This window comes from Frankia sp. QA3 (genome assembly GCF_000262465.1).
GTDB lineage: Bacteria > Actinomycetota > Actinomycetes > Frankiales > Frankiaceae > Frankia.
Genome location: NZ_CM001489.1, coordinates 1,559,234 through 1,615,974, shown reverse-complemented (window position 1 = coordinate 1,615,974; position 56,741 = coordinate 1,559,234). Strand labels below are relative to the sequence as shown.

Sequence of the window (56,741 nt, the reverse complement as noted above, 5' to 3'; positions counted from 1 at the left end):
CGGCGCCCGCATCGGCGCGCTCGCGGAGGCGTTCCGCGCGGCGGGCCTGCCGGTGGTGCACTCCATCATCGAGCACCGACCCGACCTGGTCGGCCTGCGCGCGAACTCGGCGCTGTCCGCGATGGCCCGCAAGCGCCGGACGATGATCGTCGGCAGCGTGGACGTCGAGGTGCCCGAGCCGGTGACCCCCCGCGAGGGCGACCTGGTCAGCAGCCGCGCGACCGGCCTCACCGCGTTCTACGGCACCGACCTCGACGCGATGCTGCGGCTGACCGACACACGTGTCCTGGTCGTCACCGGCGTGTCGACGAACGTCGCCATCCCGGGCCTCGCGCTGGAGGCGGTCAACCGCGGCTACCACGTGGTGCTGCCGGAGGACGCCACCGCGGGAGCCTCCGCCGAGACCCACCGGTTCATGCTCGACAACTTCCTGTCCATGGTCACGAGGATCACGACCGTCGACGAGGTCGTGGCCGAGCTGAAGGCGGGCGCCGGCTCCTGGGACTCCAGCCCCTGAGCGCCCTGAGCCCCTGAGCGCCCCTGAGCGCCTCAGCACTCCCCACCATCCAGTCCAGCCCCGAGCTCGCCCACTCCCGAGGAACACTCATGCCGCTCAAGGACCTCACGACCGTCCTCTACGAGGTCGACGACCACGTCGCCACCGTGACCCTCAACCGCCCCGACAAGCTCAACTCCTTCAACGAGACGATGACGCTCGAGATGGAGGCGGTCTGGCACGAGATCCGCGACGACGACGACGTGCGCGCCGTCGTCCTGCGCGCCGCCGGCGAGCGCGCCTTCTGCACCGGGCTGGACGTGCAGGAGGGCCCCTGGTGGAACGACCAGAGCATCTGGAACCAGGAGGACCCCGGCGTCCGCCTCGGCCCCCGCAAGCAGCTCGTCTGGAAGCCGGTGATCACCGCGGTGCACGGCCTCGCCGCCGGCGGTGCCATGTACTTCCTGAACGAGTCGGACATCATCATCTGCTCCGAGGACGCCACCTTCTTCGACCCGCACGCCAACGGCGGCCTCGTCTCCGCGCTGGAGCCGATCGGGATGCTGGCCCGCAACATCCCGCTCGGCGACGTGCTGCGCTGGGCGCTGCTCGGCAACGACGAGCGGATCACCGCCGACACGGCCCTGCGGCTGGGTATCGTCACCGAGGTGGTGCCCCGTGAGCAGCTCTGGCCGCGGGCCGCGGAGCTCGCCGCCGAGATCGCCGCGCGCCGTCCGGAGGCCATCCAGGGCACCATCCGCGCCATCTGGGAGTCCCTGGACATGACCCCGTCGCTGGCGCAGCGGGCCGGACTGTCGTACACCCAGCGCGGCAACCGCGGCGGCAGCCCCGTCCCGCCCAACGTGAAGCGCAAGCCCCGCTTCCGCTGACCCGGCCCCAAACCAGCCGGCCCCAGCCGGCCCCGCCCCCCAGCCAACCCCGACCCCCAGCCAACCCAGCCCCCCAGCCAACGAGGACGACGAACGCATGCGTATCCACATGGAGCAGCCGGAGTGCTCCGGCCACGGCCAGTGCTACCTGGCGAACTCGGAGCTGTTCCCGCTCGACGACGATGGCTTCACCGCGCTCAGCGGCGACGTCACCGTGCCCGCGGGCGCCGAGGACGACGCCCGCCGCGGCGTCGCCGCCTGCCCCCAGCAGGCCATCTCCGTACTGGCCGACTGAGTAGCGGGAAGCTCGGCAGCACGACAACGCGGCAGCACGACAACGCGGCAGCACGACAACGCGGCAGCACGACAACAGCAGGAAGTAGCGACCCGGACAGGACACCGACGACGGGCAGGACGGCGACTACGGGCAGGTTGGCGAGGCAGCCGCCACGGCACCACGATGGCGATCCGCTCCGGGCGAGAACGAGGAGACGGTAATGATCAGGGAATCGGCCGATGTGGCGATCGTCGGCGCGGGACCGTGCGGGGTGACGCTGGCCAACCTGCTGGGCACCTACGGGGTGAGCACCGTCGTGCTCGACCGGGAGTCCGGGGTGATCGACTATCCGCGGGCCGTCGCCGTGGACGACGAGTCGTTAAGGACGTTCCAGGCCGTCGGCCTGGTACACGAGGTGCTCGCCGACGTCATCCAGAACGCGCCGATCCGCTACCACAACTCGCAGGGCAAGGTCCTCGCGCACGTGGGGCCGAGCGGGCAGCCGTTCGGCTGGCCGCGGCGCAACCTGTTCTTCCAGCCGCTGATGGAGGCGACGCTGCGCCGCGGGCTCGACCGCTTCGCGGGCGTGCGGCTGTTCGCCGACACGGAGGTGACCGCGCTGGAGCGCACCGCCGACGGCGTGGTGCTGACCGGCACGCGCGACGGCGAGGACGTCACGGTCACCGCCCGCTACGTCGTCGGCGCCGACGGCGGGCGCAGTTTCGTGCGCCGCAGCGTCGGCGTCGAGCTCGTGGGCGAGACGAACCCGTCGAAGTGGCTGGTGGTCGACGTCGCCGACGACCAGCTCGACGCGCCCTACTCGGCGGTGCACTGCGACCCGGTCCGCCCGTCGATGACGATCCCGCTGCCCTACGGGCACCGCCGCTTCGAGTTCAAGCTGCTGCCCGACGAGACCGACGAGCGGATGGTCACCGACGAGGTCGTGACGGGCCTGCTCGCGCGGCACTACCGGGACACGCCGATGCCTCGGATCTCCCGGCGGCGGATCTACTGGCACCACTCCCGCATCGCCACCACCTTCCGGGTCGGCCCGGTGTTCCTCGCCGGCGACGCCGCCCACCTGCAGCCGCCGTTCTTCGGCCAGGGGATGAACTCCGGGATCCGGGACGCGACGAACCTCGGCTGGAAGCTCGCCGCGGTGCTTGCGGGCCGCGCCGACGAACGCCTCCTCGACAGCTACGACGCCGAGCGGCGCGCCCACGCCGAGACCATGGTCTCCTTCGCCACCCGGGTCGGCGCGATGTACGAGCCGCGCAACCGGTTCACCGAACGGGTGCGCGACGCGTTCTTCGTCGGCGTCCAGCGCATCCCCGGCGCCCGGGACTACATCCTGCAGATGAAGTACAAGCCGCTGCCCCGCTACACCGAGGGCGCGGTCCTGGCCCCGGCCGCCCCGGACAAGAGTTCGCCGGTGGGCCGGATGTTCGGCCAGCCGTCGGTGGAGACCTCCGACCGGCTGCGGATGAAGCTCGACGACGTCATCGGGCCGTCCTTCGCCGTCCTCGGCATCGGGCGCGACCCCGCGGCCGCGCTGTCCGCCGAGGGTCTGGCGTTCTGGCGGGCGCTGGGCGCGCTGACCATCCGGGTGGATCCGGCCCGCACCGCCCGCCGCGGAGCACCCGCGGAGGACAGCGCCGCCGCCGCAACCGGCGCGCCCGGCGTGACCACCGCCGCGGGCGACGCCGCGCCCGCCGTGGCGGGCGTGGCGGGCGGGATCGGCGCGGGTGCCTCGGATGACCGGGCGCCGGGCGCGCCCACGGACCCGCGGACCGGGTCGCTGCTGGTGCGCGACATCGACGGGGCGTTCCGGGACCTGCGCCTGGGCCGCCCCGCCGACGAGATCATCATCCTGCGTCCGGACCGGTACGTGCTGGCGGTGTGCCCGGCCGCGGAGCTGGAGGCCACGACGCGGCGGCTGCGCACCCTGCTGGGAGTGCCGCCCGCCGCCGCCCTCGGCGACAGCACGGGCCCGGTCGCTCCGCCCACGGCCAGCCCGCGTTTCTGAGTCTGCTGCCACCGGCCGCGGTCGCCTGCGCAAGGGGCGGCCGCGGCCAATCCTTTGGCAGATCTCCTCGACATCCTCGGTGTCGACCCAACCCGACCACCATGGTCGGCAACCGGGCCGGTCAACCTAGCGGAGTCCCAGGTGCGGAAGCCCGTCCTCCGCGTTGGAGGAGGGCGTGAAGGGAGCCGTCGAGGCTGAGGCGACCGCCGTCGGGGGCGTGGATGGCGGTGGGGTCGACGTGGCGGGTGGCGCGGCCGAGGCTGATGTCGTCGTCGTGCACGGCGGAGCCCGTCACAGCCGAGGGGGCACAGCATGCCGTCGTCGAACCGCCACGACACGCCCACGACACCCGCCGCCCCGCCCGCCGCACCTTCTGATCACCCCGGGCCTGCCGGGAGGAACGCACCAGCCGTTCCAGCTGCCCCGCCGTGCAGAACCGGGCATGCGACAACCACACCTGCTCGGTCTGGGCCTCCGCCACCCGGGTCACCGCCCGCACCTTCGCAAGGGAACGCGGGAACTACCATCATCATGATCACCGGGCCAGGGGTGTCGTCGATCAACGGACCCGGGCATCGTCCCACCCACCACCGACAGAAATTGCCCAAGATCCACCAGGGTGGACCGGGCCGGACCGACTCACCTGCACCCCGGGGCCCGGAACCTCGACGGAAGACCGCAACCGACAGACACGCCGACAAGCGATCATGATGTTCCGCGGAACCCGAACCGGCCCACGATGACCTACCGGCACGCCGCCCCGGGCCGGGCCTCGACGGCCCTGAGCCCGAGCCGACCCGACACCAACAGGACCGCCATGATCAGAAATCGGGCCGGCCAACACCTCGAAACCTCATGCGCGAAGGAAGAGACTAAGCGGTGGCGGTGACGGACTCCCGTAGCTGCTTCTTCAGCGCCTTACCCATCGCGTTGCGGGGGATGGCGTCGAGGATCTCCAGCCGTTCGGGCGTCTTGTAGACGGCCAGGCCCTTCTCGCGGCAGAACGCCGCCAGGTCGGGCAGGGTGAGCGCGCCCGCGCCCTCGGCCGGCACCACGAACGCGGCGCACCGCTCGCCGGTGCGCGGGTCGGGCAGCCCCACGACGGCCACCTCGGCGACGCCGGGATGGGTCAGCAGGACGTTCTCCACCTCCAGCGCGGAGATGTTCTCGGCGTTGCGCACGATGACGTCCTTGAGCCGCCCGGTGATGTACAGCCAGCCCTCGGGGTCGTGGATGCCCAGGTCACCGGTGTGGAAGTAGCCGTCGGGGGTGAAGGCCTCGGCGTCGAGGGAGGCGTCGACGTAGCCGGTGAACAGTTGCGGGCCGGCGATGCACAGCTCGCCCTCCTGGCCCCGGGGAACCTCCGCGCCGTCGGTGTCGCGGACGCTGATGCGCACGCCGGGGCCCGGGCGGCCAGCGGCGGTGCGCAGCCGCTCGGGCGGATCGCCCGGGGACGGGTAGCCGGCCATCGGGAACTCCGTCAGGCCCCAGCCGTTCATCAGGCCGTCGCCGCCCAGCTCCGCGATGGCGCGGTCGTGCATCCCGGGCTCGCTCGGCGCCCCGCCGGCCATGAAGAACCGCAGCCGGGGGAACAACCGCTCGCGGCCGTGGGCGGCTTGAGCGTTGAGGTAGGCGTGGAAGTGCGGCGCGGCGCTGCCGAGCATCGTCGACCCGTGCCGCGCCAGCGCCAGCGGGGCCGTGCGGGGGTCGAAGATGTCGACGAGCACGACCTTGCAGGCCGACCGTAAGCCCAGCGACAGCACGCTCGACCCGCCGATGTGGGCGATCGGGAAGGCGATCGAGGCGACGTCGGTCTCGTCGAACCCGAGCTGGGACACCATCGAGTTCGACCCGGCGATGACGGAGGCGTCGGTGTGGCGCGCCCCCTTGGGGAAGCCGGTGGTGCCGGAGGAGTAGAACACCCAGCGCACGTCGGCGTCGGCGTCGCCGGTGGGCTGGGGCGGCGGCGGGGGTAGGGACGAGGGGTCCCCGAGCGGCAGCGGGAAGTCCGCGAACCAGTCCGTGTCCACCGGCGGGCCGGTGAGCCGCGCCGTCGCCGGGTCCGGCGGCAGGTAGGGATCGCAGACCATCGTGCGAAGGCCGCGGCGGGCCGCGATCGTGTCGGCCATCGGCCGGTAGTCGTAGCCGCGGAACACCGCCGGGACGATCAGCAGGGTCGTGCCGAGCTGCTCGACGATGAAGTCGACCTCGGCCTCGCGCAGCAGGGGGATGATCGGGTTCTGCACCGCCCCCAGGCGGCTGAGCGCGCTCATCAGCACCGCGCTCTCGATGGTGGTCGGCAGCTGCCAGCTCACCTGGGTGCCGGCGCGGACCCCCGTGGCGTGCAGACCCGCGGCCACCCGCAGGGCCAGCTCCCGGAACTCGCCGAAGCTGATCCGGCGCTCATGGTTGTCCACCAGCATCGGCAGGTCCGGCGTCGCCGCGGCTCGCCATTCCACCAGCTCCCACCACTGCCGCAGCGACGCGTCAGCAGAGCTCATCGACCTGGCCTCCCACCCGTGCGGACCCCTCGCGGCCGCCCGCGAGACGCCGCACCACCGCAGCATCTGACATTGTGTCTACAGCAATCGGAAAGATCAGGGAAGGTTCGGGGCCGCCGCGGACCCGGCCCACGCCCCCGCGCCCGCCGGGCCTGTGGGCGCCGCCTCCACCCCCACACCAGGAGTCACTCTCGGTGATCGCCATATGGCGACAGCCGGGGGCACGAGGGGCGTAAACGGGCATCTCGCCCAACCCCTGGCCGATTGCTGTTCGGCGGCGACGATTCGCTTCCGTTCTTCTCCCGAACCCAGCGGACGCCGGGCCGCGCCGAGCCGCAGCGCCCGGCCGGGGAAACGGCTCACGGCGCCCGCCACGGCGATTAGCCCGCCGCGAAAAGCAAAGCGCCCCCGCCAGAAGAGAAGCATTATACGCACACATTCCCGATCCAGGGTCACCTTCCGACGTTGTCGGGGCCGCCAGGGCAGGCTCGTCGCGCGGCCGGGCGAGGCGCGGCGCCCTGACGTCCGCCCGGCGCTCGATCTGGCTGGTGACGGTACCTATCTCCCCGGTCAGGGCGCCCGAACGTCCCGCCGGCCGCCGCCGGACGCGTCCCCGACAGGCCGCCACCTACCCGACGGCGGCGCACTCCGCATCCCCTCCTCCATGTGACATTGACGTCAGAACGGGTAAGCGGGAAGATGCGGCTCCCGTGGGCGAGTCGGCGGGGATTCATGGCCCGTCCGCGAACTGGCGACCGCCATCGCGCCCGCATTGACAAATCATCATGGCGATCGACCGGTCGCACTCCGACTACGCGTCGGCTCCGCCGGTCGAGCACACCTGACAAGGGGATACACCGATGACACCGAGGCGACGACGGACGCTGTCCGGCTGTATCGCAGCACTCGCCGCTTTATTACTCACCGTGTCGGCCTGCGGGGGCAGCAGCGATGACGGGGCCACGGCCGACGCCTCGTCGGCCGCCGCCACGCCGCCCGCCACCGGAACACCGTTGAAGATCGGCAACGTCGGCCTGTACAGCGGCGCCTTCGGCCCCCAGAACCAGCGCGGGCTCGACGCCCTGCTCGCCTGGTCGAAGTGGGTCAACGCGCACGGCGGCATCGCCGGCCACCCGGTCGAGGTGATCAGCCGGGACGACCAGGGCGACCCGACGAAGTCGATCGCCGCCGTCCGCCAGCTCGTCGAGCAGGACAAGGTCCTCGCCCTCGTCGGCAACTTCGCCGGCGCCACCGACGGCTCCTGGCGCAGCTACGTCGAGCAGCGCAACATCCCCGTCATCGGCGGGATCACCACGACGGCCCAGTACGGCAAGTCGCCGATGTTCTTCGCCGCGACGTCGAACTCGCTGGGCTACCTCACCGGCGAGGTGTACGGCGTGAAGCTCGCCGGCGCGCCGAAGTTCGGCACGATCGTCTGCGCCGAGCAGGCCGCCTGCGCCGAGGCCAACGGCCTGATCTCCGGCATCGCCGGCCGCCTCGGGATCGCCTCGGCGGGCGTGCAGACCGCCTCGGCCTCGGCGCCGAACTTCACCTCGCAGTGCCTGTCGCTGCGCAGCGCGGGCGTGAAGGCCGTCATCACGAACGTGCCCGCCCAGGTCACCGAGCGGCTCATCAAGGACTGCTCGACGCAGCGCTTCCAGCCCACCTACGTCTTCTCCGGCGGCGTGTTCCAGCAGAACCTCATCCAGCCGGCCAGCGAGGGCGCGTGGCTGACCTCCGGGGCCCCGCTGTGGTTCGGCGACAAGCCGTACCTGACCGACTTCAAGGCCGCGCTGAAGCAGTACACCAAGAACGACCCGGACGGCTTCGCCAGCCGTGGGTGGCAGGCGGGGCTGTTCTTCGCCGCCGCGGCGAAGAACGTCTCGGCGACGCCCACCAGCGCCGAGATCCTCGACGGGCTGTACGCGCTCAGCGGCCAGTCCCTCGGCGAGTGGTCGCCCCCGCTGACCTTCACGAAGGGCAAGCCGAACGAGGTCGGCGCCTGCAACTGGTACGCCAAGGTCGTCGACGGGAAGCTGACGACCCCCAAGGGGGACAAGCCCGTCTGCGTCGAGAACTGATCGTGGCGGCAATCCGCCGCTGACCGGTCCGGTCCCGCCGCGTGGCGGGACCGGAGCCGGCACCGGGCCAGGATCAGACGGTCACCGGATCAGACGGTCACCGCGCGGTTGAGCGCGGTGTCGACGAGCGCGTCGATCGTGGTCAGCTTCACCCGTGGGCGGCCCGACGGCTGCCCCGACGCCCGCTCCGCCGCGTCGATGAGCTGCCAGCCGGCCTCCGTCACGAGGTCGGGCTGGCGCTCGCGCAGCCAGGACTCGTCCTCGCCCACCGGGTCGACGCCGCCGGCCCGCGGGTGGCGCGCCAGCCGGCCCTCGGCGACGTCCGCCAGCAGGGTGGTGACCGTCTCCACGGCGCACTTGCGGTTCGTCCCGATGATCCCGGTCGGGCCGCGCTTGATCCAGCCGGCGACGTACTCGCGCTGCCCGCCGGCGACGCGCCCGGCCTCGTTGGGGATGACCCCGCGGCGCTCGTCGAACGGCAGGCCCACCAGCGGCACGCCCTTGTAGCCCACCGCCCGCACCACCAGGTCCGCCACCACCACCTCGCGCTCGCCGGTGTCGACGGCGCTGACCCAGCCGTCAGCGCCGACCTCCAGCCGGTTGCGGGCGAACACCACCTCGGCCACCTTGCCCTCCCCGCGGATCTCGACCGGGGAGCGCAGGAACCGCAGCGCCATCCGCCGCGTCCCCGCCGCGGCCGGCTGCGAGGGCTGGGTCGCGGCGTAGTCGCGCAGGACCGCCAGGTTGCGCCGGATCAGCCTGGACAGCTTCTCCTCACCGGGCTGCTCGGCGAGCTCCGCGGGGTCGACGTCCACCGCCGACCCGGTGAACTCCGGCAGCTCGCGCAGCTCGGCGGTGGTGAACGCCGCCTGCGCCGGCCCGCGGCGGCCCACCACCACGACCTGCTCGATCGCGCTGGCGCGCAGGGCGTCGAGGGCGTGGTCGGCGATGTCGGTCGCGGCCAGCCGCTCGACCGGGGAGCACAGGATGCGCGCCACGTCGAGCGCGACGTTGCCCGCCCCGATCACCACCGCGTGGCGCCCGGACAGGTCGGGCGCCCGGTCGGCGAAGTCGGGATGGCCGTTGTACCAGCCCACCACGTCCACGGCGGACACGCTGCCCGGCAGGTCCTCGCCGGGGATGCCCAGGCGCCGCTCGCCCTGCGCGCCCACCGTGTACACCACCGCGTCGTAGCGCTCGACCAGCTCCTCGCGGGAGACGTGCCGGCCCACCTCGACGTTGCCGAAGAAGCGGAAGCGCTCGTCGGCCGCGGTCGCCGCGTATACCGACGACACCGCCTTGATCTTCGGATGGTCCGGCGCCACCCCGGCCCGCACCAGGCCCCACGGCGTGGCCAGCCGCTCGTAGAGATCCACCCGGACCGGCACGCCGGTCTGCTCCAGCAGCGCGCCCGCGGTGTAGAAGCCCGCCGGACCGGAACCGATCACGGCGACGGTCAGCGGTGCATCGGTCGACGGGGTGGCATCGGTCGACGGGGTGGCATCGACCGAGGGGGTGGCATCGGTCGAGGGGGTGTTCACGGCATCATCGGCCATACGGCGGCTCCTTCTGACGAACGGTTACCCGGCCAGACCCCTACCGGGCGACCGAACGGACACGCCCTCTACCGGCCGACGCGTGCCACCGGACGGGATCACAGGCACGATCCTCCGATGACACCGGCCGGCGGGTCGACCGATTGGCGCGACCCGCCGGGTGTCGGCGCGTCGAGGTCACGCCCCCGGCCCGCGGCGACCGGCGGGCGCCAGCGGCGAGTCCGCGGCGAAGCCCTCGACCGTCACGCGGCGGCGGGCGAACCGCCACGTGCCGTCGACCTCGACGACCTCGTCGCGGTAGGTGCCCCAGTGGTCCGCCCCGCGGACGCCGACGAACTGGAAGCAGGCGTAGGTGGCGGCGCCGCCGTCCGGGCGGGGGTCGACGTAGACCGAGCTGAGGTGGTGGCGGCCCGGGAGGATGTCGACCGAGCGGAAGCTCTCCCCCGCGCTGCGGAAGTAGGCTTCGATCGCGTCCCGGCCGACGTTGGTGTCGTCGTCGATCCGGAACACCGCGTCGGGCAGGAAGAGCTCCACCAGCGGGTCGATCCGGCCGGAGTCGGCGAAGTACGTGTAGGACGCCAGCAGGTGGGCGGCGCCGACGCGGGTCCGCAGCTCAGCGTTGTCCATGGGATCTCCGATCGGGACGGGCGGGAACAAGGGACACGGGTCAGGCGCGAGACCCGGCGGCGGTGGGACCCGCCGCCCCGCTGCCTAAGACGACGTCGTGGCTCTGCACCATGGCGGGCCTGCGGGGAACCTCGATGCCGCGCGGTAATTGGCGTGAACAGCACGTCAGATTGCCCCTAGCCTGCCACGGCCGGCGGGCACCTGCCCAGGTTTGCTCCCCGCATGGCCGACCCGGCCACGCATGTTGACGTGAATGTCAGATTCGGGCTAGCGTTCGGTCCTGATCAGGCGGGCGCGGCCCGGCCGGGCACCGGGCCGAAGCCCGCGGATGCCCCTGCCGGTTCTGTGGCGGCCCCTGCGCGCGTCGCGCCGCCCGCCCCGCGGCCCCGACGGTGCTGGAGGACTGTGGTGCATGGCGAACGGCGCACGGGCGGGGACGGGACGAGCGGGTCCCCCGCCGGTGACTCCCCCACCGGCGTGGTCGAGGACCTCGACGTCCTGATCGTCGGCGCGGGCTTCGCCGGCATGTACGCGGTGCACCGCCTGCGCGGGCAGGGGCTGCGGGTGCGGGCCTACGACGGCGCCGACGACGTCGGCGGCACGTGGTACTGGAACCGCTACCCGGGGGCCCGCTGCGACATCGAGAGCCTGGAGTACTCCTACTCCTTCTCCGAGGAGCTCCAGCAGGACTGGGAGTGGAGCCGGCGCTTCCCCGAGCAGCCGGAGATGCTCGCCTACGCCCGCCACGTGGCCGACCGGTTCGACCTGCGGCGCGACATCGTGTTCGCCACCCGGATCACGTCGGTGACGTTCGACGACGGTGACGGGCGCTGGCTGGTCACCACCGACCGCGGGCACCGGGTGCGCGCCCGGTTCTGCGTGATGGCGACCGGCTGCCTGTCCGTGCCGAACGTCCCCGACATCCCCGGCCGCGACCGCTTCGCCGGACGCAGCCTGCACACCGCGACCTGGCCGCAGGATGAGGTCGACCTGGCCGGGCAGCGGGTCGGCGTCATCGGCACCGGCGCCTCGGGCATCCAGTGCATCCCGCTCATCGCCCGGGTCGCGGGCCACCTGACGGTGTTCCAGCGCAGCGCGAACTTCAGCGTCCAGGGCCTGAACGTACCGCTGGACCCGGAGCTGGCCCGGGAGCGCAAGGCGCACTACCCCGAGTACCGCGAGCGGGCTCGGCGCTCGTTCGGCGGGATGCTGCTGCGCCAGAACCGCCGCCCGGCCCTCGCCGCCTCGGTGCAGGAGCGCGAGCGGGAGTTCTCCTCGCGCTGGGGGCTGGGCGGCTTCGAGTACATGGCCGCCTTCGACGACCTCATCTTCGACCCGGCGGCGAACGACCTCGCCGCCGACTACGTCCGCGACAAGATCCGCCAGATCGTCCACGACCCCGAGGTCGCCGCGGCGCTGACGCCGACGGACCACCCGATCGGCACGAAGCGGATCTGCGTCGACACCGACTACTACGAGACGTTCAACCGCGACAACGTCACCCTCGTCGACGTCCGCCGCGACCCGATCACCGAGATCACCGAGACCGGGGTGCGGGCCGGCGGGCGGGTGCACGAGTTGGACACCCTCGTCTACGCGACCGGCTTCCACGCGATGACCGGGGCGCTGCTGGCGATGGACATCCGCGGCCGCGGCGGGCGACGGCTCGCCGACCACTGGGCGCACGGGCCGCGCACCTACCTGGGGCTGGGGATCTCCGGATTCCCCAACCTGTTCGTCGTGGCCGGCCCCGGGAGCCCCTCGGTGATCTCGAACGCGTTCGTCTCCCTGGAGCAGCACGTCGACTGGATCGGCGACTGCCTGGCCTACCTCGACGCCCACGGCCTGGCCACGATCGAGGCGGACCCCGCCGCCGAGGACGACTGGGTGGCCCACGTCAACGCCACCGCCGCGCGCACGCTCTACCCGCAGGCGGACTCCTGGTACCTCGGAGCGAACATCCCGGGCCGGCCGCGGGTGTTCATGCCGTACGTCGGCGGGGTCGGCCGCTACCACAAGCGCTGCGCCGCCGTCGCCGCGGACGGCTACACCGGGTTCACCCTGAGCGCCCTTGCCTGAGCCGATGCCGGCGGATTACCCCCACCGGGACCGTCTCGGGTCACAGGATCGAGTGCTCCACCAGCAGCGCGAACCCCGGCAGCGACTCCATCACCCGTGCGGCCGTGAGCAGCTCGGCGGCAATGCCCTCGATCCGCTCATCGGACATGCGCGACGCCGGGCCCTGCACGCTGATCGCGGCCCGCACCACGCCGCCGCGGTCACGCAGCGGCGCACCCAGTGCTCGTTCGCCCAGCTGCTGCTCCTCATCCGCGATGGAGTAGCCGCGACTCCGGGTCACTTCAAGATCGTTCCTCAGCGCCCGGGACGAGACCAGCGTCCTCGGCGTCAGAGCGGCGAGCCTGCCCGGCGCCCACGGCTGTTCCCGCGCCGGGACCTCGCCATGGGCGAGGAGCACCTTGCCCAGCGCCGAGGCGTGCAGTGGCAGGCGGGCGCCGACGGGGTGGAAGACGGCGAGCGACGCCTGCGACCGCACGGAGAGCGCGACGAGCACAGCGCCGTCGCGCTGGACGCCCGCGATGACCGACTCGCCGGTCCGCCGCGCCAGGTCGATCAGCACCTGCTGGGCCTCCTCCTCACCGAAGCGCAGGTAGGTCTGGCGGCCCAGCCGCATCAGCATCGGGCCCACCGAGTAACGCTCGGTGTCCGGATCCTGGCGGAGCATGTCGCCGCTGCACAAAGCCTGGAGCAGCCGGCGAGCGGTGCTGACGCTGAGCCCGGTCCGGCGGGCCAGATCCGACAGGGCGTAGGCCTCCCGGCCGTTCCCCTCCGAGAAACAGGCGAGAAGAGCGATGGCCCGTTGGACGGACCGCACCGGAGAACTCCCTGAACGGGTGTCGTCGGAACGGGTGTCGTCGGAACGGGTATCGTCGCTTTCTGTCATCTCGGCCATCCTACCCAGCGGCGAAGGCCCGGTCAGACCGGTGTCCGACCCCAGGCCGCCTGCCGGGCGCGCAGTGCGGTCGCCACGACCGCGGCCGGGACCTCGAGACCCAGCAGGTTCGCGGCATTCCTCCAGGTGACCTGTTCGATTTCGTCGTCCGGCAGCGGCCTCAACTCGTCCGCAAGCATGTTCTGGGTATTCGGCCAGCTGCTGTCCGCGTGCGGATAGTCGACCTCGCACAGAATGTTCTCGATCCCAATTCGATGCCGGGTCGCAAACGCGGTGACGTCGTCCAGGAAACAGAACCAGAAATTACGCTGGACGACCTCCGCGGGCGTCAGTCCGCTGGCCGACCACAGGTCCACGATCTCGGCATGCCGGTCCACATGATCGAGACGGTCGAGGAGGCCGGCGACCCAGCTTATGCCCCCCTCCGACAAGATGATCTTCAGTCCGGGGAAACGCACGGGTACCCGGGAGTACAACCAGTCGACGGCCGGGACGACCGCCGAGAACCCGGTGAGCACGACAGCCGTGTGGATATGCGCGTCCGGGGCCGCCCGAAGCGTCGAGTCGGCCGAGCCGAAGTGAAGACACACGGCGGTGTCGGTGTCCTGGCAGGCCGCGAAGAACGGATCCCAGTACCCGGTGTGCAGACTCGGTAGTCCCAGCTCGTGCGGAATGTCGGGGAAGGAGACCGCCCGAAAGCCACGGGCCGCGTTCCGGCGAATCTCGTCCGCCGCGACCTCCGGGTCGCGCAACCACGGGATCTGGAGCGGGACGAGCCGCTCGGGATCGGTCGCCACCCATTCTTCGAGATGCCAGTCGTTGTAGGCGCGAAACGATGCGAACGCCAACGCCGGGTCCCTCGGCCCCAGGGTGAGTCGACGTCCGGCGAAACCACTGATCAGAGAGGGGAAGCACATCGAGGCCCAGACCCCGTCGAGGTCCATCTCGGCGAGCCGGGCGACCGGGTCCCACGCGCCGCGCCGCATCTCGTCGAAACGCGCCGGCTCGTGCAGGTACTCGTTACGGGGACGGCCGACGACCGCGTTGAGCCCGACATTCGGATAGAGCTGACCGTCGAACAGCCATTGTTGCGAGCCGTTCTCCACCTCGACGATGCGTGGGGCCGCCTCGCGCAGGTTCGCCGGCACGCGGTCCTGGAAGACGTTGGGCGGCTCGACCAGGTGGTCGTCGACCGACACGACGGTGAATCGCCGTTCGACCGGCTCAGGGTCCGGTAGAAAGGTGACCGGATGGCGGGCCGCGAGCTGCGCGGGCAGGGCTTCGGTGTCCGTCATGGAGACCTCCGGTTCGGACTCGGGCACGGTGCTCGAGACGTGGGATTCGAGAGGTGGGAGCCGGATGAACGGTCAGCCTGATCCGCCGGGGACGTCGGCCGGCTGGGCCGGCGCCGGCGCGTCGTCCTCGACGCCCAGGCGAGCCAGCAGGGCCGATCGCAGCGCCATGAACGCGGGGTCCGAGCGGCGGCGGGGCGCCGGCAACTCGATGACGACCTCCTGCGCGAACGAGCCGTCGGTGAGGACCAGCACCCGGTCGGCCAGCAGGATGGCCTCGTCCACATCATGGGTGACGAGGACCACGGCCGGGGAATGTCGCTGCCACAGGTCCCGCAGCAACACGTGCATGCGGATCCGGGTCAGCGCGTCCAGCGCCCCGAACGGCTCGTCGAGCAGCAGAAGCTGAGGCGCTCGCATCATGGCCCGCGCCAGCGCGACGCGCTGCGCCTCACCCCCCGACAGCGTGCGCGGCCACGCCCCGGCGTGGGCCTGCAGCCCCACCTCGGCCAACGCCTGCTGGGCGGCCTGCCGAGCGCCCGCGCCCCGCTGCCCGACCTTCACGTTGTCGATCACTCGACGCCAGGGGATCAGCCGAGGTTCCTGGAAGACCACCGAACGCCGTTGGGGCACCAGCAGGGATCCTTCGACACCGCCGTCGAGGCCGGCCAGCGCCCGCAGGAATGTGCTCTTGCCCGAACCGCTGCGGCCGACGAGGGCCACGAACTCCCCGGCCCGCAGGTCGAAGTCGAGGTCACGCAGGACCGAACGGCCGTCGAAGGAGCGTCGCACGCCACGGGCGACGACGACGGATCCCTGCTGTTCGGACACCGGTCCGTGCTGTTCGGACACCGGTCCCTGCTGTTCGGACACCGGCCCCTGCGGTCGGGACACCGACCCGAGGTGCCCGGACGCCGGTTCGGTCGCGGTCAGACCTGTATCCCGCGCCGCCATGCCAGCAGCCTCCTTTCGAGGAGTCGGACAATTCCGTCGGAGGCCAGCCCGAGAATCCCGTAGACAACGATGACAGCCATCGTCTCGCCGGGCTTGTAGGTCGTGAAGCTGCGATTCAGCAGCGCCCCGAGGCCATCATTGGTGTTGATCTGCTCGGCGAACACGAGAACCAGCCAGCTCACGGCCAGGGAGTAGCGCAGGCCGACGAGAAAGCCGGGAAGGGCGCCGGGAAGAACGATCTCGCGCAGGAACCGCGCTCGGCCGCCACCGAAGACCCGCCACATCTCGACGAGGCCGTGGTCGACTCCCCGGATCCCGGCGTGGGTGTTGAGGTAGATCGGGAAGAACGTGGCGATCGCGACGATCACCCGTTTGGGTTCCTCGCCGACGCCGAGCCAGATGATGAGCAGTGGGGTGAGCGCGATGACGGGGACCGCCCGCAGCACCTGGATCGCCGAGTCCACGACATGGTCGCCGATCCGGGTGAGACCAGACAGCACGGCGGCGATCACCGCCAGCACGGTCCCGACGGCAAGTCCCCACAGTACCCGGATCAACGACGCCCAGATCCCGGCCCCGAGATCGCCTCTTTCGATCATCTCCCAGCCGGTCCGAGTGACCTCGACCGGCCCGGGGACGAGGTCGGCGTCCACCCAGCCGAGCCACTCGGCCACCTGCCAGCCCAGCAGGATGACCAGCGGCCCCGCCAGGCGCAGCAGGACGCGGGGAACCGCCGGCCCGCGGCGACGTTGCGGGCGCGAACCCGGACCGACCTCGACGAGGTCGGTCCGGGCCACGCTGTCGGACAGCACTGTCACGATCGGGGCACCGCGGCCACGAACGCGTTGAAGCGGCTGTCGAAGGCCGGCGTCAGATCGGCCTTCGCGGGAGTGTCACGCAGACCGAGGTAGAAGTCTGCGTACTCCTGCTCCTTCTTGATCAGTTCGGGGGTGAACACGACCGCGTGCTGGGTGCCCGTGACGCCGTCCAGGAATTCGCCGTCCGCCTTGGTGGTGCGCTGCCCCTTGACGTAGTAGGTCTCGACGTAGGCGTCACGGTGGGCGTTGCGCCACTCCCATCCCCGCGCCAACCGGACGACGAGGTCGGCGATCGCGGCGGACTTCGCCGGGTCGGCGAGGGCCGGCTTGCTGGCGACCACGTAGTTCTGGTCGGTACCCAGGCCCTTGCCGTCCCGTAGCACGACCGCGTTCGGGTTCGCCGCCCGGTAGGCGGTGAACAACTGCGCGGGCAGGATCGTCGCGTCCACCTGGCCGCTGGAGACGGCGGGGATGTACTGCGTCGGCGGCAGGTTCACCAGCTCGACGTCGTCCAGGGTGAGGCCGACCTCCTTGAGCGCCTTCCCGAGGTGGGCCTCCAGGACGTTGGCCCTGGTAACGGCGACCTTCCTGCCCTTGAGGCCGCGCAGGTCCTTGATCCCGGACCTGGGGCTGGCGACGATCCAGACGGCCGCGGCCTGCGCGTCCCACCCGCTGACCACGGTGGAGCCGGCAGCCGGCACGGTGGCGAGCTGGTCGGCGATCGGAGCGGCGCTGCCGAAGGTCACATCGAGGGCGCCGGCCTGGATGAGCTGCAACGCCTGGGCGTTGCCGCCCGCGTTGAGCGACCACTCGATCTTGTAGGGCAGATCCTTGTCGAGACCCGCCCCCGCCAGCAGGATCTGCCACATCTTCGAGCCGATGTCCTCGACCTTCAAGGTCGTTCCAGCCGGAATCGGCGGCAGCGCCGAGCCGTCCGACGACGTGCTGGCGGCGGCGCTCGCCGTGCCCCCCGACGGGTTCGAGTCACTACTGCCACCCCCGCAGGCCGCGACGGTGAGCGCGAGGGCGGCGACGAGCGCGGCCACGATTGTCGGACGACGTCTACGTTTCACGATCGGATTTCCTCTGTGTCATCGACTGGAGATGTCATCGGCCGCGAGTGCGGCGCGTCATGCACGCGCACCGGGCCGGACGCGACAGGGACGGAGCACCTGTAACAGCGGGTGCTCCATGGGCTCGCCCCACCACTGAGGTCGCGCCATCGGCGGGCCGAGCCCGCGAGCACCTCGACCATCGTCGGGGCCCGCCGGGACGGTCAACGACAGAGCAGCATTGCGGGCACTCCACGGATCGTGATCGAATCACCTAAAATATACGTTTTTGCAGGCCGGAGCCTAAGTCGACCATATCGACTTGTCAAGTGCACTTTGCCACTATACGGTTCCGTCTGCTGCATAGTGGCAGATATCAAGATCCAGACATCCGTCCCATCAGGGCCGATCCGCGACCATAGCAGGACGCAGTGTGGCTGAAAGGTTACGTACATGGACGTCGGATTGCTTACTTTGGGTGAGCTCAATCCCGACCCAACCACGGGTGTACCGATCTCGGAACAGCAACGAATCCACGAGATCCTTCGGTCCGCGAGCCTGGCCGACGAGGTCGGGTTCGCGGCGTTCGCCACGGGAGAGCACCACTCGCCGAGCTACCTCGGGACCACGCCGACCGTGCTGCTGAGCGCCGTCGCCGCCCGCACCGAACGGATCCGCCTTCGCTCGGGCCTGACGCTGCTGCCCAGCCGCGACCCGGTCCTGCTCGCGGAGGACTTCGCGACGCTCGACCACATCTCGAACGGCCGCGCCGACATCGTCGTCGGCAAGGGGATCTACCCGGAGCCGCTGGAGATTTTTGGCCCGGACAAGGACCTCGTCGACGAGGTCTACTACGAGAAGATCGACCTTCTGCTCCGGTTGCTACGCGAAACCGATGTCACGTGGAGCGGCGACCATCGCGGCCCGCTCGTCGGCGTCACGACCAGACCGCGTCCCCTCCAGGACCCCTTCCCCGTGTGGCTCGGGGTGTCCGGCAGCGAGCGGTCCCTCGTGTTCGCCGGCGAACGCGGGCTGTCGGTCATGTTCGGTGGGCTCTTCCAAACGCCGTCGCACTACGCCGGCCTGCTGGAGGTCTACCGCCGGGCGGCGGCCGACGCCGGCCAGGACCTCTCCCGGGCGCTGGTCGCGACCACCAGCCACGCGCATGTCGCCCGCCGGTCCCAGGACGCGAAGCGCCGTTGGCGGCCCTACCACAGCAACTACTTCCAGTCGAACCGCGGTCGTTCGTCGCGGGAAGTCAACCTGCCGCCGTGGGAGGAGCTCACCGGGCCGACCGGGCTCGCACTGTGTGGCAGCCCGGCCGAGATCGTCGATCGCCTCAGCGAGATGCGGGAGACCCTCGGTCACGATCTGCATTTTCTCCAGCTCGATCTCGGTGGTCTGCCCTGGCCGCTGCTCGCCGAGTCGATCGAGCTGATCGGCAGCGAGGTTATTCCCGCGCTGGCCTCCCGCTGACGTCGGTCACCTCCGTCATCCAGTCAGCTCCGTCATCCCAGTCAGCTCTGTCATTCCAGTCAGCTCTGTCATCCCAGAAACCCCCTGCCCGCACAGTACGGAGCCGTACAGCATGCGCATCGACATCTGGACCGACATCGTCTGCCCCTGGTGCTACATCGGGAAGGCCCGGGTCGAGCAGGCCCTCGCCGGGTGGAAGCACCGCGACGAGGTCGAGGTGGTGTACCGCTCACGGGAGCTGAAGCCGGACAGCCCCAAGGGCGAGAGGGGCCGGGTCCTGGCGACGATCGCGGAGCACTTCGGCGGCTCTCTCGACGACGCGCGCGCCGTCGAGGACCGTGTCGCCGCCGCCGCGCACGCACAGGGGCTGGCCTTCGTCCGCGACCGGCGGCACGGCAACACCCTCGACGCCCACCGCCTGGTGCACCTCGCCCGGGAGCGCGGCCGGCAGCTCCCTGTGCTCACGGCGCTCTACCACGCTCACTTCGCCGAGGACCGACCGATCTTCGAACCGGTGACACTGGTCGCCGTGGCGGTCGAGGCCGGCCTGGCCGCGCCGGAGGCACGCCGGGTTCTCGACGGCGACGACTACCTCCTTGCCGTTCGCGCCGACGAGCACGAGGCGACGCAACGCGGGGTGACCAGCGTCCCGTTCGTCCTCGTCGACGGTCGGCACTCCCTCGCCGGTTCGCAGCCGGCGGAGGCCTACGCCGCCCTGTTCGACCGGGCCTGGCACGAGCGGTAACCCGAACCCGCGCAGGAACCCGCGATCGTCGCAGACGAGGACGGCGCAGCCGGCGGCGCCCGCGATCGAGGTGAGCAACGGCAAGCGTCACGGGGGCGACGGCGCCGGACATGCCGCGTCCGACGACGGTGCCAGAACCACGACCCATTGAAGATCATAAAATGCCTGCGGAAGGCAGCCGATGCTATAAACAGAGTGTCAGATGAGCTCCGCCGAGCTCCTCTGAACATTGACCTGCCCGGCGAAGGCCGGCGCGACGATCCCGTCCGGCGCCAGGCGCGCGGGCGGGAACCAGGAGGAGGGACGGCGTTGCCCGAACCGACGAGCGCCGCGGGTCCACTCGCCGGCATCCGGGTCGTCGAGCTCGCCGGGATCGGCCCCGGCCCGCACGCGGCGATGATGCTCGGCGACCTGGGCGCGGACGTGGTCCGGGTGGCCCGCCCCGGCGCGGTGCCGGCGCCGGGGGTGCCCGCCGAGCCGGTGCAGCGCGGGCGGCGCCTCGTCGAGGCCGACCTGGGCGATCCCGCCGCCCGCGACGGCGTGCTGGACCTGATCGCCAGCGCCGACGTGCTGATCGAGGGCTTCCGCCCCGGCGTCACCGAGCGCCTGGGCCTCGGCCCGGACGACTGCGCGCGGCGCAACCCGCGGCTGGTCTACGGGCGGATGACCGGCTGGGGCCAGCACGGACCGCTGGCGGACCGGGTCGGCCACGACATCAACTACCTGTCGATCACCGGCGTGCTGCACGCGATCGGGCGGGCCGGTGAGCCGCCGGTGGCGCCGCTGAACCTGGTCGGCGACTTCGGCGGCGGCTCCACCTACCTGGTGATGGGCATCCTCGCCGCGCTGGTCGAGCGGGAGCGCTCCGGGCGCGGCCAGGTCATCGACGCGGCCATCGTCGACGGCGCGAGCCTGCTCGCGCACATGGTGTGGGGGCTGCGCGGGCGGGGCCGCTGGAACGACGAGCGCGGCTCCAACCGCCTCGACACCGGCGCGCCGTTCTACGACGTCTACGCCACCGCCGACGGCCGCTACATGGCCGTCGGCGCGCTCGAACCCCGCTTCTACGCCACCTTCGTCACCGGCCTCGGCCTCGACCCGGCCGCGCTGCCCGGCCAGGACGACCGGGCACGCTGGCCCGAGCTGCGCGAGGCGTTCACGAAGGCCTTCGCCGGGCGCACCCGCGACGAGTGGGCGGCCGTGTTCGACCCCCTCGACGCCTGCGTCACTCCGGTGCTGGACTTCGACGAGGCCGCCGCGCACCCGCACATGGCCGCCCGGGAGATCCTGGTCGACGTGGCCGGCGTGACGCAGCCCGCCCCCGCGCCGCGGTTCTCGCGCAGCGTCCCCGCCGCGCCGCGGGTCCCGCCGCGCACCGCGGTCACCGTCGCCGAGGTCCTGGCCGGGTGGACCTGATCGCCGGCCGCACCACCGCCCTCGATCCCGACACCGACCACACAACGAAGGAGGCGCCATGTCCGTAACGGCTGCGCCGTCCAGCGGCTCCGACACCTTCCCCACCGGTGCCTGGGAGCTCCCGGACGAGTTCCGGATGCTCGCCGACACGGTGCGCCGCTTCATGGAGACCGAGGTCCGCCCGCTGGAGGACACTCTCCCCCACGACGCGGCCGGCCTGCCGCCCGAGCTGCTGAAGCCACTGCAGGCCAAGGCCCGCGCGGCGGACCTGTGGGCGCTGCAGACGCCGGCGGAGTTCGGCGGCGCGGGGCTGAGCGTGCTCGGCCAGGTCGTCATCGCCGAAGAGGCGGCGAAGTGCCGGATGGGCGCCTTCTTCCCGGCCTGCGGGGCGTTCGGCGGCAATCCGCCGACGGTGCTGTTCTCCGCGACCAAGGAACAGTTCGAGACGTACGCCCGCCCCATCATCGAGGGTAAGGCGGGCCGGGCGTTCACCGCGATCAGCGAACCGTCGGGCGGCTCCGACCCGGCGCGGGCGATCCGCTGCCGCGCCGAGCGCGACGGCGACCACTACGTCATCAACGGCACCAAGATGTGGACGACCCACGCCGGTTCCGCGGCCTGGGGCGTGCTCTACGCGCGCACCGGCGAGCCGGGCCGCCGCGACGGGATCAGCTGCTTCATCCTGCCCAACGACGTCGAGGGGCTGACCAAGTTCCCGATCGACGTGATGACCTCCTACGCGCCGTACGAGCTGCACTTCGACAACGTCCGGATCCCGGTCGCCAACCGGATCGGCGAGGAGGGCCAGGGCTTCAACCTGGCCTCGCAGTTCCTGGTCTCCGGGCGCATCGCCTACGCCGCGGGCCCGATCGGCATCGCGCAGCTCGCCCTGGAGATGGCGATCGACTGGGTCAAGCAGCGCGAGGTCTTCGGCTCGCGGCTGGCCGACAAGCAGGGCATCCAGTGGATGATCGCCGACAGCGAGGTCGAGCTGCGCGCCGCCCGGCTGCTGATGTACCAGGCGGCCTGGAACGCCGACCTCGGCAAGGACGTGAAGGTCGACGCCTCGGTGTGCAAGATGTACGGCACCGAGGCCGCCTACCGGGTGCTGGACCGCTGCGTGCAGATGTTCGGCGCGCTGGGCCTGTCCAAGGAGATGCCGCTGGAGCGCTGGTTTCGCGACCTGCGGGTCAAGCGCCTCGGCGAGGGCGCCTCCGAGGTCCAGAAGATGATCATTGCCCGCGAGCTGCTGCGGTGACGCGCGCATGACCGAGACCGGAACCTCCCTGCCCGCCGGCGCGTCCGCGGGCGGCCTCGTCCCGGCGGCCCGCGCCGAACCCGCGCCGGTCGGAGATGCCCTGCCGGTCGGAGATGCCCCGCCGGTCGGGCAGTCCGGACGGGCCCGGGAGTTCGCCGAAAGCCGCTTCCGGCTCAGCGAGGTGACCCGCGACGAGCGCGGCATGCGCATCACGATGCGCCTCGGCCCGTGGCTCGACGGGCCCGGCGGCGCGGCGACGGTCGGCTCGCTCGGCGTCCTGGTGGACTCCACGATCGGGATGGAGGTCTACGACGCCCGGCCGGAGAACTCCCACTCGGTCACCGCCGAGCTCGCCGTCGACGTCGTCATCCCGCCGCCGTGGTCCGGCAGCCAGCTGACGGCGCACGCCGAGCTGCTCGGGCTGGACCCCGTCGGCGGGACGGCCCGCTGCGAGGTCCGCGACGACGACGGCCGGCTGGTCGTCGTCGGCATCGGCCGCTGCCGCTTCGTCAGCATCCCCGGTGCCAGCGACGCGTTCTTTGGCGAGGAGCCGCAGATGCTGGCGCCCGCCGCGCACCACTCGCTGCTGGAGACCCTGGCCGCCGGCGAGACCGGCGGCCGGGCCATCGCCGCTCCCGAGCGCGCCGGCGACCTCGGCCGGTTCCTGCTGCCCGCCAACCCGGCGTTCGAGAACGGCGGCGGCACGGTGCACGGCGGGGTGCTGTTCTGCGCCGCCGAACTCGCCGTCGAGGCGCTCGCCGACCCGGCGGTGCCGGAGCGCACGACGGCGATCCGGGTGAACTACCTGCGCCCGGCCGACCTCGCCGCCGAGGTGACCGCCACCGCCGAGCTCGTCCACCGCGGCCGCACGGTCTCCCTGTACCGGGTGACCACGGCAGGCCCCTCCGGCAAGCCCGCCACCCTCGCCACCATCACCCGCGAGCGCGGCACCCCGGTCTTCTGACCCCGGCCCCGCCGCCGCCCGGTGCATCCATCGGTGCCGGGCGGCGGGGGGTCGCGATGGTGCGACCGACACCGTGGCAGCGCACTTATCGTGGTGTACTGGCTACTGTTGGGCCATGCCTCGCGAGTGGGACGCCCGCACCTACGATTCGCTGCCTCTCCCCCACCTGTTCTGGGGTAAGAGGACGCTCGGCCGGCTCTCCCTGACCGGTGTCGAGACGGTTCTCGATGCCGGTTGCGGTACCGGGCGCGACACCAGCGCCCTGCTCGACCTGCTGCCCCACGGGCGCGTGATCGCCCTGGACGGCTCCGCCGCCATGCTCGCGCAGCTCCGCGCCCGCCTCGCCGACCACCTCGACCGCGTCGAGGTCATCCAGGCCGACCTGGCGGAGCCCCTGCCTGTCGACACCCGGGTCGACGCGGTCGTCAGCGTGGCGGCTCTGCACTGGCTGCCCGACCACGACAAGGTCTTCAGGAATCTGGCCGCGGTCATGCGGCCGGGAGCCCAGCTCGCCTTCGAATGCGGCGGCGAGGGCAATGTCGCGCGTGTGGCTCGCGCGATCGACGAGGTGTTGCCGAACGCCCCCCGGATCTGGAACTTCGCCGGCGTCGAGGACACCACCCGCCGCCTGCTCGCCGCGGGATTCACCGACGTCGAGGTGACGCTGACGCCAGATCCCGCCCGACTCGAACCGGGTGAGCAGCTCCGCAGCTTCCTGGCGACGGTGATGCTGGGCGCCTACCTCGACCGCCTCCCCGAGGATGAGCGGGTGGCCTTCGTCGACGCCGTCACCGCCCGCCTCCCCGAACCCGTCGTCGACTACGTCCGCCTCCAGGTCCGCGCCACCCGGGCCCCGGATTAGGGCGCGTATCGAGTCGTGATCGTTCGCGGGTCCCTCGGTCGGTAGCGGGCCGATGCATGGGAGAGCACCTACCTGGGTCCTTCTGTATGGTTCGGCGCCCGATTTGTCCATATCAAAGGACCCGGAAGCGCCGCTGCCCTGCACACCGGGCTCGGGCTCCCACGAACTATCCCCCTTCATCCCAACGGGATACGCGCTCCAGTCCGCCCCGACCACCCTCACCGGCCATACACCGCACCCCCTCCAGAGATGATCCGCGACTCACTCACGCCTTCTTCACGTCGGCATCAGCCGCAGCCACCCCGCCAGTCGCTCTCAGTAACGACAGATCGAGCACTGCGCGATCCATCGGAGGTTTTCGACGAACGACTCTGGCGCTTTCGGTAAGGCTACTGGAATGATAGGAGTGCCTGGGCGTGGAATGTTCTGGTCGGCGACCTAAACCTGGCCGCCAACTATCTAAGTACTACTACCTCGCCCTCGTACTACTGGGTCAGGTCGCCCCGGCTCGCGGGCCAGTCAGCGAACACCGAAACGGTCCACCGCCGCCTCGATGATTTCCAGCTTGGGGTTTTTGATCCCGTAGGTCTCGATAGCGCGGCGACGAAGGTCGGCCACGGTTTGGGCTGCGGCAGCAGTGTCACCGGAGTCGTGCTGGGCAGTAGCACGTTGAATGGTCGTGGTGATGTCGTGATCGGTAAGGAAGTCATGCCGCCGCCGGACGCGGAACGGCTGCGTGGCCGGAGTCCGACTCCTAGCGGGTGCTTCCGGCGGACGGATCTTGTCTGGGGTGCGGTAGGGAATCGTCACGTCGGGCACATGCAAAGGGCTGGGCTCGGGCGCTCCTTTGACGGGCAGGTACGGCTTCAGGATGGCGAGCACATCGCCAACTTCGGGCCGATCCTGGACGTTCTTCGCCAACAAGCCAAGCGTCAATTCCTCCAGATCGCGGGGCAGATGGTTGACGAACATTGACGGCGGAACCGGCAGGTCCTCGAGGTGTTGCTTTTCCGATGACTTGCCGCGTTCTCCGACGAACGGCGGACTGCCGGTTAGAACGAAATAAAAGACGCAGCCCAGACTGTACAAGTCGGATTGCACGACTTGCTCGCCGTTACAAAACCTCTCCGGCGCCGAGTAATCGTCGGTTCCGACGAAGTTCCTGGTATAACGCGTCGCATCACCGTCCAACGGCAGCGCGATACCGAAATCGATAACGTACACTACGCCGTTCTCACCGATGAGGATATTGTTGGGGTTCAGATCACGGTGAAGGACCTCCTGCGCATGACAGGCGGCCAACGTCGTCGCGACGGAGGTACCGATCGCGGCGAACTCGATTCGCCTGGGTGAATTGACCCTGCGGTACTGGGCCAGAGGCGCTCCCCGAATATAGGTCATCGCTATGTAGGGCGTCGACCCATGTTCGCCCTCCCCGACCACCTTCGGAATGTTCGGGTGATCGATCTTTCGGAGCAGACGGCCCTCGCGAGAGAACCTTTTGATGATCCTCTCGTAGACACCCGGCTCCAGATCGGCCGTCCCAGGAAACTGCGGGACCTTGACGATCACCTTCTTCCCCGTCCGCAGGTCCTGCGCGCGGTAAGCCACCCCCATACCCCCTTGGCCCGCGTTCCCCACCACCTGGAAACGCTGACCGAGCACCGTGCCGGGAATCAGTGGCGTCCAAGGTCCGTCTGCTCCGCTCGTCACGGAGATGAACCGTAGCCGACCAGCTCTGGTGGCCCGTGCAGGGGGCCGGCGTTTCCCTGCAATAATCGTCTCAATGAAGCCGGAGGAACGCGGAGACACGAACCATCGGTACAGCTCAGCGGGTCGAGGACGGGTAGTCCGCGTCAGCGCGGCCGACACCGGTTCCTCGGGCTGCGCCCAGGCACTGGCGATCAAGGCGCGCCCAGCGCGACAGAGTCGCGCCCGCGATCCTTCCGTGCTGCGCGACTTCACGTTGGGACCTCTCATGGCTGCGCTCGACCGGGTCGAGTTCGACGGGCGCGACGAGGAGACCGTCGTCGAGGAACTCGTACGAACACGAGGAGTCTTTGACTCCCGCGACGCCCCCGCACATTCGGGTCTGGTTGCCTGGTCGGTCGAAGCCTTCCGCAATTACCGTGCCGCCTGGCGGACCCACCAGGTGGCTGTCACCGCCCGGTGTACGCGCCCGGTGCGGTCCGCATGGAAGGTCGTGCACCACCGCGATGTCCCGGACCATCGCGGCGTGGTCCGCTACGAACAAACCTGCTGGGGCCGCCGGTACGAGTCCGACGACGGTTCCGTCCGGGAGATGTGGCTGCTGGGTTTCACCACTCCGAAGGAGCGCCCCTCCGTCGTCTATGCGGCGGCGGCCAACGTCGCAGCGTTCGGCGGGTCGGTGTCACCGGACCAGGTACGACAGCCGGACAGGGTACGGGTGGTCGTGTTCGGGGCGATGTCACCGATCGCTCACCAGCTTCCCGAATGGACCGCCGAACAGATCCGTCGACGTGCCCGGGACGAGGTCGCGCCGAGACTCGTCGCCGTCGTCGACGGCACTGAGCGGCGGGCGGGACGCGACTGCGCGCAGTGCCCGCAGACACCCGGATGCGCCGCACTCCCCACTGTCGACCTGCTGCCGAACCTCCCCGCCGCCCACGGCCGAAGGCAGATGCTCTCCGTCACCGACCTGCGGCTCTATCAATCCTGCCCTGCGCGGTACCACCTGCTGCGGCAGCTCCGTATCCGCGACGTCGAAGCCATTGAGAGCCAGGCGATTGCCGTGGGTAGGGCTGTCGACACCGCTCTGCGGAATCGTCACGTGAACGGTTGTCGAACCCATCGGTGCGAGTCCGGGCAGCCACTGGATGAGGCCGTCAATGCTCTCCCAGAGGAGAGCCGCCGCTCGGCGGCCCGGATGCTCGACCACCATTCCACACTGTGTCCGTTCCCCGACGTCGAGGCACACGACAGCGAGCAGCGGAACATCGTCTCAGTCTACGACGATAGGCTGGACGTGGTCTTCATCGCCGCTCCCGACCTCCTGTACCCGCGGTCGGGTGGTTGGGTATGGCGGGAGACCAAGACCTCGAAGCGCAGACTGCGGCGCGACCGTCCCCTGATGCGACAGGTCCCTCAGCTTGCTTTGGCGGTCCTGCTGCTGGCCTCCGGCTCACTGGGACGCGACGTCGCACGATCCCGGGTCGAATTCGAACAACTACGCTCGGACGGCTGTGTCCTCGAGGAGCTCGACCCTGGCAGACCGACTGTTGTGACGGAGGCACGCGAGGTCATCGGCGAGATGGTGGGCCCGTTACTTGTCGACACCGCCTTCGCGCCGACCCCTGGGCGAGACTGTGCGAGCTGTGAGGTCCGTCGCTGGTGCGGACCGGGTTCACAACATGTGGCCAAGCAGGCAGGAGTCCCGCTGCATGATCGGTGACAGCCAGGACGAAGGCCTGCTCGGCGCCGTTGCAAGCGCCTTGGTCGCGATCGACGAGCTCCAGAACCTGACCATGTTCCAGATGCCTTATCCGTCCTCCGTTCAACGAGCCCTGGACAAGATCGTGCTGCACTGCCTCTATCAAGGCGCCCTTCCTCCCGGGTCCGTGGCGGCGCTGGTTCGCTGGGGGTACGAGCGGCCCCTGGGAACGTGGCCGTTAATGCTGGACACCGGCATCTACCCCGTAGACGGATTTCTCATCGACGAGGAGTCAGGTTCTCCCACGGAGCTCTGCCATGAGATCGCGCTCTGCGCGGAGACCGACAACCCGTTATGGGAGGCATCGCATCGGATGGCCACGTTGGCCGCTCTCGCCACCGAGCGCGGCCAGGATTCGACATTCGGCACGATGCGGAGCGTTCTGGCGAAGCACCCGATGCTCACCAACGAGCTCTTCAACGCCGTGCGGTTCGCCAACAATCTGGGCGCATTAGAAAAGCGGCTGGGCGAATTCTACCAGAAGATCGGGCCGGAATACGAGGTTGACGGTGCAGTCTTTCCCTGCGCTCACTGCGGTACTCCACTTCTACCGACAGATGCCGGTTCTTGGTGGTGTGAGCGGGAGGAGTGCAGTGCGGGTGGCCCGGTGTCCCCTGATGACCCGGTGGACTGGGATGCCAAGGTCTCGATACAGACGGACAGGAGGCACCGGCAGTTCGTCTCCGGCCCGGGTCGAGCCGTTCTGCGCATCGCGAGCAGTCTGGCGTTGCCCAGGGTGACAGTCAGGCTCTGGCCGGCGCAGAGCCCAGGCGACCTTCGAGTGAAGGTCGCCGATGTACTCAAGTGGACTGCTGCCATCGTCGATTGGCACAACCCGGCGCTGCTCGGCAGGGCGATCGCGGCCACGACGGCATGGTCCGGCACGGACACGGCGATCTGGGTCGTCGCTCAGTACCGGGTCGACGCCGACCCCGCCTACCTGCAGCTCGTGCGCAAGTACGGCACCACGGCGGCTGGAAGCCCGCGGGTGTGTTCGGAGGAGGAGTTCACTTCCATGGTCCGCCGCCACAGCGAGGAGAGCGGACGTGCGTAGTAGAAATTGGTACTCCGAGATCGCTGACGAACTGAGGGACACCAGGCTGGGCGTGCCCCTGGAGGTGCTGTGTCCGGTCGAGCTGGGCCTCACTCTGTTGTACCGCCTCGACGCGGGCCAGCCGCCGACGTCGATGTGGACACTGCTGGGCGGCCACCCGTTCGCTCAGGCCGCAGGCCTGGCGGACAGGCCGGAACAGTGTTGGATGATCACTTGCGTCCGGCATCGCCTCTGGCCACTGCGCAGGCGGGAGTCATGGATCCAGGCGCTTCGGCATTACCGCGAGGTGGACTCCAGTTTCCGCATTTTTCGCGTCTCCGAGAATCTTGAATCGTTCGAGTGGACCGGGACCACCATATTGACCAGGCGGTTCGAGATCTACGACCGTGCGCTGGAAACACTGCCCCATCTCGTCGACCGTTATCTTGCACCGGCAGGCGCGGGGCGTTACCACTATTTCGACCGCGACGAGCGCGTGGAGGTCGAAATCCCGGACGACGTTGCGGACCTCGTGGATCGACCAGGAGCGTCCCTGCGGCACGATCTGACGGCCCATACCGCGACGAACGGTGCTCCCCTGTGCGTCCCCTGGGCCGAACTGGAGGAAACTGCTGCATGGATGGATGATCTCGGCGCCAGGTGCGGAGGGCGGACCGATTGGGGGGCCACAATCCACTCCACTGGGCTGCTGGTCCGCGACTCGCACGGCCATGATTTCGTCGAGGGTGACAAGGTCCTGCGGCTCGACGGACTTCTGCACGCGGTCGGCATGGTCGGAGTAGGTAAGAGCACGCTGATGAAGGTGCTCGCGGTCTGGGCGGTCCGCCGGGACGAGGCGCTGCGGGTTACGCTGGTGGTGAGCGACGTCGCCGAGCAGCTACGCACTGCGGAGGAGCTGCGCCGTTTCCTCGACGACCATGTGGTCGCGCCGGTGATCGGGTCCTCGACTCGAGAGCAGCACGTCGAGAGTCTGCACCGCAGGCTGGCCGCAGCCGGTCAACCGAAGTTGGCAGGGCACCACGCGGAGGACGGATTCGGCGACCTAAGCACGGCCTGCCCGCTTGACGCACTCCGTGCCACGGACAGCCCGGTACGGTTGGTCGACGCGCCGTGCCATCGGCTCTACTCCGTCGACGGACAGTCCGAGCGCCGTCGTCCTCGTCCGTCGGGCTGCCCGTTGTGGCACGAGTGCCCGCGGCACAGTGCTGCCCGTGACCAGGTCGACGCGGGCGTGTGGATCGCCAATATGGCATCGCTGGTCATGAGTCCGGTCTCCGCCGAGCTCAGCGGGGTGAGTCTGCGCCAGCTCGAACTGGCCTGCCTGCGCAGCGACATCATCATCGTCGACGAGGCAGACCGGGTGATGATGAACCTGGACATGATGTTCGCGCCGACAGCCACGCTCGTGACCCGAGGTCCCCGTTCGTGGCTGGACACCCTGCACATGCACAACATCCGCGAACTCGCCCAGGAGGGCCGCCTACAGCTCTCCGACCGCAACGTGCGGAACTGGGAGGTGGCTCTGTCCGTGGTCACCGGTGCCACGAACCTGCTCTACTCCATGTTGATAGCGGACAAGCAGCTGCGGGACTGGGTAGGCATCAACTACTTCAACTCCTGGACGCTACAGGCAAAGATCATATCCGAGCTGTTCCCACCCGACGAAAGCGTTTCCGCCACGGCGCCGGAGGACTCAGTCAGTGTGGTGGATGCGCCCGAACGGCCCCGCAGCCAGGTCGAGGAGGTGTTCGACCAGTTCCGCGACGACCCTCTAGGCGACAACGGCCCGTACAACACCATGACCGACAACTTGGCCGCGGTTACCCATGACCTGCTGCATACGCTGAACCCCGAGGCCGCCGCGAGGCGGCTGAACGCGGTACTCGACGAACTGCGGGCGATCGCCACGGACGCTGAACCCGACCCAGCAACCAGGGGCTCCGGACACACCCCGACGGCCGAAAACGAGCCCTTGGTGCGCAAGCTGGAGTTCACGCTGCTGCTGTCGGCCCTGCACCACCGGCTGGACCGGCTGACCTACCTGTGGCCACAGGTCGAGGACGCGATGCGGCTGGACTCCACGGACAACGAACTGGTTCGCAGGCCACCGATGGACTACATGCCGCTTGTGCCCGAATCCCCCATGGGCAACGTGCTGGGCTTCCAGTACGACGTCGACGAACAGGACGTTGGGGGCGACAGGGTGACCGGGACGCTGCGCTTCTTCCGGTGCACCGGAATCGGCCGCGAACTGCTGTTCTCGCTTCCTTCACTGGGCGCCGACACCGCCACAGGCCGCAAAGGGCCACACGTGCTGTTGCTGTCGGGCACCAGCTGGGCTGGGATCTCAACCCGGGCGCACATTGTCATCCCGGTCGGCGCTGTGCTCCGTCCAACTCCCAAGGACGAGGAAAAGGTACTAAAGACGGTATTCACTACACGTTTCTTTTACGACGGCACCGGAGAACCCATCAGTATTTCCGGGCAGCCCCGCAAGGTTCGGTCGTCGATGCTGCGTGCCTTGGTGGACAAGCTTGGCAAGCCCGGACCGAGCAGGATGTCACCGTCACCGTTGCGGGAGGAGATCCTCGCTGTCAGGGACCCCGACAGGCAGCGAGCCCTGCTTCTCGTGGGCAGCTACGACGATGCCAGAGCTGTCGCGGACCAGTTGAATGAAATGCCCGAATGGAGCGGTCATGTCAGGGCACTGGTAGCGGACAACGCCGACCTTACCGAGGCAGTCACCGGCGGAGCGGACGACCTCGATCGGGCTGGAGTGGTTCGCCGTGGGGAGGTGGCCCGTTTCGCAACCGACTCCATGGCCCAGGTGCTCGTCGCTCCGATGCTCGCCGTTGAGCGTGGGCACAATATTCTTAACGAGAGAGACGAAGCAGCAATCGGAGTAGCCCTGATGCTCACCAGGCCGCACCCCGTGCCCACTGACGTCAGCCTCGCCGTGTTCGCTGTCAACGACTGGGCGAGCCGCTACACCCGTGGCCTGTACCGTTCAAAAGGTTCCGAACCGGCGTCGCTGACCGAGCTGGTGGCCGCGTACCCCTCGCTGGACGCCGCGGCCAGGGAGTTCCGCGCCTTGGCTCGCAGCAGGTGGGGACGATTGATGACCCGCCGGTACGCGTACTCCGCACTGAAGGATGATGAGTTGAAATCCTTCGCCTGGGACCAGTTGGTTCTCCTCTGGCAGGTGATCGGCAGGCTTGTCCGTGGTGGAGTCGCCGCCCGGGTAGTATTCGTCGACGCGCAGTTCGCACCCGGGCGGGCTGCGAAAAAGGCGCCCGAGGCGCGGCCATCACCCCCACGGTGCGACCATGCGCAGAGCAGCTTATTATACGGCATTCGCGAGGTTCTGCGGCCGTACTTCGCCCCGAGGCCCGGCGACGAGGTGTTCGACCCGGCGGACGCGCATCTCGCGAGGCTGCTGTACGAGCCGGTCTACCTCGCTCTGTGCGCCATGCTGGACCAGCTCGACCTGGACGGCGCAGTCGTCGACCTCGGGAAGATGTGACCATGGCTGAGCGCTACACGGCGATCCGCCGGGCTGCGTACGAGCCCGCCGGAGACCAGCACGGGCTCACCGTCGGCTTTCACACGTTGGAGTTCCCCGAGCAGGTCGCCACGCGGGTGCTCGACCTCTACAACCTCACCCGAAAGGGCCGCGCCCGCGCATTGGTACCGCCGACCAGTCGCCTGGACTCTCTGCTGCAAGCCCTGGATCTGCGTCTTGGGGTGCTACCTCGCGCGGCGGCGGCCGCGACCGCCGCCGAACCGAGGGTGTGGCTGTACTGCCCGGTAGATCAGCCTGGTGGGCCGCTGCCGGTGCCGGTCCTGCTGCGGGTCCTGGACTACTGGATCGAGGAACTGCAACCAGAACCTGAGCACGCCAAGGCGGTCGCCCAGGTATGCGACGCTCTGCGCGTCCATGCTCCCGTCTGGCGTCGACAGGATGTCCCGCTACTGGGGTGCGATCTCAGCAGCGGCGGAACCGCGCAGCCGACAGATGTGCAGTACCTGCTCACAACCCAGCATTTCGCCAGGCGCATCCAGGAGCTGACGCTCTACGACTCCGGTGAGCATGCCCTGCGGTTCCGCTCGGTGGCGCGACGCGCCCGCTCACAGGGGGCCGAGCTAATGTCGCAGCCCCTCCACCATGAGGGCAAGAAGGGCCTCCGATGGTGGTTCTCGGTGGTCGTCAACGTCACCCTGCAGACGATGCCGTTTCACCCTCGTCCCCGCGTACATGTGCATTTCAGCGTGCGCCGATGGGCTACGCATCCTGACCCGAAGACCGGACTTTTGCGGCTGGGCTTCCGTCGGGGTAGCGCCGTGTACCTGCGCCCTTTGCAGCCATGGCTTCCCGGCGTTCCGGCCAGCGACCGTTACAGCGTGGCGCACGTCGTCAAACGCGGAGACGAGCACATGTGGCGGACCGGAGATCCCGCGCTTCTGATGAAGCGGCTGGCGTCGAGCAACCGCCTCTTCCCTGAACTGGCGAGCCTCCTCAGCGATCCGCAGCGGTGGTTCGGGGGAGATCAAGAGGTCGACGCGCTGGTCGTCCACAACACGCACATGGGTGAGCATGGCGTGGGCGTCGGGTACATGTCGCACGAGCGATCGCGCCTGGTCGAGTGGGCCGAGCAGGCGTTCGCACCGGACCTGGTCCGTGTTGGCGACCTGACCAGATCACCGTTACCCGCCGCCAAACCGACCAATGCCCGACAAGGGGGCTCCTCTGAACGCACCGCCGCGGCCAAGATCGCGCTCCAGCGCAGTCGTCGCGCGTCGCTGGCTCTGCTCTGCACGGAGTGGTCCGGCGCTCCGGAGTTTGCCGCCCGGTTGCTGTGGCGTTCGGAACAGGTCCGAGACGCGGTGGTCGCCGCCCTCGCGACGGTACTCGGCCTTGACGGCGACGGTGGAGCAAGCCAGGTGACCGTGCAGGCCCACGACCGCAGCGGCCGCGGGAATCCCATTATGCTGAAGTGGCACACACCGGAGTTGGCGGTGACGCTGCACTGCCTGCGCATGGACAACGGTTTGGCGGACAGCCTAGGAGTGGCCCACCAACCCGTCAAGGGTCGAGCCGACCGGGCCGCCCAAGCGATCCGCAAGCGTCGCGCGGATATGAGTGATTTCTTGGCCAAAGACGGCGCGAACGCGACGGTACCCTCGGTTGCGATCGTCGAGATCCTGGGCAAGAAGGTGTTCCGCAGCTTGGACGATCCCAAGTTCGCACTGCGGCTCGGCGCGGCGGACAGCGGGGTGGCCACTCAGTTCATTGTTTCCCCCGGATCGTCGCGCGCAGCGAAGTCGCTGCCCTCTGCAGCCGAGTCCTCCTGGATGGACGCGATTCGGCAACTGGGCGCCACAGTCGTTCCGCTCACCGACATCCCGGCCGGCCTACGAGCACAGACCCAATATCTCGCTGTCTGGATGGCGACGAAAGCTCGCGGCAGCACCGCGTACTCGGCCAAAGGTAAGTTCCCGGTCGCAGTGCTGGTGCGTCCTGGGAGCGACGGACCGAATGCGGTGCTGGGCTGGGATGCCGAGGCGATCGGCGGACTGGGGGCTTGGACGGCGTATTCACGCTACCTGACCCGGCTGCCGGCCCTCGCCGCGGTCTCGGACCACGACATGGCCGATGCAGATGAAGACGACACGCCGTGGTTCGACTGGTCACGAGACTTGGAGGAACAGCGTGTCGCCACAGAGGAGTTTCTCCAACGGGTGCTCAACTCGGATCAGGTGCGTGGAAGGCCCACCGTTCTCCTCGTCGATGCGCAGAACATCAGGCGTTCGTGGACGTGGGTGCAGGACGGCCGGGTGGAGCGGGACCTCATCCGTACCGGTGCCGCACCCGCAGGTCGCCCGAACTCCTGGCTACGACTGGTGAGGCTGCGCACCGGGGACCAACGGGAGACTCCTCCGTGGTGGGGTGTCGCCAGTTCCGAAGGCGTGAACGGCCTTCCCGCCGACCTCTGGGAGAGTGGTGATCAGGAAGATTGCAGGATCTTCTACAGCACCACATCAAAAGCTTCCACTGCGATGAGGTCCGCGGTGGAGGCACACAAGTTGAACGGTAGGAGCATCCGCACGGGCAAGCGTGCCGGGCAGTGGACCATCGATATCGACCGATCCGCGTGGAACCCCGGCCTTGTGGAGATCGCGGTGCTCGCCTGCCATCCCAGTGAAGGCGACGATCCACGCGCTCTGGCGATGGCCGTCCACCAGCTGAGGCAAGCGCCTGACTATCGCAACGCGCTCCGTCGACCGTTGCCGCTGCATCTTGCCCAGAAAGCACAGGAGTACATCCTGCCAATGTGGGAGGTGGATGAGGAGGCCGCGCCTGACCCCGAGTCGCCGGACGATCTACCCGCCAGTGTCCCAGAGCCCTGAGCCCTCACTCACCGCCTTTGACCGCTTTCTTGATCCGATTCTCCGCAGCCTTGATTATCTGCTTGTCCTCGGCGTCCGTCTGCGACACCTGCCGATAGATGGCCAGGCAGCTCAGCAACGCGTCCCGCTCGTCCTCAGTATGCCCCGCTGCACGGTATGCCTGGGCCAGCCCGGCGAGCACCCGCGCCTCGTTGATCCGCGCCCCGGAGTCGACGTAGCAGGCACGTGCCGCCTCCCCGTGGGCGACGGCGTCGGTGTAATTCTCCAACAGCATGTGACACCTCATCAGGACACGATGGAGAGCCCCCTGGTTGTAAGGGGTGCTTGCTCGCGCCATCACCTCGACGGCGACCGCCTCTCGCTCGACCGCGTGTTCCGGTTCCCCCAGCTCGAGGTGGCAGTGGATCTCGGTGGGAAGAGTGGCTGCCACGCCACGCTCGTCCCCTAGGTCCGCGTAGATGCGTCCCGCTGTCGTCGCATGGTGACGCGCCTCCTCCCACTGCCCCATGTCCTCCCGGAGGACACCCATCTGCTGATGCCCATTGGCTACCTCAAGTAACTCGTCGATGCTTATAGCAAGGTCGATCGAGGTCCTCAGATTAAGCTCCGCCGTACCGGTCTTGTGCAGCTTTCGCTGAAGGTTGCCCAGAACACGGTGGCAAACGGCTTGGTACCGAACGCGTTCCCGCCCATCCAACTCGCCTTTTTCGATCTTGCAAGCCAAGATTAACAGACGTTCCGCAGTGAGCCAGGGGCCGTTGCGGACATGGTAGGAGCACAACGCCAGCGGCAGGCGCCATCGGTAGGCCGACAACGGCGCGAAATCCGACGATTCCAGCACCGCTAGCAGGGTGTCATGCTCGCGGTTGAACCAATCCGTCCCACCGGCCTCGTCTGTGGGAGCGGGAAGCGGTGCGCCCTCGTCCGCGATGAGGTCGTCTGGGAGCTCCCGGCCCGAGCGGAGTGCGCGGTCGCACCGACGAGCGGCTGCCAGCAACCATCCCAGCAGCCGTTCCCGCACTTCAGCTAGGCCCAGTTCTTCCCGGTCCTCGGTCGCGCGCTCCAACGCGAACGCCCGAACCAGGTCGTGCAGGCGGAACCGGTTATTCGGCAAAGGGTCCAGCAGACTACCGCGTAGGAGTTCATCGATGGCGTCGTGCGCTGCGTGCCCCGGGAGACCGGACAGGAAGACGACGACATCCAGATCGACAGTGGGCCCAGGATGAATTGCGATGACTTGCAGCACCCCCGCTGCCGCAGGTGAGAGCGGCGCGTAGGACAAGCTCAGCGAATCACGCAATGCCGTTTCCCCGTCGGGTTTAGCGCCCAGCAGCGCGGCCGGCGAGCCCAGCCTCGCAAGGAGCATTTTCAGGATGGACCCCGAGTTGAGGCGGGCCTGTGCCGTGACGAGTTTGACCGCTAGCGGAATTCCCTCGCATGCTTTCATAAGATCTCGGGCCGCAAAGGGCTCCCCATCGACCCGGGCGGCACCGACAGCCTCGCGCAGCACGGCCAGGCACGCCTCCAGCGCGATTGGACGCAAAGGCAGCACCTTTCCGCCCGCGACGGCCGGGGCGGTGACTGTCGCCCGTGTCGTGATGATCGTGCGGCTGCGCTCGCCCGCCGCTACCAGGTCCGCGGCGTGCCGATGGTCGCGAGCGTTGTCGATGACGACCAGCACAGCGCGAGTGTTCACCGCCGTCCGGTACGCGGCCAGCACGTCACCACCGCCCACGTCGACTCCCGGGATGCCTAGAGCCTTGGCGAACCCCGTCAGCACGACTGCGGGCTCCACTTCTGGACCTGCCGGGGAAAAGCCCCTCATGTCGGCGAAGAGGACCCCGTCTGGGAAGTGCTCGGCTGCGCTGTGCGCCCAATGCACCGCCAGCTCCGTCTTGCCCAGGCCGCCAAGTCCGCAGACGGTGACGACCCGGACCGCGCCGTCCGGGGCGATCAGCTCCCCCAGCACAGCGAGGTCGAAATCCCGACCTCGCAAGTCCGTCTGGACGGGCGGCAGTTGCTGTGGCGATCCCACCGGCACTGCCTTGGCCACCAGCCGCGCCTGATCTATGAGCGGCTCGGCCTCCGCACGCAATGCGGCGGGCGGCGGACCCGACTTGCTGGACGCCTCTTCGCGTCTATGCAGGTCATCGATGATGGCCTGTACTCGACCGCACCGGGCCCACATGTGCCAGAGCGCAGACCGGATCTCACCGTCGTCCATGAACAGCTCGTTGGCACGCTCCGCGTACGCGGCGGCTTTTTCCGCACCTTCCTGTTCCATGCAGATCCTGATCAAATCCACAAAGAACCGACGCCCCTCGGCTCGCAGCCCCGCTGTCTCTTGGCCTATCCACTGCGGGTCAAGGTCGGCCAGCGGGGGCCCTTGCCATAACTCTGCGGCCGCGATGAGAAGAGGCAATTTCCGGTGCACTGGCAGTCCCTTCGCTTCGACGAGCTTGTCGCGAAACCGCCAGAGGTCGACCTCCTTCGAGCCTAGCGCTAGTCGCAGAATCGAACGCTCATTTTTCTTCACCAGCTCGACGCCTGCGCGTGCCCGCAGCTTCGCGCCGTAGGAACGCAGGGTCGCTGCGGAATCCGTCCCGAAGCGGCTGCCCAGTTCACCGAAACCAACCTTGCCGCCGGAGACTGCAGCGATAGCCAGCACAGTGAGCTGGCGTGGCTCCAGCCGCACCGGCATGCCATCCACCAGTAGTCGCACGCTACCGAGGACCTGCAGATCGATCGAGGGCTCGTTCATCACAGTCAAGTGAACCAGACCGCGTGCCCTTCCGCAGCCCCAATCCGGGTCTCCACGCTTTCCCCACAGTTCCCCCACACCCGGCAACCACACTGCCCTTGTCCGAATCACTGCGTAGGAGGGAAGACAAGATGGGGTTGCGGAATCTGCACAGCTTGACGCCGTGGTGGTCAGCCACAAGCGGAGTGCAGACGTATAGGGTACGACGGGTGGCGCTGGTTGTCGTGCACAGCGTCGCGGCGGGCGAGCGGCTACTCGCGGCAGCACGCGCTGTCGAGGACGAACCAGGTGTCCAGGTCGTGTTCACCCAGCCTCCGGGGCCCGCCGACAACAGGGTCGTGGACTTCCTCGCCGCCGCAGACGCCCTCACCACCCCTTGGGAATGCGCGGTCAACGAGCGGTTCGATCTAGTGATTGCAGCCAGTCCAACCAGCATCGGCACACTGCGTGGAGCGTTGTTGCTGCTACCTGAGGTGTCTACGCGGGGTGAAATCGTCGACCACAACGGCAGGCGCTGCATCCCGGCCCTTAACGGCTTGCTCCGCCAACGGGCGGATGACTTCGACGCCGTGGTCATCGGCTTGCCGCACGACGCAGCCGTCGCCGCGCTAAGGGCCGCTTCGCCGAACAGCGGACGATGCGCCACCGTCGTCGGCGACCCCACATATGACCATCTGCTCGGTGCCCTCGCCCACCGAGACGCCTACCGGGAGCAGCTGGGGATCCCCCACGACCAGCGACTGGGTCTCGTGGTGTCGACTCGGGGACCGGACTCTCTGCTCGGTAGAACACCGGCCCTGCTCAGGCGGATCGCCATGGATCCGCCGACACGGAGCGACCGGTTGGTCTGCCACCTGCACCCGGACGTTTGGGTATGGCATGGGAGACGCCAGGTGCTGGCGTGGGCTGGGTCCGTGGTGCGCACCAAGGTACGATTCCTACGTCCTGAGCAGCCCTGGCAAGTCTCTGCTGCGGCAGCAGACTACATCGTGGGTGACCACGGTGCACTGACCGCCTACGCCGCAGCCACCGGGAAAGCGGTGTACTTGGCCAGCCCGGTATCCGCCGCCATACCGAACTCGCTGGGTGAGGCCGTCGTCCGGTACGGCAGAGTCCTGGATCCGGCTGTGCCTCTGGCGGCCCAGTTCGACTGGACGGCGCGTCCCAGCGCCCCGGTCGCCCGACGTGTCACCTCCGTCCCGGGCAGGTCCGCCGACCTGCTGCGCACGGAGTGTCTCCGCCTGCTAAGAATCACCAACTCGACTCGACAGGTGACCGACGGACGCTAGAAGAGGAGAAATCAGACATGCCCATCACCCAGATCTACTCCCGTTCCGGCGCTGGCGGAGGCGGCGGCACCGGCGACCGTTGAGCTCCTCTGGGCGAAGCACGCGCCTGGACGGCACTACGCAACGTTGAGGGGAGACGCGACCACGTCCAGACCAGCGGCGTCTGCCGCGACAGCCTCCTCTACTCCATCCTCACCCGCGAATGGCCAGCCCAACCGACTAGAGCCATCGATTGACCGGCCCCGTGAAAGTAGCACTGGGACGCAGCACGAATCGGCAGATGGATGACCGATCCCTGGCTGCAGGCAATGCTCCGCGTTAATATTCGATCAGTTTTTGCATTGTTGCCACGGAAAGCGGGGCCAGGAGATGTACGGTGGACCGGTTGTAAAATTCCTGGATGACGCGCACTGGTTCGACGTGACCCGGCTGGAGTATCCGGACGGGCGGATCGCGCGAATTCAGGAGGCGTGGATCCAGCTCTCGCCGCGCTACGTCTGCTTCTACAACAAGTGGGATCCCGGCGCGATCACGCCCCGGCACGGCCACCACGGGGATCACTCGATCTTCGTCACCCGCGGGCAGGTCTCGGACGGCACGCATGTCTGCGGTCCCGGCGCGCACATCATGCTCGAGTACGGCGACACCTTCGGCCCCTGGGAGGCCGGGCCCGAGGGCTGCGAGATGTACGGGGTGATCATGGGGGTCGGGCATCCGTTCCTGGACAAGACCGCCTGGCGCACGTACCTCGCCGAGCGCGGGATCGTCGAGCACCCCTGCCCGCCGCCGCCGCTGCCGCTGTGGTCGGCCGGGCTGAGCGTGCTGCCCGCGGATTAACCCGCCACGCGCGACGGCCGGGGCACCGCGGGACGATGCCCCGGCCAGGGGCGGGCTACTCGATCGGGTCGTCGAGGGTGGGGTTACGCACGCCGAAGCCGATCTCCTTGACGTTGAACGTCGGCTTCAGGCCCGGGCGGTCCACCCAGGACGGGCGCGGCACGTGGCCGGGCTCGGGGCGGGCCCAGTCGACCCAGGTGCCCCAGTCGTCGCGGGTCAGCTTGATGTCGCCGGGCGTGTACGGCTGGCCAAACTCGGCGTACCACTTGCCGAAGCGCTTCATCTCGTAGGCAATCCAGTAGTCCTCCTCGGACTTGAACTGCCCGTTGCCGGCGTACTCCAGGATCTGGATCGACTCGGCGCCGACCTTGGGGCCGCCCGGCACCTTGTAGTTGTCGGCCCAGTTGATGCCCTTCCAGACCACCGTGTCACCGTCGATCGTGTACCAGATCAGCGGCGTGTAGGTGCCCGGCGACCAGGACATGGTGACGTCGAGGTACTCCTCGATCTCGTCCTGGCCGTTGAACGTGCCCCAGTAGTGGTCCTTGTACCAGGCGTCCTCGGTGAAGCACTCGTGCGCCCAGCGCTTCCAGTCCTCGGCGACCGGCCCGAGTAAGTAGTAGTTCTTGAATGCTGCTTCCACTTCTTCGCGGGGATGGCTCACACGGCCTCCAGGGGTGTGGGTGGCATTGCATGCGCCTCGAGGGCGGTCAGGCGCGGACCGTGGTCGGGGTGTAGGCGGCCTTGAGGTGCTTGATGCCGTGGAGGAAGTTCGTCCGCAGGAACTGCGGCTCCTCGACGGCGTGGATGTCGGGAAGGTACTCGAACAGCGCCTTGAACACCACGGACAGTTCGAGTCGGGCGAGGTGCGCGCCCAGGCAGAAGTGCGGGCCCGGGGCACCGAAGCCGAGGTGCGGCGGGGTGAGGTCGCGGCGCACGTCGAACCGGGTGCCGTCGGGGAACACCGACTCGTCCTGGTTGGCCGAGCGGTACCACAGCACCAGCTTGTCGCCCTCGCGGAACTCCTGGTCGCCGAGGCGCACGCCGTCGGCGGTGACGGTGCGGCGCATATGCAGCACCGGCGACGCCCAGCGGACCACCTCGTCGACGGCCGTCGGCGTGACACCGTCGACGTCGGAGGCCCACAGCGCCCGCTGGTCGGGGTACTGGGTCAGCGCGAGCAGGCCGTGCGCGATGGCGTTGCGGGTGGTCTCGTTGCCGGCGCCGACCAGCAGGATGAAGAAGGAGGCGAGCTCCTGCGCCGTGAGGTTCTCGCCCTCCGCGGCGACGAGGAGGCTGATGAGGTCGTCGCCAGGGTTGCGCTGCCGGTCGGCGGCGAGCTCGCGCAGCAGTTCGGCGAAGTCGTCGCCGACCCGGGACAGGTTCTTCGCGACCCCGCGCGGGCTCTGGTCCGGGACGTACTCCGGGTCGCTGGCGCCGAGCAGCTTGTTGGTCGACTCGAAGACGAACTGCTCCTGGCTGCGCGGGATGCCCATCATGTCGTTGACGATGCGCAGCGGGATCAGGGCGGCGACCTCGGTGACGAAGTCGCACTCGCCCTTCTCCGCCACCGTCCCGAGGACCTCCCGGGTCACCTGGCCGACGTTGGCGCGCAGCGCCTCCAGGTTCTTCGCGGTGAATCCGCGGGAGATGATCCGGCGCTGGCGGGCGTGCTGCGGGTTGTCCATCGCGATGATGGAGCCGAAGAACTCCCGCAGGTCCAGCGGCTGGTCGAAGATGTTGGTGCCCTCGCCGGAGCAGAAGTCCTCGGGCCGGCGGCTGACCTCCATCACGTCGGCGTAGCGGGTCACCGCGTAGAAGCCGCGGCCCCGGGTGTTGCCGGCGAGGTCGAGTTCGGGGAAGTACGGGCGTTCCCCGGACGCGCGCACGCTCGCGAAGTAGGCGTCGCGTTCGGCCGCGGGCCGGGTCCACCAGTCGAGATCGTCCAGGTCGACGTCAGCGATCAGGCTCATGGCCGGTTCTCCTCGTGCTGTGCGGCGACACCGCGGGATGGGTGCGGCGCGCTCCGGTGGTCGTTCGGACGGGTGGCGGCGAGCTGGGTGGCGGCGAGCTGGGTGGCGGCGAGCTGGGTGGCGGCGAGCTGGGTGGCGGCGAGCGGGTGACGGATCAGGCGGCGTCGGCGGCCGGGTAGCGCAGCACGCCGCGCAGGTTCGTGCCGGCGCGCAGGTCGGCGAACGCGTCGTTGATGCCGTCGAGGGGGTAGGTCCGCGACACCATCACGTCGAGGTCGACCTGGCCGAGGCTGGACAGTTCGAGCAGCTTGGGGATGTCGGCGCGCGGGTTGCCCGAGCCGTAGAGGGTGCCGATGATGCGCTTCTCGGTGAGGGTGAGGTCCATCAGGTTGACGTCGATGGACGTCTCCGTCGCCGGGTGGATGTTGGTGACCACGAGCGTGCCCCGCTTGGCCGTCATCCGCAGGGCCTTCTTGATCAGCTTGCCGTCCCCGACGCCCATGGCGCAGATGAACACGTCGGCGCCGCGGTCCCAGGTCGCCTCCGCGACGACCGCCGGGGCCTCCTGCCAGGAGGTCGCGACGTGGGTGGCGCCGAGCTCGAGGACCTTGTCCTTCTTCGTCTCGACCGGCTCGATCGCGACGATCACCTTGGCGCCGGCGAGCTTGGCGCCCTGGATGGCCGCGCCGCCGATGCCGCCGACCCCGGCGACGACCACGGCGTCGCCGGGGCGGACCTGGGCGGCGTAGACCGCCGAGCCCCAGCCGGTGACGAACCCGCAGCCGAGCAGGCAGGCCCGGTCCAGCGGGTAGTGGTTGTCGATCTTGATGACGCTGGCCTCGTTGACCACCGTGTGGTGGGCGAACGAGCCGATCAGGCAGGCGGTGGAGATGTCCTCGCCCTTGGCGTGGTGGCGGTAGCCGTCGTCGGAGATGTGCCGCCCGCTGTACAGCTTGGCGCCGAGGTCGCACAGGCTCTGGTGGCCGGTCGAGCAGGACGGGCAGCGACCGCACGACGGCATGAACCCGAACACGACGTGGTCACCGGGCTTCAGCCAGGACACGTGCGCGCCGACCTCACGCACGACCCCGGCGCCCTCGTGCCCGCCGATGCAGGGGATGCGGAAGGGCATGTCGCGGGTGACGAGGTGCTCGTCGGAGTGACAGATACCGGAGGCGTGGAGCTCGACCAGCACCTCGTCGTGCTTGGGCGGGTCGAGCTCGATCGTCTCGACCGCCCACGGGGCGTTCGGCTCCCAGAGCACCGCGGCCTTGGTCTGCACTGTCGTGTGGTCCTCTCGTCGCTACCGGCGGTCCGGTACTGGTCGGTGGTTCGGCGCTGGGGCGGCGGCCGGTCGGCCCGCCGGGGGTTCATCCCGCCGGCAGGATGATCGACTGGTATTCCGTGTAGGCCGCCAGCCCCTCGGGACCGCCCTCGCGGCCGATGCCGGACTGCTTGAACCCGCCGAACGGGCTGCCGAGGTCCATCCCCGCGCTGGAGTTCACCCCGACGCCGCCGGCGCGGATGCGGGCGGCGACGGCGGCGCCGGCCTCGACGTCGGTCGTCCAGACCGCGCCCGCCAGGCCGTAGTCGGAGTCGTTGGCGATGCGCACCGCGTCGTCGACGCCGTCGTAGGGGATCACGACCATGACCGGGCCGAAGATCTCCTCGCGGGCGACCCGCATGCCGTTGTCCACGCCGGCGAACAGGGTCGGCTCGACGTACCAGCCGCGGTCGAGGCCCTTGGGTCGGCCGCCGCCGGTGACCAGGCGGGCGCCGTCGGCCTCGGCGGAGCTCAGGTAGCCCTCGACCCGCTCGCGGGCCTGGCTGGAGATCAGCGGGCCGACCTCGGTGGCGGGGTCGCGCGGGTCGCCGACGGTGAGCGCGCCGATGCGGGCGCCGAGGGCGTCGACGACCTCGTCGTAGCGCTCGCGGGGGGCGAGCACGCGGGTCTGGGAGACGCAGATCTGCCCGCCGTTGGACATCGCCCCGCCGACGATCGCCTCGACGGTGCTCGTGCCGAGGTCGACGTCGGGCAGCAGGATCGCCGCGGACTTGCCACCGAGCTCCAGCGTGCAGCGGCGCAGGTCGCGCGCGCACAGCTCGCCGATGCGGCGCCCGACCGCCGTGGACCCGGTGAAGCTGATCTTGTCGACGCCGGGATGGCGGACCAGGTGCTCGCTGGCCGCGGCCTCGCCGGGGACGATGGACAGCACGCCCGGGGGCAGGCCCGCCGCCTCGGCCGCCTCGGCGAGCAGGTAGGTGTGCAGGGGGGTCTGGGGGGCCGGCTTGAGCACGACGGTGCAGCCGGCCAGCAGCGCCGGGGCGAGCTTGAGCGCGGCGACGAACAGCGGCGCGTTCCACGGCACGATCGCGCCGACCACGCCGACGGGCACCTGTCGCACCCGCACCGGGCCGCCGAAGCCGCCCTTGCGGGTCGTCTCCCACTCGTGGCTGCGCCCGATGCCGCTGTAGGTGGCGAACACGGCGGTGGCGATCCCGACCTGGCCGAGGGTCGACCACGCCCGCGGCGAGCCGACCTCCGCGGAGATCAGATCGGCGAACTCCTCCGCCCGTGCCCGGATCGCCTTGCCGAGCCGGCCGACGATCTGCGCGCGCTCCGCCGGGTCGAGAGCCGGCCAGGGGCCGGCGTCGAAGGCGCCGCGGGCGGCCTGCACGGCCGCGTCGACGTCGGCGATCGAGGCGCTCGGCACGCGCCCGATCGGCTCCTCGGTCGCCGGGGAGAACACGTCGATCACCCGGGACGAGGCCGGCGGCACCCAGCCGCCGATGAAGAGATTCTCGTGGGTGTACAAGGAGGTCTCTTTCCCACTGATGATCAGGTCGGGCGGCCGGGCCACGACCGGACCGGCCCGAGCAGGACGACGCCCGGGCTCCCGCCCGACCGTATGATCACTTAATTCTGGCGTTCATGTCACCGATGTGCAAACAGTACCCGCGCGGACTACGCACCGGCCGTGTTCGCCGGGGTTCGCGCGGCGAAGTGCTGCAGGACCGGGCCGAGCAGCTCCGGGGTCGAGCCGTGCAGGACCAGCTCGTCGGCGCCGGCGTCGAGGTAGTCGTCGAGGCGGGCGGCGCACGTGCCCGCGGAGCCCACCGCGGCGGCGTCGGTCAACCACGACGGGGGCAGGGTGCCGGCGACGTCGAGGAGCTGGTGGCGGGTGAAGACGTTGTCGGCGGACCCGCGCAGGCCGGCCATCAGCGGGTGGGAGCGCAGCGCCGCCAGCGGCTCGACGCCCCACTCGTTCACCCCGGCGAGGCGCTCGCCGAAGCCCGGGATCTGGAAGTAGGTCACCGCCCGCGCGCCCACCACCGCCGTCTCCTCCTCGGGCGTGAGGTCGGGGGCGACCACGACGGTGGCGTACACCTTCACCGTCGACGGGTCACGCCCCGCCTCGGCCGCGGACTTGCGCACGATCGCCACCGAGCGGGCGACGGCCTCCGGGGTGAGGAAGGGGTGCAGCAGCGCGCCGTCGAAGTGCGCCCCGGCGAGCGCGAGGCTCTTCGGGCCGATCGCGGCGAACACCAGCTCCGGCGGCGCGACGTCGGGCAGGTCACCGAGGCGCATGACCGGGAAGCGCCCGGCGGGACCGTCGTAGGAGACCTTCTCGCCCCGGCACAGCCGGCGCAGCATGTCGGCGGAGTCGACGAGCACCTGGTTGGTCATCGCCGGCAGGCCGACGGCCTTCCACATCGGGCCGACGGAGCGCCCGAAGCCCAGCAGCAGGCGACCGCCGGTCAGCGCCTGGGCGGTCATCGCCGTGGAGGCCAGCACGGTCGGGTGACGGACGAGGAAATGCGTGATGCCCGAGGCGATCCGCACCCGGCTGGTGGCCTGGCCGATGGCGCCCGCGAGCACCCCGAAGTCCTTCGTCCCCCACCGCTCGCTGAGCCATACGGTGCCGAGCCCGAGGTGCTCGGCGGTCTGCGCCTGGCCGATCGCGGGCCGCGGATCGGCGACCCGGCCGGGCAGCACGTAGGCGCCGAGGCGGTCCGCCACCCGGGCGGCGCCGGCGAGATCGCGGTCCCTGTTCGTCGTCATGCCCCTATTCTGACATCCGTGTCTAGTATCTGGGCGATCAGCCGGTCCGGGCGGTCGGCAACCGGGGCACGCGGGCGGAAGGAGTCAGGATGGCCACCACGGCACGACGTGATCTCGAGGAGACCCGGGAGGTCCTGCGCGGGTGGCTGCAGGATCGGCACGGCGCCACCGACGTGGAGATCTCGCCCCTGACCTCGCCCAAGGCCGGCTACTCCAACGAGACGCTCTACCTGCACCTGGCCTGGACCCCGCCGGACGGCCCGCGGCGCGGCGAGGACCTCGTGCTGCGCATCGAGCCCACCGGCCACCAGCTCTTCGTGACCCCCGACGCGGTCCGCCAGGCGCGGATCATGCAGGCGCTCGCCCCGCACCCGGGCGTGCCGGTGCCGACCATCTGGTACATCGAGCCCGATCCCGCCGTGCTGGGCTCGCCGTTCTACCTGATGGGCCGGGTCGACGGCCGGGTGCCCGGTGACGTCCCGAGCTGGCACGCCGAGGGCTGGACGGTCGAGCTCAGCCCGGCGCAGCGCTCGGTGATGCACGACAACGCGCTAACCTCCCTGGTCGCGCTGCACCGCATCGACGTGCGCGACGGCTTCGACTTCCTGACGCCCGCGGGCAGTGGCACCGCGCTCGACCGCTACCTGGCGGCGCTGCGCGACTGGCACACCTGGGCGCAGCCGAGCCTGCGCTGGGAGCCCGACACCGTCGCCGCCGCCGTGGACCACCTGCTGCGCGAGCGGCCCGACGACCCGTCCGCCGGCATCGTGTGGGGCGACGCCCGGGTCGGCAACATCAGCTTCGGCGCCGACCTGTCCGTGCGGGCGATGTTCGACTGGGAGACGGCCACCGTCGGCCCGCCCGGCATCGACCTCGGCTGGTGGCTGATGTTCGAGGACTTCCTCTGCGAGGCCCAGCGGCTGACCCGCCTGGAGGGTGTACCCGACCGGGCCGCGATCATCGCCCGCTACCAGGAGCTGTCCGGCCGACCGGTCGAGCACATCGACTACTACGAGCTGCTCGCCGCCACCGTCATGACGCTGATCAACAGCCGCCTCGGCGTGCTGCTGATGACCAGCGGCGGGCTGCCGGAACGGGTCGCGTCCGCCTACGCCCGCCGCACCATCAGGATGATCCGCCGCGGCCTCGACCGCGTCGCTGCCTGACCTGCGCCGCCCGCGGACAGAAATGACGGCAGTGTTAGATAGTTGCTCTCCCTCCTGCTAGCGTGCAGCACGTCACGGTGGCGCAGCGAGCAGCACGACGGCGCCGCCCGGCGACGGGTCGGTTGGATAGCGACCCCGGGCGCACCGCCTGACCACCTCGACCGACGACCCGACGGAGCAGTGATGAGCGCACCCAGCGAGGCGGGCGCCGCGTGGGAGTTCCCGATCGAACGCGGCAAGATCCGTGAGTTCGCCCTCGCCATGCAGTCCGAGGCGCCGGAATACCAGCACCCGGACGCCGTGGTCCCGCCGACGTTCCTGATCAACGCCAACCGCTGGGCGCCCGAGGGCGCCCGCGTGCCGCACGGGTTCGATCGCCGCCGGCTGCTACACGGCGAGCAGGAGTACATCTTCCACGGCCCGCCGCCGCGTGCCGGGCAGACCCTCTACGCCGCCGAGCGCCTCGCCGAGCGGTACGAGAAGCCCGGCCGGCGCGGGGGCACCATGAAGTTCGCCGTCATCGTCACCGAGTTCCGCGACGAGGCGGGCACCCTGGTCGCCGAGGGCCGCGCGACCTACATCGAGACCGCGAAGGCCACCAAGACCGCGGAGCCCAAGACCGCGGAGCCCAAGACCGCGGAGCCCAAGACCGCGGAGCCCAAGACCGACGAGCCCAGGACTGACGGGGCCACGGGGACGGAGCAGAAGGCATGACGGCCCCCGGAACCATCCTCGCCGACCTCGCGGTGGGCTCCTCCCCCGAACCCCGCTCGTTCGGCCCGCTCACCCGGCAGATGTTCGTGCGCTACTCGGGTGCGTCCGGCGACCTCAACCCGATGCACTACGACGACACGTTCGCCCAGCGCGCCGGCTACCCGTCGGTGTTCTCCCAGGGGATGCACCAGGCGGCCCTGCTGGCCACCTTCGCCACCGACTGGCTGGGGGCGGAGAACGTCCGCCGGTTCCACGTCCGCTTCCGCGAGCAGGTCTGGCCGGACGACGTGCTGACCTGCTCCGGGGTGGTGACGGCCATCGAGGAACAGCCCGACGGCCGGCTGGTCTCGGTGGATCTGAGCTGCGCCCGCCAGACCGGCGGGGTGGCCATCGCCGGCGCCGCGGAGTTCCTGCTGCCACGCTGACGGCGACCGTGGCGGGCCGGCGACCGTGGCGGGCCGGCGACCGTGGCGTGCCGGCGACCGTGGCGTGCCGGGGAAGCTTCCGGCGCCTTCCGCACGGCCGCCGGCCTGACTCCCGGGTCGGGTTGACCGCGGGCGCCGGCCCGCAGGCCTCCCGTCCGGCGAAGTTCCCCAAAGACTCGGTGGCGCCCGCTGGCGAGAGTCGACGACCTCGGCGACGGGCGCGGCCGGGGGATCCGCGGTCCGACACAAGGGCGACGGCCGGGCCGCGGATCCTTCTCGCCCACGGTCCACTCCCCCGGCGCGCTCCCCGGACGACTCGAAGTTCAGGCCGGCGGCGCCTGGCAGCCGGTTACCGGTTACCCATTGCCCGGTTGCCGGTTGCCGGTTTCCCACAGTCAGGGTTCTGGCCACTCGACTGCCACATTCCTGCGCGATCGGTCCGTCCGGAATCGTGCCGAGGGATAGTCCCGGGAATCGCCGGGTCCTGCACCGATTGCCGCACTTATCTCTCGGCACCATCTGGCCGCTTCGTGGCCGGGAAGGTCGTGGCCGGGAAGGTCGTGGCCGGGAAGGTCGTGGCCGGGAAGGGAGTTGGTGGCCGGGAAGGTGGGTGCGAGGGTTGGCGCACCGCCATCTCCCAGCGCACCACGTTCGGCGGACGCCCGCGGTCGGGCTGTCCACGCTCACGCGCAGGAACCTCGACGTGCCGGGGCCGCCACAGCTTCACCGCCGTCTGGACGATTGACGGCTGGCGGCCACTGCGCGACCCCGGAGCCGATCTCCTATCGGTCGTCCGATGCCGTCATGTCACCCGATCCCGAGTAGTTCCACCTCGAAGACGAGGTCGGAATTGGGCGGGATGACGGGCGGGAAGCCCCTGGGGCCATACCCGTAGTCAGGTGTGATGGTGAGCACCGCCTTCTCGCCGAGTGACAGCTGGGGGACCCCCTCATCCCACCCCTTGATCACCCTGCCGACACCGATCTCGGTCCTGAACGGCTCTCCCCTGTCACGGGAGGAGTCGAACTTCTTTCCGTTGCTGAGCAAGGTGCCGACATAGTGAATCGTCACCGCGTCCCCTTTCTTGGGGAAGGTCTTGCCGTCCCCCGGCGAAAGGATCTCAATCGATACGCCCACGCAACCAGCCTTTCCTCGATGATGGGACCAGTCCTGCGGCAGCAGACCCACCCCGGCCAGAGCCGGACGAACCGCCGCCGCGGACCTCCGCACACCCGCGGACGACAACCGGGGGTGTCGGGGGAAGTATGTCAGTCGACCTACCGCACTAGCACTGCGCGCAGCTCTCCGACGGCGTGCCGGTGGTGGCGCCGGGCTGGGGGTTGAACAGTGCGCCGAGGGCGGCGAGGGCGCCGGGCACCGGGCGGTAGTAGGCCCAGACGCCGCGTTTGTCCCGGCTGATCAGGCCGGCGTCGACGAGGACCTTCAGATGGTGGCTGACGGTCGGCTGGGTCAGCCCGAGGGGTTCGGTGAGTTCGCAGACGCAGGCTTCGCCGCCGCCGCGGGCGTAGATCATCGACAGGAGTCGTAGTCGGGCGGGGACGGCGATGGCCTTGAGCACGGCGGCGAGCTGGTCGGCGTCGTGGGCGGACAGGGGTGCGGCGGCCAGCGGGGTGCAGCAGGCCCCGAGCGCGCCGGCCAGGTCGCCGCCGGCGGAGTCCGGCCGGTCGGTGGACGCCGCGGGGGCGGGCATCGAGGTCGTGGCCATGAGGTCCAGCATGCCACGAGGGATTGACAGCGGTCTATGTCTGCGGACATGCTCCGTCCGCCAGGACATAGACGACTGTCAATGTGTGAGGTGATCGTGATGGCGCGGATGCAGCTGGCGTTGAACGTGTCCGACGTGGACGCGGCGGTGGAGTTCTACTCGAAGTTGTTCGGGGTCCAGCCGGCGAAGCGTCGGCCGGGGTACGCGAACTTCGCGGTCGACGTGCCGCCGTTGAAGCTGGTGCTGATCGAGAACCCGGACGTCCGCGGCAGCGGTGTCGCGGGAGCGTTGAACCATCTCGGCATCGAGGTCGAGACCACCGAGGAGGTCACCGCCGCCACGACCCGGCTGGCGGGCGCCGGCCTGGAAACCGCGGTCGAGGAGAACACCGCCTGCTGCTACGCGGTGCAGGACAAGGTCTGGGTCGACGACCCCGACGGCGCGCCGTGGGAGGTCTACACGGTGCTGTCCGACGTCGTCGACGGGTCGATGCCGACCCTGCGGATGGTCGAGCCCGGCGGCGGCCCGGGGTCGGCCTGCGCCTGCGGACCGGGGGTGGACTGCGGCCCGGCCGCCGACACCACCGCCGACACCGTCGACGTCGCGATCGAACCGGCGCCCGCCGGCACCCGCTGAACCCCGTGGCGGACATCGAGCAGGATGGTCGGCCGGCGCTGGCGCGGCGGCTGGCCGCCGAGGCGGTGGGCAGCATGCTGCTGACCGCCCTGGTCGTCGGGTCGGGGATCGCCGCGGTCCAGCTCAGTCCGGGCCAGGTCGGGTTGCAGCTGGTGGAGAACGCCGCGGCGACCGCCGCCGGCCTGTTCGCCGTCATCCTGATGGTCGGCCCCGTGTCCGGGGCGCATGTCAACCCGGTCGTCAGCCTCGTCGACGCCGCGTTCGGCGGGCTGTCGTGGCGCGACGCCGCCGCCTACCTGCCCGCGCAGGTCGCCGGCTGTGTCGCCGGGGCGGTGCTGGCGAACCTGATGTTCGACCGGTCGGCGGTGTCGATCGCGACGCACCACCGTGCGTCGGGGGCGCATCTGCTCGCCGAGGTCGTCGCGACCGCCGGGCTGATCCTGCTGATCTTCGCGCTGGCCCGGTCGGGGCGGGCCGAACGGGCCCCGGCGGCGGTCGGCGCCTACATCGGGGCGGCGTACTGGTTCACCAGCTCGACGAGTTTCGCGAACCCGGCGATCACCCTCGGGCGGATGTTCTCCGACAGCTTCGCCGGGATCGCCCCCGCCTCCACCCCGGCGTTCATCGCCGCGCAGGCCGTCGGCGGGGCGGTTGGCTGCGGGCTGGTCCGGCTGTTCTACCCGCCCACGGCCGCGGCCCGCGCCCAGACCGCGCAGATCCTGCTGCCCCCTCCCGACCCGGCGGCCAGCGGAAACGGCGCCGAGCCGCGGGCGCGCCGGGGCGCCTCGTGAGCGACCTGCCTCGGCCGGCCGACGCAGCATCCACCCCACGAAAGGATCATTCCTCGATGACCGCGAAACCGTCCGTGCTGTTCGTCTGCATCCACAACGCCGGCCGCTCCCAGATGGCCGCCGGCTGGCTCACCCATCTCGCCGGCGACCGCGTCGAGGTCCGCTCCGCCGGCTCCGCCCCCGCCGACCGGATCAACCCCACCGCGGTCGCGGCCATGGCCGAGGTCGGCATCGACCTCACCGACCAGACCCCGAAGATCCTCACCGTGGACGCCGTCGAGGCCTCCGACGTCGTCATCACCATGGGCTGCGGCGACGCCTGCCCGATCTTCCCGGGCAAGCGCTACGAGGACTGGAAGCTCGACGACCCCGCCGGCCAGGGCATCGACGCCGTCCGCCCGATCCGCGACGAGATCCGCACCCGCATCGACGAACTCCTCGCCGAGCTTCTCCCCGCCGCCACCTGACCGGGCCACCTGACCGGGGCTGCCGGGGCCGAACGATGAGCGGGCCGCGGCGCTGTACCCGGATGGCAGCCGCGGCCCGCGGGCCGATGGCCACCGACCCCTCCCATTTCTAACAGATCTGTCACACAACACCGAGTCCTACCGGCTCACCTCACATCGCCACCGGCGCCGTTACCGTGCGAAGTCGGGCTCGGTAGCCCCTACACCGCCACGCCAACGCGATCCCGCAACCGTTCCTCCCCCTGGCCGGGTGGGGCGGGAGGGTGCGCCCCCGCTCCCCACGGCGGGCGGAGCGAGCGGAGGTCCCCCTACTCCGTAGGCGGAACGTCACCAAATCTGACATGGCGACTATGTATCGTCCGGCGCGTGCCGCAGGCGGTGGAGCTGGCCCGCGCGAGCCCGTGCCGGCGGGGGGCTCCCACCGGCACGGGCTCGCCGCTGCCGTTACTCGACGCAGATGGCGCCCGCGCCGTGGGGAGTGGTGAGCTTGCCGTTCTTGATCACTCCGTACCAGCCGCACGGGACGGAGACCGCCGGCTTGTCCTTCGCGTAGGTGGTCGGCGGGATCAGGCCGCCGAGGGTGTTCTTCGCCGGCTGGGCGTAGAGCCCGGCGTAGAGGTCCGCGGAGGTCGGGCTGGGTCCGATCTTCGCGGCGGCCTTGCCGAACATGACGCCCGCGGCCCAGCCGGCGCTGGCGCTGGCGTTGAGCGGGGTGTCCGGCTTGTAGGTCTTCATCGCCTGGAGGAAGTCCGCCGTCTCCGGGGCGTCGCCGAACCAGTTGAACGAGTCGTTCGCGATGTAGGCGCCGTCGTAGTTGGCGTTGTCCAGCAGCTTGTCGAGGAAGCTCTGGCCCGGCGAGATCAGCTGCGGCCGGTAGTTCTGCTTCGCGCAGTCCGCGACGAAGCGCTCGCTGACCTCACCCGAGCTGTTGAGGATGATCGAGTCCACTCCGGCCGAGCGCATGTTGAGGCACTGGGAGGTGTAGTTGGGCGACGACGACGAGATCGCCAGGCCGGCGGCGAACTGCAGGCCCAGCCTCGTGGCGATGCCGCCGGCGAGCGTGAGTCCCTGCGCGCAGGCGGGCAGCTCGGCGCAGACGACCATGCCGAGCTTCTTCTTACCGGCGATCTTGGCGGCGTTCACCTCGGACACGACGTAGTTGACGGCGGTGTCGGAGGTCGGGAAGAAGTTCGGGTCGGTCAGCCACAGCGCCGCGGTGGCGGAACCACCGATCACCGGGATCTTCTTCGACTCGATGTAGTCCTTCCAGGCCGACTCCAGGCCGGAGGCGTGGGTGCCGACGAGCGCGATGGCCTTGTCGTTCTCGACTATCCCCTTGACGGCGGCCAGGGCCTTGGCCGGGTCGTTGCCGTCGTCGCGGACGACGACCTTGATCGGGTGGCCGTTGATGCCGCCCCGGTCGTTGGTCCACTGCGCCCACGCCTGCACCGCGTCCGGCGTCGCCTTGGAGATGACGCCGGCGAACCCGCTGTACTGCCCCACCGAGCCGATCACCAGCGGGCTGCCGGTCGGCGCCGGCGACTTCGGCGCCGCGGGGGCCGCCGAGGCGCCGCCCCCGGAACCGCCGCCGGAACCGCCCCCCGAGCTGCCGCACGCGGCGACCGCGAGGACCAGAGCCACGAGACATACCACCGGTCGTAATATCTGGCGCTTCACTCAGGTGCCCTTCTTCATCTTCATCGGGTTGTCGTATCCAGCGCCTCCCCCACGCCACGGGCGTGAGCGGAGAAATCGGGATGCCGCGGACGGGCGCGCCGCCACGCACCGCGACCCCCACCGGGCGCCGCCGTCGGTCAGGAGGCGGTCAGGAGGCGGTCAGCCGCCGGTGGGGTCGGCGGTGAGGGTGATCGCGCGTTCGGGGCACGACCCGGCGCCTCGCCGGGCGCCCTCGACGCGGCCGGCGGTGAGCGGGCCGTCGGCGACGACCTGGCCGTAGCCCTCGTCGTCGTCGCGGAAGACGTCGGGGGCGAGCATGTAGCACAACCCGTGCCCGACGCAGAGCTCGTGGTCGATGGCGACCCTCATCGCGCCCCGCCCGGGGTGAGGATGAGCGGAAGGGCCTCCAGGCCGACCGTGCCGCGGGGGAACTTCACCGCGGGCGAGAACCCGGGCGCGATGTCGTAGTGCGGGATGAGCCGGTGCCACTCCTCGTAGACCAGGCGCATCTCGAGGCGGGCGAGGTGGGAGCCGAGGCAGCGGTGCACGCCGACGCCGAAGCTGGCGTGCGGGTTGTCGCCGCGGTGGAAGTCGATCGTGTACGGATCGGGGTAGCGCGCCTCGTCGCGGTTGACCGCGGCGATGTAGGCGGTGACCCGGGTGCCGGCGGGCAGCGTGCGCCCGCCGAGGTCGGTCGCCGCGGTGGTGATCCGCGGCACGAACGGCGCCGGCGGGTCGAGGCGGAGCAGCTCCTCCACGGCGGCGGGGACGAGGGTGGGGTCGTCGACGATCTCCTGACGTCGGTCGGGATTGCGCGCGAGGCGCTCCATTCCGAAGCCCAGGGCGTCGGTCACCGTGTCCAGGCCGGCGAGGACGAACAGGAAGCACAGGCCGATCACCTCGGCGTCGGTGAGCGCGTCGGAGCCCTCCAGGCACAGCAGCTCGCTGAGCACGTCCGGGCCGGGAACCCCGCGGCGGGCGGCCACCAGCTCGGACAGGTAGGTGAACAGCTCGCCGGCGTGGCGCAGGTCGGCCTCGTCGGAGCTGATCACCCCGGACGGGTCGCTCAACGCGAGGATCGCGTCCTTCCACGCGACGAACTGGTCGCGCATCTCCATCGGGAGCCCGAAGAAGGTCAGGAAGACCTGCACCGGGAAGACCGACGCGACTTCGGCGACGAAGTCGCATTCCCCCCGGGCCGGCAGCGGCGCGATGAGCTCGGCGAGCTGCCGGCGTAACTCCGGCTCCAGGGGCCTGATGCTGCGCGGGCTGAAGAAGGGCTGCAGGATGTGCCGGTAGCGGGCATGCTCCGGCGGGTCGAACGCGATGGGGACCAGCGGGAGCGGGCTGCCGAGGGTGTCGAAGGCCTGCCGGGAGGAGAACACCGCCGGATTGCGGAACGCGGCCTCCACGAGCGCGTGATCGGTGAGCGCGACGTCGGGTTCGAGCTGGACGATGGGCCCGTGCTCGCGGATGAGCCGCCATGCGGCGTCCCGGTCGTCGCGGACGGGCAGGTCCTCGAAGGTGAGGGGCTGGGATTCTCCGGCCGACGACATCTGGCCTCCCTGGGTACGTTGGTCCGCTGGCTGCGTTGGTCCGCTGGCTGCGTTGGTCCGCTGGCTGCGTTGGTCCGCTGGCTGCGTTGGTCGATGCGGGACACGCCGGCCGCGCCGAGCGGTGGCCGGCGAACGATGCCGGTCAGAAGGCCGAGCGCAGCGCTCCGCCGTCGACCGGGATGAGCTGACCGGTGACGTAGCCGGCCCAGGACGAGCAGAGGAAGGCCACGACGGCGGCGATCTCCTCCGGGCGTCCCGGGCGGCCGACGGGGATACCGGTGCTGAACTGGGTCATCATGTCGGCGGGCGCGAGGCCGCGCTGCGCCCCGACCCCACCGACGTAGTCCCACATCCGGTCGGTGGCGATGAAGCCGGTGCCGATGGTGTTGACGGTGACGCCGTCGCGGCCGAACTCGTTGGCCAGCGAGCGGTTGAGCGTCACCACCGACGCCCGCACGGTGTTGGCGAGGATGTGCTTGAGCTCGGGCGGCGGCTCCTTGGCCGCGCCCGACCCGATGTTGACCAGCCGCCCCCAGCCGCGTTCCCGCATGGCGGGCGCGACCAGCCGGGTGAGGTGGACGACGCTGAGGGTCATCTCCCGGAAGGCGCGGGCGAAGTCGTCCCCGGTGAGGTCGAAGAAGTCGCCGGGACCGGGGCCGTGGACGTTGCTGACGGCGATGTCCGGCGGCCCGAACTGCTCCCGGGCCTGCGCCACGACCCGCTCGATCTCCTCGGCGACCGTCATGTCCGCCGCCACGCCGTGCGCGACGCCGCCGTTCTTGCGGATCGTCTCCACGACCTCGCCGACCGCCTCGGCGCCGCGGGCGGTCACGACGACCCGCACCCCCTCGGCCGCGAGCAGTTCGGCGACCGCACGCCCGATGCCGCGGCTACCGCCGGACACTACCGCGACACGATCCGCGATCCCGAGATCCACATTGACCTCCCCGGACGTTTACACGCTGCCAGATTCGTGAAGCATGCCACATCCCACGGGGTGAGGAAACTTATACGGAGATGGGCATTTGAGTGCCCTTTTCCGATGACGCGTTCGTCAGATGACTCAGACCATCCGGTCAGGTGCATGACGATGCAGCCGACGCCCGGCGCAGCGCGTCGACGGCCCACCGCGGTGGCGGCCCCTCGCGGTGGCGGCCCCTCGCGGTGGCGGCGAGGCCCCGCCCCAGGTAATATCCGGCCCCGCGCGCGCCTCACGTGTCCGCCCCGGTGCGGCAGAGCAGCTAGCGGCGGGCCACGTCGTGGTAGATCACCAGCATCGAGCCGTGGGTGGGCAGCTCGTCGGTGATCTCGAGCTGCTCGGGCAGCTTGTAGAGGCTCAGCCCCAGCGCGAGCAGGTGGCGTCACATCTCGGCCAAATCCAGGTGGGTCCCGCCGTGCACCCGCTCCACCACCGCGCACACCCGCTCGCCGCATTAGTCATCGGGCAGTCCGACCACGGCCACC

At 70.0% G+C, this 56,741-nt stretch carries 48 protein-coding genes (1 of these 48 cut by a window edge); 26 read left to right on the top strand and 22 right to left on the bottom strand.

The genetic code is table 11. The annotated features are described in order from the left end of the window. The 4 genes from FRAQA3DRAFT_RS06345 to FRAQA3DRAFT_RS06330 all read left to right on the top strand — a co-directional run. Nucleotides 1–517, top strand: the 3' portion of a protein-coding gene (locus tag FRAQA3DRAFT_RS06345) for a cysteine hydrolase (RefSeq protein WP_009738240.1). 113 nt of this gene lie to the left of the window's left edge; 517 of the gene's 630 nt are visible here — the last part of the coding sequence; its start codon lies off the left edge, out of view; the stop codon is at nt 515–517. An 89-nt stretch (nt 518–606) separates the two neighbouring features. Further along, complete coding sequence (locus tag FRAQA3DRAFT_RS06340) at nt 607–1,386, top strand: enoyl-CoA hydratase/isomerase family protein (protein ID WP_009738239.1); 780 nt, start codon at nt 607–609, stop codon at nt 1,384–1,386. 97 nt (nt 1,387–1,483) lie between these two features. Then, on the top strand, nt 1,484–1,681 hold the full coding sequence (locus FRAQA3DRAFT_RS06335) for a ferredoxin (RefSeq protein ID WP_009738238.1): 198 nt from the start codon (nt 1,484–1,486) through the stop codon (nt 1,679–1,681). 202 nt (nt 1,682–1,883) lie between these two features. Then, nucleotides 1,884–3,689 (top strand): bifunctional 3-(3-hydroxy-phenyl)propionate/3-hydroxycinnamic acid hydroxylase, encoded by a 1,806-nt coding sequence (locus FRAQA3DRAFT_RS06330; protein WP_009738237.1) that lies wholly within the window; start codon nt 1,884–1,886, stop codon nt 3,687–3,689. Between the two features lie 121 nt (nt 3,690–3,810). Here the strand turns inward: FRAQA3DRAFT_RS06330 and FRAQA3DRAFT_RS38440 are convergent, their stop codons facing one another. Both FRAQA3DRAFT_RS38440 and FRAQA3DRAFT_RS06320 read right to left on the bottom strand, forming a co-directional pair. Further along, nucleotides 3,811–4,179 (bottom strand): hypothetical protein, encoded by a 369-nt coding sequence (locus tag FRAQA3DRAFT_RS38440; protein WP_157467161.1) that lies wholly within the window; start codon nt 4,177–4,179, stop codon nt 3,811–3,813. A 382-nt stretch (nt 4,180–4,561) separates the two neighbouring features. Beyond that, nucleotides 4,562–6,190 carry a class I adenylate-forming enzyme family protein gene (locus tag FRAQA3DRAFT_RS06320; protein WP_009738236.1) on the bottom strand — a complete coding sequence of 543 codons (1,629 nt, stop codon included), beginning with the start codon at nt 6,188–6,190 and terminating at the stop codon, nt 4,562–4,564. Nucleotides 6,191–7,050: 860 nt separating this feature from the next. Between FRAQA3DRAFT_RS06320 and FRAQA3DRAFT_RS06315 the strand changes: the two genes are divergently transcribed. Further along, nucleotides 7,051–8,271, top strand: coding sequence for an ABC transporter substrate-binding protein (locus FRAQA3DRAFT_RS06315; protein ID WP_009738235.1), 1,221 nt, complete (start codon nt 7,051–7,053; stop codon nt 8,269–8,271). Nucleotides 8,272–8,360: 89 nt separating this feature from the next. Here FRAQA3DRAFT_RS06315 and FRAQA3DRAFT_RS06310 read toward each other — a convergent pair whose 3' ends face one another. After that, nucleotides 8,361–9,827, bottom strand: coding sequence for an FAD-dependent oxidoreductase (locus tag FRAQA3DRAFT_RS06310; protein WP_009738234.1), 1,467 nt, complete (start codon nt 9,825–9,827; stop codon nt 8,361–8,363). A 177-nt stretch (nt 9,828–10,004) separates the two neighbouring features. Next, nucleotides 10,005–10,454, bottom strand: coding sequence for a nuclear transport factor 2 family protein (locus FRAQA3DRAFT_RS06305; RefSeq protein ID WP_009738233.1), 450 nt, complete (start codon nt 10,452–10,454; stop codon nt 10,005–10,007). A gap of 408 nt (nt 10,455–10,862) precedes the next feature. Here FRAQA3DRAFT_RS06305 and FRAQA3DRAFT_RS06300 point away from each other — a divergent pair, with 408 nt between their 5' ends. Beyond that, entirely contained in the window at nt 10,863–12,533 is a 1,671-nt protein-coding gene (locus FRAQA3DRAFT_RS06300) for an NAD(P)/FAD-dependent oxidoreductase (RefSeq protein ID WP_009738232.1), read from the top strand. 40 nt (nt 12,534–12,573) lie between these two features. Here FRAQA3DRAFT_RS06300 and FRAQA3DRAFT_RS06295 read toward each other — a convergent pair whose 3' ends face one another. From FRAQA3DRAFT_RS06295 to FRAQA3DRAFT_RS06275, 5 genes are all read right to left on the bottom strand, one after another. After that, the gene (locus FRAQA3DRAFT_RS06295) at nt 12,574–13,416 is read right to left on the bottom strand and encodes an IclR family transcriptional regulator (RefSeq protein ID WP_009738231.1); all 843 of its coding nucleotides are present in this window, start codon (nt 13,414–13,416) and stop codon (nt 12,574–12,576) included. 32 nt (nt 13,417–13,448) lie between these two features. Further along, entirely contained in the window at nt 13,449–14,720 is a 1,272-nt protein-coding gene (locus FRAQA3DRAFT_RS06290; RefSeq protein ID WP_009738230.1) for an amidohydrolase family protein, read from the bottom strand. A gap of 72 nt (nt 14,721–14,792) precedes the next feature. Beyond that, nucleotides 14,793–15,671, bottom strand: a complete 879-nt coding sequence (locus tag FRAQA3DRAFT_RS06285) for an ABC transporter ATP-binding protein (RefSeq protein WP_009738229.1) — start codon at nt 15,669–15,671, stop codon at nt 14,793–14,795. After that, complete coding sequence (locus tag FRAQA3DRAFT_RS06280; RefSeq protein ID WP_009738228.1) at nt 15,647–16,489, bottom strand: ABC transporter permease; 843 nt, start codon at nt 16,487–16,489, stop codon at nt 15,647–15,649. Before FRAQA3DRAFT_RS06280 ends, FRAQA3DRAFT_RS06285 begins: the two co-directional genes overlap by 25 nt. After that, entirely contained in the window at nt 16,486–17,562 is a 1,077-nt protein-coding gene (locus tag FRAQA3DRAFT_RS06275; RefSeq protein ID WP_009738227.1) for an ABC transporter substrate-binding protein, read from the bottom strand. The genes FRAQA3DRAFT_RS06280 and FRAQA3DRAFT_RS06275 overlap by 4 nt, the downstream gene beginning before the upstream one ends. 432 nt (nt 17,563–17,994) lie before the next feature. Here FRAQA3DRAFT_RS06275 and FRAQA3DRAFT_RS06270 point away from each other — a divergent pair, with 432 nt between their 5' ends. From FRAQA3DRAFT_RS06270 to FRAQA3DRAFT_RS06245, 6 genes are all read left to right on the top strand, one after another. Continuing rightward, nucleotides 17,995–19,017: an LLM class flavin-dependent oxidoreductase gene (locus FRAQA3DRAFT_RS06270; protein WP_009738226.1), complete on the top strand. Its 1,023-nt coding sequence runs from the start codon at nt 17,995–17,997 to the stop codon at nt 19,015–19,017. Between the two features lie 112 nt (nt 19,018–19,129). Next, a complete protein-coding gene (locus FRAQA3DRAFT_RS06265) occupies nt 19,130–19,762 on the top strand; it encodes a DsbA family oxidoreductase (protein ID WP_009738225.1) in 633 nt (210 codons plus the stop codon). Nucleotides 19,763–20,071: 309 nt separating this feature from the next. Then, nucleotides 20,072–21,178: a CaiB/BaiF CoA-transferase family protein gene (locus tag FRAQA3DRAFT_RS06260; protein WP_009738224.1), complete on the top strand. Its 1,107-nt coding sequence runs from the start codon at nt 20,072–20,074 to the stop codon at nt 21,176–21,178. Between the two features lie 58 nt (nt 21,179–21,236). Next, nucleotides 21,237–22,436, top strand: a complete 1,200-nt coding sequence (locus FRAQA3DRAFT_RS06255; RefSeq protein ID WP_009738223.1) for an acyl-CoA dehydrogenase family protein — start codon at nt 21,237–21,239, stop codon at nt 22,434–22,436. 7 nt (nt 22,437–22,443) lie between these two features. Continuing rightward, a complete protein-coding gene (locus FRAQA3DRAFT_RS06250; protein WP_009738222.1) occupies nt 22,444–23,400 on the top strand; it encodes a PaaI family thioesterase in 957 nt (318 codons plus the stop codon). Nucleotides 23,401–23,515: 115 nt separating this feature from the next. Next, nucleotides 23,516–24,262 (top strand): class I SAM-dependent methyltransferase, encoded by a 747-nt coding sequence (locus tag FRAQA3DRAFT_RS06245; protein WP_009738221.1) that lies wholly within the window; start codon nt 23,516–23,518, stop codon nt 24,260–24,262. A 519-nt stretch (nt 24,263–24,781) separates the two neighbouring features. On the opposite strand, the gene FRAQA3DRAFT_RS06240 is transcribed toward FRAQA3DRAFT_RS06245, so the two are convergent. Then, complete coding sequence (locus tag FRAQA3DRAFT_RS06240; RefSeq protein WP_198287037.1) at nt 24,782–25,975, bottom strand: serine/threonine-protein kinase; 1,194 nt, start codon at nt 25,973–25,975, stop codon at nt 24,782–24,784. 235 nt (nt 25,976–26,210) lie between these two features. Between FRAQA3DRAFT_RS06240 and FRAQA3DRAFT_RS06235 the strand changes: the two genes are divergently transcribed. From FRAQA3DRAFT_RS06235 to FRAQA3DRAFT_RS06220, 4 genes are read left to right on the top strand one after another with little or no spacing between them, the layout of a single operon-like run. Then, nucleotides 26,211–27,695 carry a PD-(D/E)XK nuclease family protein gene (locus FRAQA3DRAFT_RS06235; RefSeq protein ID WP_198287036.1) on the top strand — a complete coding sequence of 495 codons (1,485 nt, stop codon included), beginning with the start codon at nt 26,211–26,213 and terminating at the stop codon, nt 27,693–27,695. Beyond that, nucleotides 27,685–28,788 (top strand): HU-CCDC81 and SPOR domain-containing protein, encoded by a 1,104-nt coding sequence (locus FRAQA3DRAFT_RS06230; RefSeq protein WP_009738218.1) that lies wholly within the window; start codon nt 27,685–27,687, stop codon nt 28,786–28,788. The genes FRAQA3DRAFT_RS06235 and FRAQA3DRAFT_RS06230 overlap by 11 nt, the downstream gene beginning before the upstream one ends. Then, nucleotides 28,781–32,311: a hypothetical protein gene (locus FRAQA3DRAFT_RS06225; RefSeq protein WP_009738217.1), complete on the top strand. Its 3,531-nt coding sequence runs from the start codon at nt 28,781–28,783 to the stop codon at nt 32,309–32,311. The genes FRAQA3DRAFT_RS06230 and FRAQA3DRAFT_RS06225 overlap by 8 nt, the downstream gene beginning before the upstream one ends. Nucleotides 32,312–32,313: 2 nt before the next feature. Beyond that, the gene (locus tag FRAQA3DRAFT_RS06220; RefSeq protein WP_009738216.1) at nt 32,314–35,196 is read left to right on the top strand and encodes a pPIWI_RE module domain-containing protein; all 2,883 of its coding nucleotides are present in this window, start codon (nt 32,314–32,316) and stop codon (nt 35,194–35,196) included. Between the two features lie 4 nt (nt 35,197–35,200). Here the strand turns inward: FRAQA3DRAFT_RS06220 and FRAQA3DRAFT_RS06215 are convergent, their stop codons facing one another. Then, nucleotides 35,201–37,957 carry an ATPase gene (locus FRAQA3DRAFT_RS06215; protein WP_009738215.1) on the bottom strand — a complete coding sequence of 919 codons (2,757 nt, stop codon included), beginning with the start codon at nt 37,955–37,957 and terminating at the stop codon, nt 35,201–35,203. Nucleotides 37,958–38,166: 209 nt separating this feature from the next. On the opposite strand from FRAQA3DRAFT_RS06215, the gene FRAQA3DRAFT_RS06210 reads away from it, so the two are divergent. Next, nucleotides 38,167–39,246: a hypothetical protein gene (locus tag FRAQA3DRAFT_RS06210; RefSeq protein ID WP_198287035.1), complete on the top strand. Its 1,080-nt coding sequence runs from the start codon at nt 38,167–38,169 to the stop codon at nt 39,244–39,246. Between the two features lie 369 nt (nt 39,247–39,615). Further along, on the top strand, nt 39,616–40,083 hold the full coding sequence (locus FRAQA3DRAFT_RS06205; protein ID WP_009738213.1) for a hypothetical protein: 468 nt from the start codon (nt 39,616–39,618) through the stop codon (nt 40,081–40,083). A 55-nt stretch (nt 40,084–40,138) separates the two neighbouring features. Here the strand turns inward: FRAQA3DRAFT_RS06205 and FRAQA3DRAFT_RS06200 are convergent, their stop codons facing one another. Beyond that, nucleotides 40,139–40,747: a hypothetical protein gene (locus FRAQA3DRAFT_RS06200; protein ID WP_009738212.1), complete on the bottom strand. Its 609-nt coding sequence runs from the start codon at nt 40,745–40,747 to the stop codon at nt 40,139–40,141. Nucleotides 40,748–40,793: 46 nt separating this feature from the next. Further along, nucleotides 40,794–42,056: a cytochrome P450 gene (locus FRAQA3DRAFT_RS06195; protein ID WP_009738211.1), complete on the bottom strand. Its 1,263-nt coding sequence runs from the start codon at nt 42,054–42,056 to the stop codon at nt 40,794–40,796. A 56-nt stretch (nt 42,057–42,112) separates the two neighbouring features. Between FRAQA3DRAFT_RS06195 and FRAQA3DRAFT_RS37985 the strand changes: the two genes are divergently transcribed. Continuing rightward, complete coding sequence (locus tag FRAQA3DRAFT_RS37985; protein WP_255346996.1) at nt 42,113–42,235, top strand: hypothetical protein; 123 nt, start codon at nt 42,113–42,115, stop codon at nt 42,233–42,235. Here the strand turns inward: FRAQA3DRAFT_RS37985 and FRAQA3DRAFT_RS06190 are convergent. From FRAQA3DRAFT_RS06190 to FRAQA3DRAFT_RS06180, 3 genes are all read right to left on the bottom strand, one after another. Then, complete coding sequence (locus tag FRAQA3DRAFT_RS06190) at nt 42,211–43,338, bottom strand: NDMA-dependent alcohol dehydrogenase (RefSeq protein ID WP_009738210.1); 1,128 nt, start codon at nt 43,336–43,338, stop codon at nt 42,211–42,213. The genes FRAQA3DRAFT_RS37985 and FRAQA3DRAFT_RS06190 overlap by 25 nt on opposite strands. A gap of 88 nt (nt 43,339–43,426) precedes the next feature. Beyond that, nucleotides 43,427–44,872: an aldehyde dehydrogenase gene (locus FRAQA3DRAFT_RS06185; RefSeq protein ID WP_035922346.1), complete on the bottom strand. Its 1,446-nt coding sequence runs from the start codon at nt 44,870–44,872 to the stop codon at nt 43,427–43,429. A 149-nt stretch (nt 44,873–45,021) separates the two neighbouring features. Beyond that, a complete protein-coding gene (locus FRAQA3DRAFT_RS06180; RefSeq protein WP_009738208.1) occupies nt 45,022–46,119 on the bottom strand; it encodes a TIGR03857 family LLM class F420-dependent oxidoreductase in 1,098 nt (365 codons plus the stop codon). Nucleotides 46,120–46,208: 89 nt separating this feature from the next. Between FRAQA3DRAFT_RS06180 and FRAQA3DRAFT_RS06175 the strand changes: the two genes are divergently transcribed. The 3 genes from FRAQA3DRAFT_RS06175 to FRAQA3DRAFT_RS06165 all read left to right on the top strand — a co-directional run bounded on the left by FRAQA3DRAFT_RS06175 (nt 46,209) and on the right by FRAQA3DRAFT_RS06165 (nt 48,424). Next, entirely contained in the window at nt 46,209–47,285 is a 1,077-nt protein-coding gene (locus tag FRAQA3DRAFT_RS06175) for a phosphotransferase family protein (RefSeq protein ID WP_009738207.1), read from the top strand. A 183-nt stretch (nt 47,286–47,468) separates the two neighbouring features. Beyond that, complete coding sequence (locus tag FRAQA3DRAFT_RS06170) at nt 47,469–47,999, top strand: MaoC family dehydratase N-terminal domain-containing protein (RefSeq protein ID WP_009738206.1); 531 nt, start codon at nt 47,469–47,471, stop codon at nt 47,997–47,999. After that, nucleotides 47,996–48,424 carry a MaoC/PaaZ C-terminal domain-containing protein gene (locus FRAQA3DRAFT_RS06165; protein WP_009738205.1) on the top strand — a complete coding sequence of 143 codons (429 nt, stop codon included), beginning with the start codon at nt 47,996–47,998 and terminating at the stop codon, nt 48,422–48,424. Before FRAQA3DRAFT_RS06170 ends, FRAQA3DRAFT_RS06165 begins: the two co-directional genes overlap by 4 nt. A gap of 807 nt (nt 48,425–49,231) precedes the next feature. Here FRAQA3DRAFT_RS06165 and FRAQA3DRAFT_RS06160 read toward each other — a convergent pair. Further along, complete coding sequence (locus FRAQA3DRAFT_RS06160; RefSeq protein ID WP_009738203.1) at nt 49,232–49,561, bottom strand: FKBP-type peptidyl-prolyl cis-trans isomerase; 330 nt, start codon at nt 49,559–49,561, stop codon at nt 49,232–49,234. A 148-nt stretch (nt 49,562–49,709) separates the two neighbouring features. Then, a complete protein-coding gene (locus FRAQA3DRAFT_RS06155) occupies nt 49,710–50,150 on the bottom strand; it encodes a helix-turn-helix transcriptional regulator (protein ID WP_009738202.1) in 441 nt (146 codons plus the stop codon). Between the two features lie 99 nt (nt 50,151–50,249). Here FRAQA3DRAFT_RS06155 and FRAQA3DRAFT_RS06150 point away from each other — a divergent pair, with 99 nt between their 5' ends. The 3 genes from FRAQA3DRAFT_RS06150 to FRAQA3DRAFT_RS06140 all read left to right on the top strand — a co-directional run bounded on the left by FRAQA3DRAFT_RS06150 (nt 50,250) and on the right by FRAQA3DRAFT_RS06140 (nt 52,044). Next, entirely contained in the window at nt 50,250–50,786 is a 537-nt protein-coding gene (locus FRAQA3DRAFT_RS06150) for an ArsI/CadI family heavy metal resistance metalloenzyme (RefSeq protein WP_009738201.1), read from the top strand. A gap of 74 nt (nt 50,787–50,860) precedes the next feature. Beyond that, nucleotides 50,861–51,577 (top strand): MIP/aquaporin family protein, encoded by a 717-nt coding sequence (locus tag FRAQA3DRAFT_RS06145; protein ID WP_157468049.1) that lies wholly within the window; start codon nt 50,861–50,863, stop codon nt 51,575–51,577. Nucleotides 51,578–51,633: 56 nt separating this feature from the next. Beyond that, entirely contained in the window at nt 51,634–52,044 is a 411-nt protein-coding gene (locus FRAQA3DRAFT_RS06140) for an arsenate reductase ArsC (protein WP_009738199.1), read from the top strand. 444 nt (nt 52,045–52,488) lie between these two features. On the opposite strand, the gene FRAQA3DRAFT_RS06135 is transcribed toward FRAQA3DRAFT_RS06140, so the two are convergent. The 4 genes from FRAQA3DRAFT_RS06135 to FRAQA3DRAFT_RS06120 all read right to left on the bottom strand — a co-directional run bounded on the left by FRAQA3DRAFT_RS06135 (nt 52,489) and on the right by FRAQA3DRAFT_RS06120 (nt 56,181). After that, nucleotides 52,489–53,685 carry an ABC transporter substrate-binding protein gene (locus FRAQA3DRAFT_RS06135; RefSeq protein ID WP_157467155.1) on the bottom strand — a complete coding sequence of 399 codons (1,197 nt, stop codon included), beginning with the start codon at nt 53,683–53,685 and terminating at the stop codon, nt 52,489–52,491. Nucleotides 53,686–53,880: 195 nt separating this feature from the next. Further along, complete coding sequence (locus FRAQA3DRAFT_RS06130) at nt 53,881–54,090, bottom strand: ferredoxin (RefSeq protein WP_009738197.1); 210 nt, start codon at nt 54,088–54,090, stop codon at nt 53,881–53,883. Continuing rightward, on the bottom strand, nt 54,087–55,277 hold the full coding sequence (locus FRAQA3DRAFT_RS06125; protein WP_009738196.1) for a cytochrome P450: 1,191 nt from the start codon (nt 55,275–55,277) through the stop codon (nt 54,087–54,089). The genes FRAQA3DRAFT_RS06130 and FRAQA3DRAFT_RS06125 overlap by 4 nt, the downstream gene beginning before the upstream one ends. A gap of 142 nt (nt 55,278–55,419) precedes the next feature. After that, on the bottom strand, nt 55,420–56,181 hold the full coding sequence (locus FRAQA3DRAFT_RS06120; RefSeq protein ID WP_232291939.1) for an SDR family oxidoreductase: 762 nt from the start codon (nt 56,179–56,181) through the stop codon (nt 55,420–55,422). 379 nt (nt 56,182–56,560) lie between these two features. Here FRAQA3DRAFT_RS06120 and FRAQA3DRAFT_RS36770 point away from each other — a divergent pair. Further along, nucleotides 56,561–56,741 (top strand): hypothetical protein (locus tag FRAQA3DRAFT_RS36770; RefSeq protein WP_035920630.1); only part of this gene is annotated, 181 nt, incomplete at its 3' end.

Bases quoted from the DNA above. Each gene is read 5' to 3' on its own strand.
- FRAQA3DRAFT_RS06340 (WP_009738239.1), top strand. From the start codon at position 607: ATGCCGCTCAAGGACCTCACGACCGTCCTCTACGAGGTCGACGACCAC.
- FRAQA3DRAFT_RS06335 (WP_009738238.1), top strand. From the start codon at position 1,484: ATGCGTATCCACATGGAGCAGCCGGAGTGCTCCGGCCACGGCCAGTGC.
- FRAQA3DRAFT_RS06330 (WP_009738237.1), top strand. From the start codon at position 1,884: ATGATCAGGGAATCGGCCGATGTGGCGATCGTCGGCGCGGGACCGTGC.
- FRAQA3DRAFT_RS06320 (WP_009738236.1), bottom strand. From the start codon at position 6,190: ATGAGCTCTGCTGACGCGTCGCTGCGGCAGTGGTGGGAGCTGGTGGAA.
- FRAQA3DRAFT_RS06315 (WP_009738235.1), top strand. From the start codon at position 7,051: ATGACACCGAGGCGACGACGGACGCTGTCCGGCTGTATCGCAGCACTC.
- FRAQA3DRAFT_RS06310 (WP_009738234.1), bottom strand. From the start codon at position 9,827: ATGGCCGATGATGCCGTGAACACCCCCTCGACCGATGCCACCCCCTCG.
- FRAQA3DRAFT_RS06305 (WP_009738233.1), bottom strand. From the start codon at position 10,454: ATGGACAACGCTGAGCTGCGGACCCGCGTCGGCGCCGCCCACCTGCTG.
- FRAQA3DRAFT_RS06295 (WP_009738231.1), bottom strand. From the start codon at position 13,416: ATGACAGAAAGCGACGATACCCGTTCCGACGACACCCGTTCCGACGAC.
- FRAQA3DRAFT_RS06290 (WP_009738230.1), bottom strand. From the start codon at position 14,720: ATGACGGACACCGAAGCCCTGCCCGCGCAGCTCGCGGCCCGCCATCCG.
- FRAQA3DRAFT_RS06285 (WP_009738229.1), bottom strand. From the start codon at position 15,671: ATGGCGGCGCGGGATACAGGTCTGACCGCGACCGAACCGGCGTCCGGG.
- FRAQA3DRAFT_RS06270 (WP_009738226.1), top strand. From the start codon at position 17,995: ATGGACGTCGGATTGCTTACTTTGGGTGAGCTCAATCCCGACCCAACC.
- FRAQA3DRAFT_RS06265 (WP_009738225.1), top strand. From the start codon at position 19,130: ATGCGCATCGACATCTGGACCGACATCGTCTGCCCCTGGTGCTACATC.
- FRAQA3DRAFT_RS06255 (WP_009738223.1), top strand. From the start codon at position 21,237: ATGTCCGTAACGGCTGCGCCGTCCAGCGGCTCCGACACCTTCCCCACC.
- FRAQA3DRAFT_RS06250 (WP_009738222.1), top strand. From the start codon at position 22,444: ATGACCGAGACCGGAACCTCCCTGCCCGCCGGCGCGTCCGCGGGCGGC.
- FRAQA3DRAFT_RS06245 (WP_009738221.1), top strand. From the start codon at position 23,516: ATGCCTCGCGAGTGGGACGCCCGCACCTACGATTCGCTGCCTCTCCCC.
- FRAQA3DRAFT_RS06230 (WP_009738218.1), top strand. From the start codon at position 27,685: ATGATCGGTGACAGCCAGGACGAAGGCCTGCTCGGCGCCGTTGCAAGC.
- FRAQA3DRAFT_RS06220 (WP_009738216.1), top strand. From the start codon at position 32,314: ATGGCTGAGCGCTACACGGCGATCCGCCGGGCTGCGTACGAGCCCGCC.
- FRAQA3DRAFT_RS06215 (WP_009738215.1), bottom strand. From the start codon at position 37,957: ATGAACGAGCCCTCGATCGATCTGCAGGTCCTCGGTAGCGTGCGACTA.
- FRAQA3DRAFT_RS06205 (WP_009738213.1), top strand. From the start codon at position 39,616: ATGTACGGTGGACCGGTTGTAAAATTCCTGGATGACGCGCACTGGTTC.
- FRAQA3DRAFT_RS06195 (WP_009738211.1), bottom strand. From the start codon at position 42,056: ATGAGCCTGATCGCTGACGTCGACCTGGACGATCTCGACTGGTGGACC.
- FRAQA3DRAFT_RS06180 (WP_009738208.1), bottom strand. From the start codon at position 46,119: ATGACGACGAACAGGGACCGCGATCTCGCCGGCGCCGCCCGGGTGGCG.
- FRAQA3DRAFT_RS06175 (WP_009738207.1), top strand. From the start codon at position 46,209: ATGGCCACCACGGCACGACGTGATCTCGAGGAGACCCGGGAGGTCCTG.
- FRAQA3DRAFT_RS06170 (WP_009738206.1), top strand. From the start codon at position 47,469: ATGAGCGCACCCAGCGAGGCGGGCGCCGCGTGGGAGTTCCCGATCGAA.
- FRAQA3DRAFT_RS06165 (WP_009738205.1), top strand. From the start codon at position 47,996: ATGACGGCCCCCGGAACCATCCTCGCCGACCTCGCGGTGGGCTCCTCC.
- FRAQA3DRAFT_RS06155 (WP_009738202.1), bottom strand. From the start codon at position 50,150: ATGGCCACGACCTCGATGCCCGCCCCCGCGGCGTCCACCGACCGGCCG.
- FRAQA3DRAFT_RS06150 (WP_009738201.1), top strand. From the start codon at position 50,250: ATGGCGCGGATGCAGCTGGCGTTGAACGTGTCCGACGTGGACGCGGCG.
- FRAQA3DRAFT_RS06145 (WP_157468049.1), top strand. From the start codon at position 50,861: ATGCTGCTGACCGCCCTGGTCGTCGGGTCGGGGATCGCCGCGGTCCAG.
- FRAQA3DRAFT_RS06140 (WP_009738199.1), top strand. From the start codon at position 51,634: ATGACCGCGAAACCGTCCGTGCTGTTCGTCTGCATCCACAACGCCGGC.
- FRAQA3DRAFT_RS06130 (WP_009738197.1), bottom strand. From the start codon at position 54,090: ATGAGGGTCGCCATCGACCACGAGCTCTGCGTCGGGCACGGGTTGTGC.
- FRAQA3DRAFT_RS06125 (WP_009738196.1), bottom strand. From the start codon at position 55,277: ATGTCGTCGGCCGGAGAATCCCAGCCCCTCACCTTCGAGGACCTGCCC.